Here is a 55,590-nt window from a genome sequence, read left to right as displayed (position 1 = left end):
AAGACGCCGGGGGCGGACCAGGTCCAGCATCTGGGGGAATGCGTGCGTCGCAGCTACACCAGCATGCGCATCACCCTGGACCATTGCATCGAGAGACCGGGCCAGTCGGGCACGCGAGCGGAAGTCGCGGCTTGATTCTCAAGGCAAATCGACCGGGTGCGCCAGGCCATTCTGGCGTATTTTTTGCTTTAGAATCGGCATGATGCAGAGCATGATTTCCAGTCGGCGAATATCTCTGTCGCAGCATCTGCTCCCGCTGGCGATCGCGCTGGCGTTCGTGATCGGCTTGACCCTCGCCCTGACCTGGGGCGCCCTGCAGATCCAGGTCACTCTCGCCGGTTTCCTCAACGGCGAGAGTGTCTGGTCCAAGGCCCAGAAGCAGGCCGTGATCGACCTCGAGATGTACGCCCAGAACGGGCACGCCGACGTACTGGCCGACTACCGGAAGAACATGGCGGTGCTCGCCGCGGACCGCTGGGCCCGTGATTCCATCGCCAGCGGCCATTTCGACCACGCCGCGGTGAAGCAGGCGTTCCGCAGCGCGCGCGTGATGCCGGAAGCGATCGACGGCATGATTTTCATGCTGCACTACTTCCCGTCGGCCCCCTACATGAACAAGGCCATCGAGGCATGGTATTCGACCGATGCCACCATCGACGGGCTGGACAGGATTGCCGGCGGATTGCAGCGCGCCTATGCCGACGGCAGTGTCACGCCCGCCATGGTGGCGGCCGCACGTGAGCGGATAGCGGAATCCAACCGGTACATCGAGCCGCGCAGCGATGTGTTCTCGGAACAGATCGCGGACGGCGCTGCCTGGATCGGCACGGTGCTGTTCCTGACCGTGCTTGCCGCGACCGTGGTTGCCTCGTTGCTGTGGTTGCGCATGGCCCGCCGCATCCTGCGGAGCATACGCAGCAGCGAGGAGCGTTATCGCCTCCTGTTCGACAGCGCGAACGACGCGATCGTGATGATCGACGAAAGCCGCGGCCGCATCCTCGAGGCCAACCACACGGCGAAGGCATGGATCGGCTGTGCCAAGGGCGCGCTGGTGGGGCGTCCATTCGACGGGATCTTCGCCAGCGGCCTCCAGACGCATGTCGGGCGGGGCACCATCGGCGTGTTGCTGGCCGACGACGGCAACCAGCGCCCGGTGGAAATCGAGAGCAACCTCGTCACCTGGAGCGGCCGCCAGGTGCGGCAGGCGATCATCCGCGACATTTCCGAGCGCGTGGCGATGGAGCGCGAGCGCCGGGTGGCCGCCGAGGCGCTGGCCGGCATCGCCGAGGGCGTGATCATCGCCGATGCCGAGCGCCGGGTGGTTTCGGTCAATGCCGCCCATGCCGAGATCACCGGCTTCAGCGCGCACGCGCAACTGGGGCAGCGTTTCGACGAGATGCGCCGCATGCCCGATGGCGAACCGTTGCCGGAATCCATCTGGATCGGGCTCGCGGGCGGCCGCCACTGGAACGGCGAGGTGCAGAGCCGGCGCCAGGACGGCAGCACCTACCCCGAGCAGCTGAGCATCAGCGCGATCCGCGACGCGCAGCATCACGTGCTGCATTACGTGGCGGTGTTCAGCAATGTCCATGCCGCCAAGGCGCAGCGGCAGCGCCTGGAGTACATGGCCACGCATGATCCGCTGACCGGGTTGGCCAACCGGGTCGCGTTCGAGCGGCAGTGCACGGCCGCGATCGCCGCCGCGTCGCGCGCGCGCACCGCGGTGGCGGTGCTGTTCATCGACCTGGACGCGTTCAAGATCGTCAACGACAGCTACAGCCATGCGCTGGGCGACCGTGTCCTGCAGAAGGTCGCCGAGCGGATCGGGCGGCAGCTCTCCGCAAACGACGTGGCCGGCCGCATCGGTGGCGACGAGTTCACCGTGCTGCTGGACCGGCTCGAACTGCGCGAGGACGCCGGCATCGTGGCCGAGCACCTGCTCGCCAGCCTGTCCGAGCCCATCATTGTGGACGAATACGAGATCGTGCTGAGCGCCAGCATCGGCATCGCCGGTTATCCGCTGGATGGCGGCGACGCGACCACGCTGATCGCCAACGCCGATGCCGCGATGTATGCGGCGAAGAGCAGCGAGCGCAACACGCTGCGCTTCTACACGCCGATCATGCAGGCCGATGCGCGCCAGCGCCTGCAACTGGTGTCCGAGCTGCGGCGCGCGCTGATCAACGGCGAGTTCAGCCTGCGCTACCAGCCCAGCATGGACCTGCGCAGCGGGCGCATCGTGGCGGTGGAGGCACTGCTGCGCTGGGAGCACCCGGAGCGCGGCGAACTGCCGCCGGGCGAATTCGTCGCGGTGGCCGAGAGCCTCGGCCTGATCCGTCGCATCGACGAATGGGTACTGCAGACCGCCTGTGCACAGATTCGCACCTGGGACCGCATCGGCATGCCGTCGCTCCGCGTGGCCGTGAACGTGTCCGCACGCTGGCTGGCCCATCCCGCCTTCGTCGAAGGGCTGGGCCGGGCGCTGCGCGAACACCAGGTGACCCCGCAGCGACTGGTGCTGGAGATCACTGAGGGCGCCATGCTCGGGCTGGGCGACGACACCGAGCGCACCATGCGCGCGCTGCATGAACTGGGCATCGAGGTGGCGATCGACGACTTCGGCACCGGCTACTCCTCGATGGCCTACCTCAAGCTGCCGGCAGTGAGCTGGTTGAAGATCGACCGTTCGTTCGTCACCGGCCTGCCGCATGGCACCAACGACGTGGCGATCGTCGAGGCGATGCTGGCGATGGCGCGCAGCCTGGGCCTGGGCACCATTGCCGAGGGCATCGAACACGAAGCCCAGCACCAGTTCCTGCTGAAGGCGGGTTGCGATGAGGGGCAGGGCTACCTGTATTCGTATCCGTTGCAGCCAGCGGCGCTCGAGCGCCTGTTCAATCCGCGCCCGGTGCCAACGCGCCTGAGCCTGGTGCAGCCCAGGCAGCAGCCCTGAGATCCTCTGCGGCTACCTGGAATACAAGGCTGGGAACCAGCGGCTGAGGCCGGCGACCTTGGGCGCATCGTTGATCGCGATGTAGAGATCGTCCGGGTGGCGGCTGGCGTAGTCCTGATGCCAGCTCTCGGCGGGATAGAAGGCCCGCAACGGCACCAGCTGGGTGACGATGGGCGCAGCATAGATCCGGGCCTTGCCGAGCTGGGCGAGATAGGCGCCGGCGATGCGCTGCTGTTCGGGACTGGTGTAGAAGATCACCGAGCGGTATTGCGTGCCGCTGTCCGGCCCTTGCCGGTCGAGTTCGGTGGGATCGGTCGCGACCGAGAAGAACACCTGCAGCAGCTGGCCGTAGCTGACCTGGGCCGGATCGAACAGCACCTTCACCGATTCGGCATGGCCGGTGTCGCCTTCGCTGACCTGGTCGTAATGCGCGGTGGCGGCGTTGCCGCCGCTGTAGCCGGCCCAGGTCTTGCGCACGCCCCTGACGTGTTCGAACACCGCCTGCACGCCCCAGAAGCAGCCGCCGGCGAACACCGTGACCTGTTCGCCGTGTGCGGCGGCACGGGGGGCGTCCAGCAGCGGTGCCGGCAGCTTCGTGGCGGCTTCGGCCGCGGGCGGCAGCGCACAGGCGCCGAGCAGGCTCAGGGCGAGCGCGGCACCCAGGGTGCGGAAGGAATGGCGGCAGGCGGACATGGCTGGTCTCGCGTTGGGGGTTCGATCGCTATTCGCCGGCGGTCCCCGCACGGTTACCTGCGCGCCGCGGCCGATGCTACCGTGGCCCTCCGCACCGGGAGTCCCATGCATGTCCGACGCGATCGAGCTGGACGCCTACCTGCAACGCATCGGCTACCACGATGCGCTGTCGCCCGACCTGTCGACGCTGCGCGCGCTGGCGGTGGCGCATGCGGCAGCGATCCCGTTCGAGAACCTCGATCCGCTGTGCGGTGTGCCGGTGCAACTGCAGCCCGCTGCGCTGGAACGCAAACTGCTGCACGAGGGCCGCGGTGGCTACTGCTTCGAGCAGAACCTGCTGTTCGCCGCCGCGTTGCGCGCGATCGGCTTCAGCGTGCGGGGACTGATCGCGCGCGTGCTGTGGAACCAGCCGGAGGACGCGGTCACCGCGCAGACCCACATGCTGCTCCGGGTGGAAGCGGATGGTGAAAGCTGGCTGACCGATGTGGGCTTCGGCAGCATGAACCTGGCCGGCGCCTTGCGCCTCGAGCCCGGCGTGGCGCAGGCCACCGCGCTGGAGCCGTTCCGGCTGCTCGAGCAGGGCGGCGAATGGCGCATGCAGGCCTGCGTGCGCGGCGACTGGCTCACGCTGTACCGCTTCGACCTGCGGCCGCGCGAATTCATCGACTACGTGGTGGCGAACCACTATGTCTCCACGTATCCGTCGTCGAACTTCGTGCTGCACCTGATCGCGGCGCGCACCACCCGCGATCGCCGGCTGACCCTGCGCGATCGCGAGTTCACCGTGCGCCGGCCCGGCATGGAGCCCGAGCGGCGCACGCTGCGCGACGGCGCGGAAACATGCCGGGTGCTGGAGCAGGAGTTCGGCTTGCGGTTGCCGGATCGCGACGTGCTGATGCGAAGGCTGGACGCGCTGCCGGCGGCCTAGCCGCCCACACCCACCACGCGTATCTCCACGTCACCCACCCGTACCACCTGGTTCGCGTGGACCTTGCAGGTCTTGCGCAGTTCGGTCGCGCCGTCCACCGTCACCGCGCCGCTGGCGACCATGTGCTTGCCCGCGCCGCCGCTGTCGCACAGGCCGACCAGCTTCAGCAGGTTGTCGAGCTTGACGTGGTCGCGATCGAGGTCGAAGCGCAGGATCATGTGTTCTCTCCTGGCGAAGCATTTGAAGAGTGCGGCCACGCATGGCCGCCTGTTTGACTTTCGCGTTCATGGACGAACGCACAGGCAAGGAACGCGAAGAACGGACGATCCGCGTCCTGCGCGAAGGTGGCGGCATCGTCGAGGATGCCCAGCAGCACGTCGAAATCCCCGTCGGCCTCGCGGTGCAGCTCGTCGGCGTGCCCGAACAGCAGCACGTGGCCCCAGGCCGGCCGCCAGGCGGGGTCGCGCAGGCAGTCGGCCAGTGCATCCCAGTTGTGGCCGAAGTCGGCGGGCAACGCCAGCGACACGGCGAGGCGCTGCAGCAGTTCGGCCTTGCCGCGGTAGCCGGCCAGGTCGGTGCTGCACACCGCCAGTTCCTCGCGTGCTGCGTTGGCGGCCAGCCGCGCCAGATCGGTGTCGCCCACGAGATACACGCCGTTCTGGCTGGGACGGGTGAGGTCGGGGTCGAGCGGTTGCACGTTCATGGCAACGTGAATCGGCGGAAGCTGCGGTAATGGTCGTCGGTGTAGTAGTACACCTCGGGCGGTGTGCCGCCGGTGATGATGCGCCGCGTGCCGCGATTGCGCGCGCCGGGCGTCTCCACCGTGTACTCGTGGTAGTAGCCGCGCGGCTGCTTCGGCAGCAGGCCTTCGTAGTTGCCGAACACCACGCCGTCCTGGCTGTGAGGAAACGGTCCGCCATGCGCGATCAGCGCCAGCGTGTCGCGCGCCTCGGGCGGCAGGAAGGCCGTGGCCGTGGCGCCGTTGCCGCTGTCCGCCGCGGCAGTGGGCACGGCCGGCGACGTGGCCGTGGACGGGGTGTGCGCCTGGCGGTTCCACAGCAGCGCGGCCACGACGATCGCGAGCACGAGCAGTGGTTTCCAGTTGCGCATGCGGGTGATCGGCAGCGAGTGAGGGGGGCGAGTCTAGCATCGGGCCGGTGCGCCGCGGCTTCCCGTATCGTGCCCGGGTGTCCTGTTTCGCCGCTTCCGCCGCGGTCGCCGCGTTGGCGTTCGGCCGGTATGCGCGGCGCTGCCGGGAACAGGACAACTACCGGGTCCGGCGCAGCTGTTCGGCCAGCACGATGCCGGTCACCAGCCAGCACGCGCCCAGCGCATAGCCGGCCAGCACGTCGCTGAGGTAGTGCGCCTGCAGCAGCACGCGACTGAAGCCGATGATCGTCACCAGCGTCACCGCGGCGGCGACCGCGTCGCGATGGCGCCGCGGCGGCAGCTGGCGCAGCGACAGATAGGCGAGCAGGCCGAAGAACGCCATCGCGCCGGCGGCGTGCCCGCTGGGGAAGCTGTAGCCGGTGCCCGCGACCAAGCCATGGCCGTCGAACGGTCGCGGCCGCTGCACAAAGTACTTGATGGCCTGGTCGCTGCCCGCGGTGCCGAGCAGCGCGATGCACCACGGCACGAACAGCCGCCAGCGGCGGCGCAGCGCCAGCACCAGGGCGACCACGCTGGCGGCCAGCACGATCAGCCAGGGATCGCCCAGCGGGGTGACGAGGGCGGCGAGCTGCCGGACTCCCGGCGGAAGCTGGTCGTGCAGATCCTGCGCCAGCGCGGCGTCGAAGCGCACCAGGTCGGCTCGCGTCCACACCGCCCAGCACAGCGCGCCGAACAGCGCCGCGAGCAGCGCCAGCAGGATGACGGCGGTGCCCGGACGCAGCGCGAGGTAGCCATCCTTGCCGGTCGCCGCCAACCGGCGGCGACGCGCGCGACGCCAGCAGAAATCGCCGACGAGCAGGGGCGGGATCAGCGCGGCGGCCCACAGCATCAGGGCGTGCTGGCTGATCCAGAGCGGGAGAGCGTCCATGGGTGTTCCGGCAACGTGCGAGGCGCCGCCGAAGATTGCCGGATGACGGTCATGACTTCCAGCGCTGGCCCTGTTGCGGTTTTGCCGCGATAGTTGCGCGGTTCATGCCCGTGGAGCCCGTGATGTCCCAGCGACCCCTTTCCCTGCGCCTGGCCGTGTGCGGCGCGCTGTTCGCCTTCGCCGCGGCGGCTTCCGCCCAGACGGCGCCGCTGCCGCCTGCGGCGCCGCCCGGCGCATCGGCAAACGCCGCGACAGTTCTGCCGGCCCAGCTGCAGGATTTCGATGCCTACATGGCCGACACCCTGAAGACCTTCAAGGTGCCGGGCATCGCGGTGGCCATCGTCAAGGACGGCAAGGTGGTGCTGGCCAGGGGCTACGGCGTGCGCGAGCTGGGCAGGCCGGACAAGGTGGACGCGGACACGCTGTTCGCGATCGCCTCCAACACCAAGGCGTTCACCGCGGCGGCGCTGCAGATGCTGGCCGACCAGGGCAAGCTGGACATGGACGGCCGGGTGATCGACTACCTGCCGTGGTTCCGCATGTCCGATCCCTACGTGACGCACGAGATGCGCATCCGCGACCTGCTGGCGCACCGCAGTGGCCTCAGCCTCGGCGCCGGCGACCTGCTGTACTGGCCGCCGACCAGCTACACCACCGAGGACGTGGTGAAACGCCTCGCCGACGTGCCGATCAGGAACAGCTTCCGCGGCCACTACGCCTACGACAACATCCTGTTCGCCGTGGCCACGCTGGTGATCGAGAAGGTCTCCGGCCAGCGCTACGCGGATTTCATCCGCCAGCACATCTTCCAGCCGGTGGGCATGGACGAGTCGCTGATCGACATGACCTACCTCAGGCCCGGCATGGACGTGGCCACCGGCCACGCGCCCTACAACTTCAAGGACGTGAAGCCGGTGCCGCCGATGGCCTGGCTCAACGACCCCGGCGCGGGCGGGATCTACGCCAGCGTCAACGACCTCGCCAAGTGGATGAACGTGCAGCTGGCCGGCGGCCAGCTGCCGGACGGCAAGCCGCTGTTCTCGGAAAAGAGCCACCGCGAGATGTGGTCGATGCTGACGCCGATCCCGATCGGCAAGCCGCCGATTCCCGAGCTGGCGCAGCTGACCCCGCAGTTCTCCGGCTACGGCGAGGGCTGGTTCCTCAGCGACTACACGGGCCAGAAGCTGGTCTGGCACACCGGCGGCTGGCCGGGCTTCGTCTCGCGGCTCACCCTGGTGCCCGGCCAGCACCTGGGCGTGGTGGTGCTGACCAACCAGCAGTCCGGCGCCGCGTTCAACGCGATCACCTACCGCGTGCTCGATGCCTACCTCAATCCCGCGCACAAGACCGACTGGGTGGCCGTGTACGACAAGGCGGTGAAGAAGGGCGAGGCGCATGCGGACGACAGCTGGGCGAAACACGAGGCCGCGCGCGACAAGCACAGCAAGCCCTCGCTGCCGCCCGCCGGCTATGCCTGCACCTACCGCGATCCGTGGTACGGCGACATCGTGGTCAGCGACGAGGGCGGCAAGCTGCGCCTGCGCTTCAGCAAGACGAAGCAACTGGTCGGCACGATGACGCCGTGGCAGCATGACACCTTCATCGTGCGCTGGGACGACCGCTCGCTCAATGCCGACGCCTTCGTCAACTTCGCGCTGGACGACGACGGCCACGTGCGCGCGATGCGCATGCAGCCGGTCTCGCCGCTTACCGACTTCAGCTTCGATTTCCAGGACCTGCGGCCGATGCCGGTGAAGACCGTCACGGAGATGGACTAATAGCTTGAACCTCTCTCCCGCTTGCGGGAGAGAGGTTGGGGAGAGGGGCTTTGGCTTTTTCGCAAGAGTGCTTGCCCTCTCCCTCGTCCCTCCCGGCAAGCGGGGGAGGGGAGACAAACAGCCAGAACCAAAGGGGATCACCATGCGTTCAAGCCATCCTGTTGTCGCCGCGCTGCTCGGCTGCGGTTTGTTGTTCTCCGCCACGACGTTCGCGCGCGATACCGCGCCGGCCGCACCCGCGCACCGCTTCTTCCACGTGCAACTGGGAAGCGCCGGGACGCAGCCGGTGTCCGGTCGCCTGCTGCTGTTCGCGATCGACGCGAAGGATGCCGAGGCCGCGGCGAAGCAGCATGGCGGCAATGGCAGCGTGGAGGAGGTGGACACCAGTCCGTTCTTCCCCACCCAGACCGCGGTGGCCGCACGCGAGGTGAGCCACCTCGCGCCGGGCCAGACCATCGACATCGACGCCGACCGCACCGCGTTCCCGCAGGGCTGGTCGCAGCTGCCGCCGGGCGACTACTACGTGCAGGCCGTGCTCGACGTGCACCACGACTACAACTACAGCGGCCGCGACGCGGGTGACCTGGCCAGCTCCGTGGTGAAGGTGCACCTGCCCACCGCGGGCATCCCGGCCCTGGACCTGGACACCGTCCTGCCCGCACGCGATCCGTGGCAGCTCGGCCACCGGGCCACGCCGGCGATGCAGGAGGCACTGCCCGCGGCGCGCGCGCATGCGCACGACATCGACTTCACCAGCCCGGCGCTCACCGCGTTCTGGGGCCGCCCCATCCACATGCGCGGCCGCGTGCTGCTGCCGCCGGGCTATGACGCGAAGGCGAAAGCCACCTATCCCACCGTGTATTACACGCAGGGCTTCGGCGGCAGCAACGACCGCGTGATCGGCGCCCTGGTCGGCGTCTACGCGGCGATGGCCAGGGGCGAGATGCCGCCGATGATCTGGGTGTTCCTCGACGAATCCAGCCCCACCGGCACCACCGAGTTCGCCGACTCGGTGAACAACGGGCCGTGGGGCGTGGCGCTCACCACCGAGCTGATCCCGCAGCTGGAAAAGACCTGGCGCATGGACGCGAAGCCCAGCGGCCGCTTCCTGCAGGGCCATTCGTCGGGCGGCTGGGCCACGCTGTGGCTGCAGACGCGCTACCCGAAGGTCTTCGGCGGCACCTGGTCCACCTCGCCCGACCCCAGCGACTTCCACGACTTCACCGGCGTGGACCTGTACGCGCCGCACGCCAACGTCTACCGCAAGCCGGACGGCACGCCGTACCCGCTGGTGCGCGACCACGGCAAGGTGCTGGCCACCTTCCAGCAGTTCGCCCAGCTGGAACGCGTGCTCGGCCCTTACGGCGGCCAGATGGCCTCGTTCGAGTGGGTGTTCTCGCCCAAGGGCAAGGACGGTCGCCCCGAGCCGATGTTCGACCGCGACACCGGCGACGTCGATCCCGCCGTGGTGGCGTACTGGCGCGACCACTACGACATCGCGTACCGCCTGCAGCAGCACTGGCCCGCGCTGAAGCCCGAGCTGGACGGCAAGATCCACCTCTACGTGGGCACCGCCGACACGTTCTATCTCGACGGCGCCGCGCACAGGCTGAAGGCGGTGCTGGACGGCCTGCACGCGAAGTCCGACATCCGCTTCCTCCCGGATCGCACCCACTTCGACCTGTACACGATCGGCAGCGATCGCCAGGGCCTGCTGAAAGACATCAGCTGGCAGATGTATGCCGTGGCACGGCCGCATTCGACGCTGAAGCCGGCCACCGCCGCGGCGCCCTGACCGCGCACGAAGCGCGCAAGATCGGAACCGCGCCGCGGCATCGGCCTGCGAGGACTCGGGGCCGCCTCGCCGGAGAGCGGCCATCCCGAGGAAACGTCGGCGGCTGCATGCGTCCCGGCATCCATCTTCCCGTGGCCGAGGCGGGGGCGGTCGCTGCAGAGGAACGGGCTCCCGCATGGACGACGGGTGCATCATCGCGTTGCGCTCACGTGGTTTTGCGGCATAGTCGCGTGGCAAGCGCAGGGGGTGTCGGCGCTTGGGCTGCCATGGCGCATGGGTCCGGTTCCGCCCGAGGCGAGTGCGGACGGCGTGCATGGTGCGGCGGCACGGGGCTTCGCAGCGAGTGGGCGCCGGTCGTCGCGACAACCAACATCGTGTAGGGAGGGAGTCTGAAGATGAAAGCGTCCATCGTGTTCGCCCTGGCGTTCGGCTGCCTGCTGGCCATTCCGGCCGCGCAGGCGCAGCAGTCCGCCGCGCCCGCGGGTTCCACCGGCCAGTGCAAGGATGGCAGCTACACCAGCAACGCCACCAAGCGCGGCTCATGCAAGGGCCACAAGGGCGTGAAGGAGTGGTATGCCGCCGACAGCGCGCCGGCCAAGGCATCGAAGAAGCCGTCGAAGACGGAGGCTGCTGCGGAGGCGGCCACGCCTGCGGCTGCGGCCGCCCCGGCTGCCGCGGCGGCTCCGGCGGCCACGCCCAAGAAGTCGATGGCCTGGACCAAGCCGGCCGCCACCGCGGCGCCGGGGGGTGGTCCGGGCATGGTCTGGGTCAACGACAGCAGCAAGGTCTACCACTGCCCCGGCGACAAGTGGTACGGCAAGACCAAGCATGGCGAGTACATGAGCGAGGCCGATGCCAAGGCCAAGGGCAACCATGCCGAGCACGGCAAGGCCTGCGGTTCTTGATCCACTTCAGCAGCAAACGACGGAGGCCGGCGCAAGCCGGCCTTCGCGTTCGTGGCATGGGTCACGCCGACTGCCAAGGGTCGTAGCTGCCGAACGACCACAGATGGCCTTCCGGGTCGCGGCAGCTGTAGCCGGCACCGCCGTAATCCTTCTCTTCGTAGTCGTCCACGATCTCGGCGCCGATGGCCCGGGCGTGGTCGCAGTGGGCCTTGCAGTCGGCGACCACCACGCAGGTGCACTGGGTCTCGCGGCCGCCGGTCTCGTCGGGCTGGGCGATGCGCCGGCCGAACGCGTCATCGCGCACGCTGCCCAGCATCAGCATCAGCACCAGCATCAGCATGCCGCGGCCGTGCACGAGCTGGGCGTGCGCCACGCCGCCGGCATCATCGTCGTATGCCGCATGTTTCTCGAAGCCGAAGGCGCGGCACAGCCGGTCGATCATGGCGTGGGCGTCGCGGTGGCACAGGCAGCGGATCAGGGCGCTGCCGTGCAGGGGGACCGGCATGGCGCACTCCGTGAGTAGCGGGCAGGCACAGCCCTCGCCTGCGGGATTTTCTGCGCCGCCGTCACTAAGCCTGGGACGGCGCCGCAGGGCTGTCCTCGCCCAGCGGCCCCAGCGTGCGCACCACCATGCTCTGCGGCGTGGACAGCGGCAGCTGCGCCTCGCGCAGGCGGGCCAGGATGTCGAACAGGACGTCGCTCTTCACCGCCGTCACGTCGCGCGGGCTGTGCACATAGGCGGTGATGCTGAAGGTCATCGAGCTGGCGTTGATGTTGTCCAGCCGCACCACCGGTGCGGGCGTGGCCAGCGTGGCCGGATGGGCCTTCAGCGCATCCTGCATGATCTGGCGCGCGCGCGCCGCATCGGTGTCCAGCGGCATCGGCAGCAGGATGCGCACGCGGCCCTGCGCGCTGGCGTGGGTCACGTTGCGCACGTTCTGGGTGATCAGCTGCGAATTCGGCACGATCACGGTGGAACGGTCCCACAGCTGGATCTCGGTCGCGCGCACGTTGATGCGGCGGATGTCGCCCTCGACCTCGCTGGACAGGCTGACCCAGTCGCCCACCTTCACCGGCCGCTCCACCAGCAGGATCAGGCCGGAGATGAAGTTCTGCACCACCGCCTGCAGGCCGAAGCCGATGCCCACCGACAGCGCGCTGGCGATCCACGCGATGCTCTGCAGGCTCACGTTGAGCGCGGCCAGCGCCAGCGCGAACACCAGCACGCCGCCCAGGTAGCCGAGCAGGGTGACGATGGAGTCGCGCATGCCCGGATCCATCGCGGTCTTGGGCAGCAGCTGTTCGCCCAGCCAGCGCTTGAGCATGCGCAGCGCCACCAGGCCCAGCACGAACACCGCGATCGCATAGACCACCGTGCTCGGCTTGATGATCAACTGGCCCAGCTTGAGCCCGCTGAACAGCTGCAGCGTGCGCTGCGCCAGTTCCGCCGGGCCGGCATCGAACGGTGCCAGCACCAGGGCCAGCGCGGCCAGCGCCAGCAGCACCCGGGTGATGCCGGTGAGCACGGTGGCGGCCTGCTCCAGCGTGCCGGGGGCGAGGTCGAAGCCCGCCTGCAGGTGTGCGCCGCCGCGCCCCTGCGGCGACAGCAGCGTCTCGAACAAGTCGTGCGCCAGTTGCCACAGCAGGTACAGGCTGGCGGCCACCAGGCCCGTCCACAGCATCTGCACGGCCACGAAGTAACCCAGCGCGACGTAGCCCAGGCACACCGCCAGCCAGCACACCACCACGCCCAGCATGGCGGTGAAGCTCAGCAGGCCCACCCACAGCGGCCGCCGCACCTTGCTGCCGTCTGCCGCGTCGGCTTCGCGCCGCGCCCGGTGCAGGCGCAACAGCATCGAGCCGACCAGGCCACTGATCAGCAGCGCCAGCAGCGCATGCAGCAACACCGTGGCCGGCAGGCTGGAACCGATGCTGCGGACGATGCGTTCGGTGAGGCCCGTCAGCAACGCCGCGCCGCCCAGCAGCCACGGATGGTGCCGCAGCCGTCGCGCCGCGATGTCCGAGAGCGGCAGCATCCGCCACGATGCACGCTTCGTCGACAGCAGCGCACTGCCCAGCCCGGCCATCAGGGCGGAGAAGATCACGACGCGCATGGCCGACGTGGCCAGGGCGTCGAGGTCGGCGTCCAGCGTGTCGTTCCAGTCGAGGCCCAGATGCACCAGCTTTGCGCCCAGGCCGATCACCAGCGCGGTGGACAAGGCCATGACCGTCGCCATCGCGCTGCGGCGCAGATGCCCGTCCGGCAGCCAGCGCGTGGCGACGAACTGCCACAGCCGCAGCAATGCCTGGCGGCCACCGGCGAGCAGCAGCACGGCCAAGGCCAGGCACGACAGCAGCGGCAGGCGGTTCGGCGACTGCCAGGCGTCGCTGCAGCCTGCGGACCACTCTCCGGCGAAGCGTTGCAGCCGCGTCATGTCGCCGGGGATCGCACGTACCTGGTCGGCCCAGAACGCATGGCCGAGCGGCGTGTCGGTGCGTTCCGCCAGCCGCGCCTGGAACTGGTCGCTGCGCAGGCCGCTGATCTGCGTCACCACCTGTGTGGCGTCGAGGCTCAGCGACTTCGCCTGCACGATCTGCGCGTTGAGATTGGCCTGCGACTTGTCCAGCTGGCGGCGCTGCGCGGCCACCTCCGGCGCCTCGGGCGGCGCGCCCTTGGCCGGCGGCGGTCCCAGCACGGTGAGCTGCGCCTGCAAGGCGGCCATCTGCGGCGCGAGGCTGTCGGCCAGCCGGCCCGCCTGGTCCTGCACCTGCATCGCGCTGGTGCGCAAGTCGGCCAGCGATGGAGTGTCGGCCTTGCCTGCCTGCGCGTTTTTGAGCGCGGCCTTCACCGTGTCGAGCTGGTCGCCTAGCTGCTGCAGGGTCTGCGCGGGCGTGGCGGCAGGAGTGGCGGTGTCCGCATCGGTGCGTGCCCAGGCGGGCGCGGCGCCGGATGTCAGCGCCAGGGCCAGGGTCAGCAGGATGGCCGGAAACGCCGGCAGGCGACGGAGCAGGGTAGGCATCCCGGCATGATCCGAGGCGCGGTGCGGGCGGTCAATCGGCGGCCATGGCCGGACATGGCTGTCGTTCAGTCGGTGTGCGCGGCGGGAGCTCCGGCCAGTGGCTGCACAGGCATGCGGGCAACGCGAAGAATGCCCCTCCCTTGCGAACCTGCCGCCGGGCACCCACGCTAGGCATCTGCCCGCTTCTTGAGCGCCCCATGATCTTCCGCTGGTTCGAATCCCTGATCGACGCCTTCAAGGAGCCGGTCGACGGCATGCCGCCGCAGCAGGTGTGGCGCTTCTACGCGTTCTACCTGCGCCAGGTGTGGCCGGTATTCGCGGCGGCCATCGTGGTCGGCTTCTGCGTGGCCGTGGTCGAGGTGTCGCTGTTCGGCTTCATCGGGCGCATCGTGGACATGGCCAAGGGCGTGCCCGCGGCGGATTTCTTCCACTTGCACGGGCGCGAGTTGCTGGGCATGGCGCTGGTGGCGCTGGTGGCGCGGCCGGTGTTCAACAGCCTGCACGACCTGCTGGTGAACCAGGCCATCGTGCCCAGCCTCACCAACCGCATCCGCTGGCAGAACCACCGCTACGTGATCCGCCAGAGCCTGGGCTTCTTCCAGAACGACTACGCCGGGCGCATCGCCAACCGCATCATGCAGACCGGCGGCTCGCTGCGCGAGTCGGCGGTGCAGATCGTCGACGCGATCTGGTACGTGGTGATCTACACCGGCAGCGCCATCGCGCTGTTCGCCCACGCCGACGTGTGGCTGGCCGTGCCGCTGTTCGTGTGGGTGTTCGCGTACATCGGCCTGCTGTGGATCTTCATCCCGCGCATCAAGCAGCGCTCGTGGAAGGCGTCGGAGGCGCGCTCGAAGCTGATGGGCCGCATCGTGGACGGCTACAGCAACGTGCTCACGCTGAAGCTGTTCGCGCACACGCGCCGCGAGGAGGCCTACGTGGCCGAGGCGATGGCCGAGCAGACGGACAAGCTGCGCCGGATGACCCGGCTCACCACGGCGATGGACGCCAGCATCACCACGCTCAACGGTTTCCTGATCGCCGGCACCACGGCGCTGGCGCTGTGGCTGTGGAAAGAAGGCCACGTCACGGTGGGCGCGATCGCGCTGTCGACCGGGCTGGTGATCCGCATCAACAACATGTCCGGCTGGATCATGTGGGTGGTCAACGGCATCTTCGAGAACGTGGGCACGGTGCAGGACGGCATCACCACCATCGCCCAGCCGCGCGCGGTGCAGGATCGCGAGGGCGCGATGCCGCTGGAGGTGACCAACGGCTCCGTGCACTTCCGCGACATCCATTTCCACTACGGCAAGAAGGGCGGGGTGATCGCGGGGCTGGACCTTGCCGTGCGCGCGGGCGAGAAGATCGGCGTGGTCGGGCCCAGCGGCGCGGGCAAGTCCACCCTGGTGAACGTGCTGCTGCGGCTGTACGACCTGGAAGGCGGCCGCATCACCATCGACGGCCAGGATATCGCCCAGGTCACGCAGGAGAGCTTGCGTTCGCAGATCGGCGTGGTGACGCAGGACACCTCGCTGCTGCACCGCTCGATCCGCGACAACATCCTCTACGGCCGTCCCGACGCCGGCGAGGCGCATATACAGGAAGCCGTGCGCAAGGCGCGCGCCGACGAGTTCATCCCGACCCTGGTCGACGGCGAGGGGCGCGTGGGCTACGAAGCCCTGGTCGGCGAACGCGGCGTGAAGCTCAGCGGCGGCCAGCGCCAGCGCATCGCGATCGCCCGCGTGCTGCTCAAGGACGCGCCGATCCTGGTGCTGGACGAGGCCACCAGCGCGCTGGATTCCGAGGCCGAGGCGGCGATCCAGGAAAGCCTCGACATCCTGATGCAGGGCAAGACGGTGATCGCCATCGCCCACCGCCTGTCCACCATCGCGCGCATGGATCGCCTGGTGGTACTGGACAAGGGGCGCGTCGTGGAAACCGGCACGCATGCCGAGCTGGTCGCCCGCGATGGCCTCTATGCGCGGCTGTGGAAGCGGCAGACCGGCGGCTTCGTGGCGGTGGAGGATGTGCCGGCCTGAAGCAAGAAGGCCGGATGCTTGCGCATCCGCCCCGGTGTCTGACCGCTTGCGAAAATGCTGCCTGGCAATTCCCTCTCCCGCTTGCGGGAGAGGGTGCCCGAAGGGCGGGAGAGGGAGCGGGCGGAGCGAAAGCTCACCTCTCCCCAACCCCTCTCCCGCATGCGGGAGAGGGGCTTTGAGCAGCCTTACATCCCGATCGCCGTTTCCGCCTTCACGTACGGCAGCCCATGCGCCTCGGCCACCGGCGCGCAGGTGACCTTGCCTTCGCACACGTTGAGGCCGTTGCGCAGGTGCACGTCCTGCGCCAGCGCCTTCTTCCAGCCATTGTTGGCGAGCGACAGCGCGAACGGCAGGGTGACGTTGTTCAGTGCGAAGGTGGAGGTGCGCGCCACCGCGCCCGGCATGTTGGCCACGCAGTAGTGCACCACGCCGTCCACCACGTAGGTCGGCTCGGCATGGGTGGTGGCGTGCGAGGTTTCCACGCAGCCGCCCTGGTCGATGGCGACGTCGACGATCACCGAGCCGGGCTTCATCGTCTTCAGCATGTCGCGGGTGACCAGCTTCGGCGCGGCGGCGCCCGGGATCAGCACGGTGCCGATCAAGAGGTCGGCGCGGCGCACCAGTTCCTCGATCGCGGCGCGGGTGGAGAACACGGTGGAGATCGCGGTGCCGAACTGCGCGGCGAGGCGCTTCAGCGCGTCGGCCGAGCGATCCACCACGGTGACCTTGGCGCCCATGCCCACGGCAATGGTCGCCGCGTGCGTGCCGGACACGCCGCCGCCCAGGATCACCACTTCCGCCGCCGGCACGCCGGGCACGCCGCCCAGCAGCACGCCGCGGCCGCCCTGGGCCTTCTCCAGCGAATGCGCACCCACCTGCGGGGCGAGGCGGCCGGCCACTTCGGACATCGGCGTCAGCAGCGGCAGCGTGCCGTTCGCGGCGGTCACCGTTTCATAGGCGACGCAGATCGCACCCGAGTCGATCAGATCCTTGGTCTGCTCCAGATCGGGTGCGAGGTGCAGGTAGGTGAACAGGATCTGGCCCTTGCGGAGCTTCTTGCGCTCGACGGCCAGCGGCTCCTTCACCTTCACGATCATGTCGGCTTCGGCAAAGATCGGGTCGGGGCCGTCCGCGATGGTCGCGCCCGCCGCGACGTAGTCGGCGTCGCCGATGCCCGCGCCGATGCCCGCGCCGGTTTCCACCACCACCTGGTGGCCGTGGTGCACCAGTTCCTGCACGGACGAGGGGATGAGGCCCACGCGGTATTCGTGGTTCTTGATTTCTTTCGGCACACCGATGCGCATGGCGATGACTCTCTGGGATCTGGGGTGGATGGCGGATCGGCGCGTTGCCTGCCGATGGGGCGGCAGTATGACGACAGTGTTGCGCAATTACTCGCCAATTTCGGTGCTTCCATGGCCTTCGTGTAGAATTTGTCACGTGGAAATACCATGAAGGATGAAATTTCATGCAGCATTCCGATCCGGCCCTCGACGAACGCGACCGCGCCATCCTCAAACTGCTGCAGCAGGACGGCCGACTGACCAACCTGGAGCTGGCCCAGCAGATCAACCTCTCGCCCTCGGCCTGCCTGCGCCGGGTGAAGCTGCTGGAGGAGCGCGGGCTGATCTCGCGCTACGTGATGCTGCTGGACGAAAAGGCCGTGGGCCTGCCCGGCACCGCCTTCGTGCTGGTGACGCTGGACCAGCAGGGGCGCACCGCGCTCGATGCGTTCGAGGCGGCGATCCAGCGTCATCCGGAAGTCACCGAGTGCTGCCTGCTGGCCGGCGCGGCGGACTACATGGTGCGCGTGGCCTATGCCGACGCTGCCGATTTCGAGCGCATCCACACCGACATCCTCACCCAGCTGCCCGGCGTGGTACGCGTGCAATCCACGCTGGCGCTGCGCACGGTGAAAAGGACGACGGAGTTGCCGGTGTAACCCGGTCGCCGTCGGCTTGACGCACAAGGAGCCTGACCGGCAGCGAAGCGGGTCAAGCCGGCGCGATGGTGTCCACGGGCTTGAAGACGCCGTGTCCCGGCTTTCCTCGTTCCTTGGGGCAGGGCGCAGCCACGTGCTCTCCCGGTACGCCGGGATGACGGGAAAAACCAAACCTTCCCTGTGCCCTTAGTCATGTTCCCCAAGCCTGCCGTCTGTCCGACACTCGGGGAACACTCGCAGGGGATCACGAACATGCGCCTCAAGCCGCTGGTTTCCGCCTTCGCCTGTGCGTGGGCGTCCTCGCTGCTGGTGGCGGCCCCGGTCGCCGCGCAACAGCGCCCCGATCCGCAGGCCCAGCTGATCGCCAAGCGCAACGCGATCGAGCAGGAGCTCGAGCAGGTCGCGGTGATCGATCGCAAGGTGATGGTGAAGATGCGCGACGGCAAATTGATGGCCGCCGACATCTATCGCCCGAAGGGCGCCGGCAAGGTGCCGATCATCTTTTCGCGCACGCCGTACAACTTCAATTTCTGGGACGTGAAGCTGGGCGCGCCGCGCGACATGACGCGCGCGCTCGAAGCGGTCAAGCACGGCTACGCGTACGTGGAGATGCAGGAGCGCGGCCACTTCTTCTCCGAGGGCAACTACGACATCCTCGGCATGCCGCTGAGCGACGGCAGCGATGAACTCAAGTGGATGTCCTCGCAGCCATGGTCCACCGGCAAGGTCGGCACCACCGGCTGCTCGTCGACCGCCGAATGGCAGCTGGCCGTGGTGGCGCAGAACGACCCGGCGCTGGCCACGTTCAACGTGCAGGGCTTCGGCGCCGGTATCGGCAAGGTCGGCCCGTACTACGAGCAGGGCAACTGGTATCGCGGCGGCGCGGTGCAGATGCTGTTCATCTCGTGGATCTACGACTACGGCATCCAGAACCAGACGCGACCGCTGTTCCCGCACGGCACCTCGCAGGCGGACCTGATCAACGCCTCGCACTTCTACGACCTCGCGCCGCAGATGCCGCCGGTCGACTGGAACAAGGCGTTCTGGCACCTGCCCGAGAAGGACATCATCAAGGCGGTGGGCGGCCCGCCGGGCATCTTCGAGACGCACATGCCGGTGGCCACCGGTGGCGACATGATCGCGCGCACGCCCAACGATCCGGCCTGGTACAAGGGCGGGCTGTGGAACGAAAAGCTCAAGGTCAGCAAACCGGGCCTGTGGTTCATGAGCTGGTTCGACGTTTCCGTGTCGCCCAATCTCGCCGCCTACAACGAGGTGCGCCGTACCGCGCCGAAGGCCGTCGCCGACCAGCAGTACGCGATCATCGCGCCGGTGCTGCATTGCGCGTATACGCGAGCCAGCGAGCACACCATGATCGGCGACCTCGACGTGGGCGACGCGCGCTTCGACTACAACGACCTCGTCTACGGCTGGTTCGACCACTACCTCAAGGGCGAGGACAGCCCCATGCTGGATAAGCAGCCCAGGGTGATGTACTACGTGATGGGCGCGAACCGCTGGGAGCAGGCCGACACCTGGCCGCCGGCCGGGGCGAAGACCGAGGATCTCTACTTCGCCAGCGAAGGCCAGGCCAACACGCTCTACGGCAACGGCAAGCTGGTCGAGGCGCCGCCCGCCGCGGACCACCCCGACCGCTTCGTCTACGACCCGGAAAACCCCGTGCCCACCTTCGGCGGCGGCGGTTGCTGCCAGGGCTCGGCGGTGAAATTCGGCTCCTACGACCAGCGCCCGCAGGAAACCCGCAACGACATCCTGGTCTACGACTCCAGGCCGTTCGAGCACGGCACCGAAGTCAGCGGGCCGATCACGGTGACGCTGTATGTCTCCTCGAGCGCGAAGGACACCGACTTCACCTTCAAGGTGATCGACGTCTACCCCGACGGCCGCGCGTTCAACATCACCGAGAACATCCAGCGCATGCGCTACCGCAACGGCTACGACAAGCCGCTGGCGTGGATGTCGCCCGGCCAGACCTACAAGGTCACCTTCCAGCCGATCGACACCAGCTACTACTTCAAGCCGGGACACAAGCTGCGCGTGGACGTTTCCAGCAGCAACTTCCCGCGCTTCGACCGCAACCTCAATACCGGCGGCAACAACTACGACGAGACCAAGAGCGTCATCGCCCGCAACGTGATCCACCACGACGCGCAGCATCCGTCCAGGATCACCATCACGGTGGTGCCGGACGGCAAGCCGGTCGCGGACGGGAAAACCGGCAAGAGCGGTTGAGGCGGCCGGCCCAGGCAGGGTTTCGAGGACACTTGTACCTGAGCCGCTGCGGCGCGGCCGGTTGAGCGGCCACCTTCCGGCGCCTTCCGCTTTCCATCTGTTCGATCGAGCTCGCCGCCGACGCCAGAGCATCGGCGTCGCTGGCGGTTGTGCCCGCTCCCGGAGCCGCAAGCGCACCGTCCAGCCGCCTGGTGCGCGCCAGTGGCCGTCATGGCCCGGCGTGTTTCCACTTGACTCTAGACCTTGATCAAAGGTCTAGACTTGCGCCATGAGCACGCAAGCCGCCTCCCTCACCATCGGTGCCGTCGCCAAGCGCGTCGGCGTGGCCATCGACACCATCCGCTACTACGAGCGCGAAGGGCTGCTGCCCGAGCCGTTGCGGCGCGCTTCCGGTTACCGCAGCTACGACGAGGGCACCATCGCGCAGCTGCGCTTCATCCGCCGCGCCAAGGATCTGGGCTTCACGCTGGAGGAAATTCGCGAGTTGCTGGCGCTGTCGGCGGATCGCCAGCGCGGGGTGAAGGCGGTGAAGCAGCGTGCCGAACGGCGGCTGGCGGCGATCGAGCAGCGGATCACCGAACTGCAGCGCGTGCGCGACGGGCTGGCCCAGCTGGTGGCTTCGTGCCCCGGCCACGGCAAGCCGGAGGAATGCCCGATCCTGCGTGCGCTGAGCGACGAGGAGGCGCGCTCGTGAGCGACCAGGGCAGTGGCTGCGCGTCGCCTCCCGCCGGCGTGGGCGTCGCGGTGCGCGATCCGGTGTGTGGAATGACAGTGGACCCGGCCGGCGCGCTGCATCGCAGCGTACATGCGGCTGGCGAGGCGGTTTTCTGCTGCGCCGGGTGCAAGGCGAAGTTCGAAGCCGACCCGGCACGCTACCTGGCTGGCGGGCAGGGCGCGGATGGCGGCTGCTGCGGATCGGAGACCGCACCCATGGCACTGCAGATGCAGGCATCGACGTCGTGCGGTCATCATGCGCATGCCCACGTTGCCACGCCGTCATCCCGGCGAAAGCCGGGATCCAGCGACGCTGAAAGCGGGAAGCCAGGGACACTGGATTCCAGCTTGCGCTGGAATGACGATCAAGCGGGCAAGGAATCGGGTTTGGCGAAAGACCCGGTCTGCGGCATGACGGTGGACCCGCAGGCGACTGTTCATCATGCCGGGCACGCCGACCGCGACCATCACTTCTGCTCGGCGCGTTGCCGCGAGAAGTTCATGGCCGACCCCGCGGCGTATCTCGGCGAACGCCGGTCCGCGTCGCCGGCGCCGGCCGGCGCGATCTATACCTGCCCGATGCACCCCGAGGTGCAGCAGGCCGGCCCTGGCGATTGCCCGAAGTGCGGCATGGCGCTGGAGCCGCTGATGCCGACGCCGGACGAGGACGACGGCGGCGAGCTCAGGGCGATGTCGCGGCGCTTCTGGATACTGCTGGCGCTCACGGCGCCGGTGTTCCTGCTGTCGATGGGGCCACACCTGTCCGGCCGGCACTTGCCGATGGCGTGGGACAACATCGCGGGCCGGGTCGCGGCGCTGCTGTCCACTGTGGCAGTGCTGTGGGGCGGCGCGCCGTTCTTCGCGCGCGCCTGGCGCTCGCTGAACCCCTGGTCGCCGAACATGTACACGCTGATCGCGCTGGGCACTGGCGTGGCGTGGGCGTACAGCGCGGTGGCGTTCCTGCTGCCCGGCGTCTTCCCGGCCGGCTTCCGCGACATGCACGGCCGCGTGGGTGTGTATTTCGAGTCGGCGGCGGTGATCGTGACCCTGGTGACGCTGGGCGACTTCCTCGAGCTGCGCGCGCGCCGGCGCACCGGCGCGGCGCTGAAGGCGCTGCTGGGCCTGGCACCGAAAACCGCGCGGCGCCTCGCCGCCGGCGGCAGCGAGGCCGACGTGCCATTGGATGAGGTGCAGGCGGGCGACACGCTGCGCGTGCGTCCGGGCGAGAAGGTGCCGGTGGACGGCGTGGTGCTGGAAGGTGCGAGCCACGTGGACGAATCCATGCTCACCGGCGAACCGATGCCGGTGGCCAAGGGCAAGGGCGACAGGTTGGCCGGCGGCACGCTGAATCGCGACGGCGCGCTGCTGATGCGCGCGGAGAAGGTGGGTGGTGAAACCCTGCTGGCGCAGATCGTGGCCCTGGTGGCGCAGGCGCAGCGCAGCAGGGCGCCGCTGCAGCGCGTGGCGGACAAGGTGGCCGCGTGGTTCGTGCCGGCGGTGGTCGCGGTGGCCGCGCTGGCCTTCGTGGCCTGGGCCATGCTCGGGCCCACGCCGCAGCTGGCGCATGCGCTGATCGCCGCGGTGTCGGTGCTGATCATCGCCTGTCCCTGCGCGCTGGGCCTGGCCACGCCGATCTCGATCATGGTGGCCAGCGGGCGAGGCGCGCAGCACGGCGTGCTGTTCAAGGATGCCGGCGCGATCGAGGCGCTGCAGGGCATCGACACCCTGGTGGTGGACAAGACCGGCACGCTCACCGAAGGCCGGCCCGCGCTGGTCGAACTGGTGGCGTTGCACGGCCGCCCGCGTGAACGCCTGCTGGCGCTGGCCGCCGCGCTGGAACGGCCCAGCGAGCATCCGCTGGCCCATGCCGTCGTGGGCGCCGCCGATGCCGAAGGCGTGGCCGCGTTCGCGGCGGCAGGATTCCGCGCGCTCGCCGGCCGCGGCGTGTCGGCCGCGGTGGACGGCATGACGGTGGCGCTGGGCAACGCGAAGCTGCTGCAGGAACTGGACATCGCGCTCGACGACGAGGCGCATGCGCGAGCCGAACAACTGCGCGGGCAGGGCGCCACGGTGATGCATCTCGCCGTCGATGGTGCACTTGCCGCCCTGCTGGCGGTGGCCGACCGCATCAGGCCGGAGGCGCCCCAGACCGTGGCGGCGCTCAAGGCAGCCGGCCTGCGCGTGGTGATGCTCACCGGCGACAACGCCACCACTGCGCGCGCGGTGGCGCGCCGGCTCGGCATCGACGAAGTGCATGCCGAGGTCTCGCCGGCTGACAAGGCGGCCGCCGTGAACACGCTGCGCGCCGAAGGGCGGAAAGTGGCGATGGCCGGCGACGGCGTCAACGATGCCCCCGCGCTGGCCGCCGCCGACGTGGGCATCGCGATGGGCAGCGGTAGCGACGTGGCGATGGAAAGCGCGCAGCTGACCCTGCTGAAGGGCGACCTCGGTGCGATCCTGCGCGCACGCACGCTGTCGCGCGCCACGGTGCGCAACATCCGCCAGAACCTGTTCTTCGCCTTCGTCTACAACGGCGTCGGCGTGCCGCTGGCGGCGGGCGTGCTGTATCCCGTGTGCGGCATCGTGCTGTCGCCGATGATCGCGGTACTGGCGATGTGCCTCAGTTCGGTATCGGTGGTGAGCAACGCGCTGCGCTTGCGCCGCGTGGCCTTGTGACGACTGTCATCGGCGATCGCTGACGAGCGCTTCTGCCGCGCATTCACCCATCGGCGGAACATCTCCCGCGCACCCAATCACGGGTCGAAGGAGATGCCCCATGAACACGATTGACACTGTCCGTGATGCCCTGAGCCGTCATGCGCCCTCGCTGCTGCTGGCCCTGTTCTCCAGCGCATCCATCGCGTTCGGCCTCGTCTGGTCGCTGCATGCGCTGGTCCACCCGCTGGCCTGAGGCGACACCATGCACGCCGGCAACGATCCGCGCGGCACGCTGGAGAAACCTGCGCCGCCGCCGCCGGGAATGCAGGTCGCGCTGTTCTCGGCACGCGCCCTGTGCGCCGGGGGCGGGAGGTTCTAAGCTGCGCGCCTTCCCACGCGCGCAAGCAGCCAGCATGTCCCGCACCCTCGCCGAATGGCTGAGCTACCAGGAAAACCTCCATCCGCGCAGCATCGAGCTGGGCCTGGAACGCGTGCGTGGCGTATGGCAGCGGATGGGTGCCGCGCCGCCGGCACGGCGGGTCATCACAGTGGGCGGCACCAACGGCAAGGGTTCCACCGTGGCCCTGCTGGAGGCGATGGCGCAAGGCGCGGACTTGCGCATGGGCGCGTTCACCTCGCCGCACCTGCTCGCCTACAACGAGCGCGTGCGGATAGCCGGCCGGGACGTGGACGATGCGGCACTGGTCGCCAGCTTCGAGCGCATCGAGGCGGCGCGCGGCGACACGCCGCTGACCTATTTCGAATACGGCACGCTGGCCGCGCTGGATCTGTTCGCCCGCGCGGACCTCGACCTGGCGGTGCTGGAAGTGGGCCTGGGCGGCCGGCTGGATGCGGTGAACGTCGTCGATGCCGACGTGGCGGTGATCACCACGGTGGACCTCGACCACATGGACTGGCTGGGCAACGATCGCGACAGCATCGGCCGCGAGAAGGCCGGCATCGCCCGCGCCGGGCGGCCGGCGATCGTGGGCGAGCCCGAGCCGTCGCGGGGGTTGCTCGACGCGCTGGCCGCCGCCGGTGCGCAGGTCGAGCGCGCCGGCACCGATTTCTTCGTGGAGCTGCACGCCGACGGCTGGTGCTGGCGGCATCGCGACGGCACGGCCATGGAGCTGCCGGCACCAGCACTGGCCGCGCCGGTGCAGTACGCGAATGCCGCCGCGGCGATCGCTGCGCTGCATGCGCTGTGGATCGCCGGCGGCCTGTTGGCGCCGCAGGATGCCTACGCCGCGGTCTGCCGCGGCCTGCGCCACGCGCACGTGGCGGCGCGCCTGCAATCGCTGGGCGGCGATCCGCCGCTGGTGGTGGACGTGGGCCACAACCCGCAGGCCGCGCGCGCGCTGGCCGCCTGGCTGGATGCGCAGCCGCCCGCGCGCACCCATGCGGTGTACGGCGCGCTGGCGGACAAGGACGTGGCCGGCGTGGTCGCCGCACTGGGTGCACGCATCGACCACTGGCATCTCGCCGGCCTGGACGGTGCCAGTCCGCGCGGCCTGGCGGTGGACGCGTTGGCCGGCATCCTGCGGCAGACCTTGCCGCAGTCGCGTTGCGACCGGCATGCCGACGTGGCGGGCGCGTTGGCGGCGGCGCGCGGCGCGGCGCGGCCAGGCGAACGCATCCTCGCGTTCGGCTCGTTCTTCGTGGCCGCGGCGGTGATCGCTGAACGCGACCGCTGAGGCGCGGGCGGCGGGTGGAGCGGGGCAGGTATAATCGCCGGACTGCGGGCCGTGCCGGCCGCCTCGGAGCGAACTCTTGAAAACACGTCTGCTGGGTGCCTTCGTCCTGATAGCCCTGCTCGTCATCTTCGTGCCGATGTTCTTCTCCAGCAATCCATCGCCGGCAGCGGCGGGCGACCAGGCGGTGAGCCTGGCGATCCCGCCTGCGCAGGACAGCAACCTGCAGACCCGCACCATGAGCCTGAGCCCGGGCGCACCGGCGACCGCCGGCAGCGCCGCACCCGCGGCGGGTGGTACTGCCGCGCCTGCTCCGGCCGCCAGCAGCGCCACGGCGACGCCGCCGGCACAGGGTGACCGGCTCGCCACGGTGGACATCGCCTCGCGCCGCCCCGTCGACGTGGGCACCGATGCGGCCGCGCCCAAGGCGCAGCCGGCCGGGCCGGCGATGGGCTCCGGCGCTTCGCCCTCGCAGCCGGTGATTCCGCTGCAGGGCGGCACTTCCCGCACGCCGAGAGCCGCTGCCGCGGCGGGGGCCGCGGCTGCAGGGGCGGCCGTGACGGCGGCTGCGACGCACGGTTCGTCGCCGGCCCAGGCCCCGCCCACCGCACCGGCAGCGGCATCCGCGCCGGCGGATCGTGCGCTCTACGTGCTCAACCTCAGCGCCTACGCCAATGCGAACAGCGTGGATCGCCTGGTGCGCCGCGTGCGCGCCTTCGGCTATCCGGTGCTCACCCGCGTCATCACGCAGGCGGGCAAACAGCTCACCCTGGTGACTGCCGGCCCGTTCGATTCACGCACCAGTGCCGAGGCGGCTCGCCTGAAGATCACCCAGTCGATTCCCGGCGTGCCGGCGAAACTGGTGGAGGGGCTGGGCCACGCCGATTCCAGCATCGACTCGACGCCGGTGGCGACGACCGCCGCGTCCCGCGCCGCCCCGGCGGCCGCAGCCGCGCCGCGCGCCGGCGGCTATGCCGTGCAACTGGCGGCGATGGGCAGCCAGGGTGACGCCAATGCGCTGCGCGACAAGCTGCGCGCCGGCGGCTTCGACGGCTTCGTGGACACCGTGAACGCGAACGGCAGGCAGTTGTGGCGCGTGCGCGCCGGTCCGCAGACGCAGCGCGCCGATGCCGAGCGCGTGCGCGACCAGATCAAGGCGAAGTTCGGCATCAGCGGCAACGTGGTCCGCGTCCCCTGATCGCCCTGATGACGCGGGCCTGGCCATGAACTGGATCGACCTCACCATACTCTGCGTGCTGGGCCTGTCGGTGCTGATCGGCCTGTTCCGTGGCCTGGTGTCCGAAGTGCTGGCGCTGGTGATCTGGGCCGCCGCGTTCTGGGTGGCGTGGCTGTTCGGGCCGACGGTGTCCGCGCGGCTGGGGATGATCACCACGCCCATGCTGCGGGAGGCTGCCGGCTATGCGCTGTGCTTCGTGCTGGTGCTGGTGCTGGGAGCGCTCCTGCGCTTCTTCGTGCAGCGGCTGCTGGCGAGCACCGGCCTGTCGGGCACGGATCGCCTGCTCGGCATGGTGTTCGGATTCGTGCGCGGGGCGTTGATCGTGTGCGTGCTGGTATTCCTGTGCCAGTTCACCAGCTTTGCGCGCGAGCCGATGTGGCGGCAGTCGGTGCTGCTGCCGCCGTTCCAGGACGCCACCATCTGGCTGGGCCAGCAGGTGCCGTCCAGCGTGCGCGAGCATTTCCATCCCGCGGCGATGTCGGACTCGCTGCGCGGAAAGCTCGACCCGACGGCGGTGTCGAGCGCATTGCGCGGGCGCCTGGATCCTTCCGCGGTGTCGAACGCGCTGCGCGGGAAGCTGGATCCCGCGGCCTTGCCCGATGCATTGCGCAGGCAACCGCCCGCCACCATATCAACGCCGGGCGCGGCGCCCGCGCCGGCCACCACCGCCTCCCCCTCGAATCACCCGTAGCAGGTCAGCCCCATGTGCGGAATCATCGGCATCGTCGGTACCACCGAAGTGGCATCGGCGCTTTATGACGGCTTGACGGTGCTGCAGCACCGCGGCCAGGACGCGGCCGGCATTGCCACGGTGGACGGCGCGCGGCTGCGCCTGCACAAGGGCAACGGCCTGGTGCGCGACGTCTTCAACCAGAGCGCGATGAGCCGTTTGCGCGGGCGCGTAGGCATCGGGCATTGCCGCTATCCCACCGCGGGCTCGGAAGGCGCCGAGGAAGCGCAGCCGTTCTACGTCAACTCGCCCTACGGCATCGCCATCGCGCACAACGGCAACCTGGTGAATACCGAGGCGTTGCGCAAGGAGATGTTCGAGGACGACCGGCGCCACATCAACACCGATTCGGATTCCGAGGTGCTGCTGAACGTGCTGGCGCACGAGCTGCAGATCCAGGAGCGCATGGCGCTGACGCCCGACCACATCTTCAAGGCCGTGGCCGGCGTGCACGCGCGCGCGCGCGGCGGCTACGCCTGCATCGCGCTGCTGCTGGGCTACGGCCTGCTGGCGTTCCGCGACCCCAACGGCATCCGCCCGCTGGTGCTGGGCGAGCGCGTCACCGCGGAAGGGCGCGAGTACGCGGTGGCTTCCGAGTCGGTGGCGTTCGACGTGCTCGGCTTCAAGCGCCTGCGCGACGTGGCGCCGGGCGAGGCGGTGTTCATCACCGACGACGGCCAGTTGCACACGCGGCATTGCGCGGACGGCGCGGTGCATGCGCCGTGCATCTTCGAATACGTGTACCTGGCGCGGCCCGACTCGATGATCGAGAACGTGTCGGTGTACAAGGCGCGCCTGCGCATGGGCCAGAAGCTGGCCGAGAAGATCATGCGCGAGCGCCCCGACCACGGCATCGATGCGGTGATCCCGATCCCCGACACCGCACGCACCGCCGCCAGCGCGCTGGCCGAGGCGCTGGGCGTGCCGTTCCGCGAGGGCTTCGTCAAGAACCGCTACGTGGGCCGCACCTTCATCATGCCGGGGCAGGGCGACCGCGTGAAATCGGTGCGCCGCAAGCTCAACGCGATCGACCTGGAATTCCGCAAGAAGAACGTGCTGCTGGTGGACGACTCCATCGTGCGCGGCACCACCTCGCGGCAGATCATCCAGATGGCACGCGATGCCGGCGCGAAGCAGGTCTACTTTGCTTCTGCCGCGCCGCCGGTGCGCTACCCCAACGTGTACGGCATCGACATGCCCTCGGCCACCGAACTGGTCGCCGCCGGCAAGACCGAGGCCGAGGTGCAGCAGATGCTCGGCGCCGACTGGCTGATCTACCAGGAGCTGAAAGACCTGGTGTGGGCGGTGCAGGACGGCAACGAAGCGTTGAAGCACTTCGATTCCTCCTGCTTCAACGGCGAATACGTCACCGGCCTCGACCGCCACTACCTCGAACAGATCGAGATGCTGCGATCGGACGACGCCAAGGCCGCGCGCCGCAGCGCATAACGCGTGCCCCTCTCCCTCCGGGGAGAGGCAGGGTGAGGGGCGGGTGCTCGCGAAAAACTCCATGACCGACCTGCACGCCATCGCCAAGGCCTGCCTCGACGCCAGCGATCCGGCGGAAAAGCTGCGCCTCACCCATGCCGCGTGGGCGGCCGTGCAGTCGGGCGAACTTCGTCCCGCTCCATACTCGCTGCCACCCGAACCGGTCGGCGCGCCAGGCCGCCCCGCCAAGCCGCAACTGGTCAGCGCCCGCCAGGTGCCGCAGCGCGGGCTGGGCAGCGCCGAAGGCCGCGCCGCGCTGGTGCACGCGGTGGCGCACATCGAGTTCAACGCGATCAACCTCGCCTGGGATGCGGTCTACCGCTTCCGCGGCATGCCCGACGGCTATTACCGCGACTGGGCCAGCTGCGCCCACGACGAGGCGCGTCATTTCGCGCTGCTCTCCACGCGGCTGGCCGAACTGGGCCACGTCTATGGCGACTTCGACGCGCACAACGGCCTGTGGGAAATGGCCGAGAAGACCGCGCATTCCGACACCGCGCGCATGGCCCTGGTGCCGCGCGTGCTGGAGGCGCGCGGGCTGGACGTGACGCCGGGCATGATCGAGCGCCTGCGCCATGCCGGCGACGAGCGCACCATCGCCGTGCTGGAAGTGATCCTGCGCGAGGAAGTGGCCCACGTGGCTGCCGGTACCCGCTGGTATCGCTGGTGCTGCGAACGCGATGGCGTCGACCCCTTCGCCACCTTCTTCGACCTGCTGCGCGACTACCTGGGGGTCAGCCTGCGCGGCCCGTTCAATCGTCCCGCGCGTCTGGAGGCAGGCTTCATCGAGGCCGAGCTGGAGCGGTTGGCGGCGCTGGCCGTGCCGGGCTGAGCGCGCCGGTCGAGCATCCCGCGGCGGGCCGAGCCGCTCCACTTGCGAAGCATGTCCACGTGTCGCAAGGTTGCGGAACCGCCCGAGGGTGAGCAGGGCGCCGGCATGATCCGGCAGGGCGGGGACCGGGGGCCTGCCGATCATTGCGGGCGGGCTTCCACTCACGGGATGTCCGAAGGAGGGGAAACATGAGGAAGATCGAGCACGCCAGGCGTCGCCTGCACGTGATGCGGAACGCGCGCGCGGTGTCCCGATTGGCAATGATCGCCGGGATGGCAGCCATGGGCGGCATGCTGCCACCGTCCGCCAGCGCGCAAAGCACGACGGCGCACATCTTCGGCCAGGCGCCGGCCGGCGAAACCGTGGTCGCGAAGAGCAGCGACGGCTTGCATCGTCATGTCACCGTCGATGCCAAGGGACGTTACAGCCTGCGCAACCTGCCCATGTCGGTCTATACGGTGTCGTTGCTGAAGGACGGCAAGGTCGTCGATACGCGCGCCAACATTCCGGTGACGATCGGGCTGGGTGCGGAGGTGGATTTCGCCTGCCCGAATGATCGCTGCACTGCGGCCTCAAACGGCTGAGGGAGAATGCCGCGTCGATGATGCCGGCCGGAGACGACATCTCGCGCTGCAGGCCGGAAACGACAACGGCCGCCTCATGGGCGGCCGTTGTCGTTGAAACACCAGCCGGGGAACAGCGCGACCGGTCCCGGCCAAATCCACCGTGCGGAGCATGGCGCGTCGGTGCTCAAGCAAGCACCGCTGCCCCTCGCCGAAACGGCCTGGCCGTCCCGGCCCTCGCGGGACGAAGCCCGCGACGGGTGAATACCGGATGCTCACCTTGCTGAATGGTTGCGGGCGCGTGGTTTGACAGTGGCGTCCCGGCTTACGAGGATGGGGAGGCGTCGTGTAGGCGGCGCTCCCTCCGCGACGGCCCTGGCCGCTTCATCGCCGGCACCGCGCCTCGGTCGATGCAATCCCCCAGACTGACACGCTTGCCGTCGCGCTCCCATCCCCACGAGGAGGAGACGACATGAAACTGGCCACCCCTTTCATCCTTCCGGCCATGCTGATGGCCTTCAGCGGCGTGCAGGCCCAGATGGCTCCTGCGCAGCAAGCCCCGCAGCAAACCCCTCAGCAAGAGATGCAGCAGCAACAGGAGATGCAGCAGCAGGAGATGCGCCAGCAAGAGATGCAGCAGCAAAAACCGCAGCAAGCGCCGCAGTCGACGCCGGCCTCGACCGCACAGACGACAAGTTGCGGTGGTGCGGCGAATAGGGCGATCACCGCCATGAACAAGGGTGATTTCAACGGCGCGATGCAGTCGTTCGACCCCGCGCACAAGCCGGCAAGCGACAAGCTGCAGCAGGCCTGGGGGAACCTGACGAAGCAGTACGGCAACGCCAAGTCGATCGGTGGCGCGAGCCAGGGGCAGATGACGCAGGGTTACGTCGTCGTGCTGCTCCCGCTGCAGTTCGACAAGGGGCAGCTCGGTGCCGAAGCCGCCTGCAGCGCGAACGGGCAGCTGGTGATGCTGCGTTTCGGCCTCATGCCGAATTCGGCGGCCTCGAAGTCCTGATCCCGGTTTCGTTCCAGGGCCGATCCGCGCGAGGCGCCCGGAAAACAGGAAAGCCGCCCGGGAGGGCGGCTTTCCTGTTCCTGGTATCCGTGGATTCAGGAGTCTGGATCTTGGTCGGGGAGACAGGATTTGAACCTGCGACTTCTACGTCCCGAACGTAGCGCTCTACCAGGCTGAGCTACACCCCGCGGGAGCCGCACATCTTAATGATGGCCGGGGGGCTTGGCAACAGTCCCCGCTTCCGGCGCGAGGCCGTGACGCTGACTGCGGCCGGCGGAGGCCATCTGTTAATCTTGGCGGCTGTCGCCGCGCGGCGATTCCATCCCCGTCACAGAGGTTTCCATGGCGCTTACCCCGGCCCGCACCATGCCCGGCGTGCTCGAGCTGCTGCCGCTCGACCAGATTGCATTCCAGCGCATGCTCGACACGATCCGCCGCAACTACGAGCGCTTCGGTTTCCTGCCGGTGGAGACACCGGTGATCGAGTACGCCGACGTGCTGCTGACCAAGACCGGCGGCGAGACCGAGCGGCAGGTGTATTTCGTGCAATCCACCGGCGCGCTTGAGCAGGGCGAGAAGCCGGACCTCGCGCTGCGCTTCGACCTTACCGTGCCGCTGGCGCGCTACGTGGCCGAGCACGAGCGCGAGCTGAGCTTCCCGTTCCGCCGCTACCAGATGCAGAAGGTGTACCGCGGCGAGCGCGCCCAGCGCGGCCGTTTCCGCGAGTTCTACCAGTGCGACATCGACGTGATCGGCAAGGACAGCCTGTCGATCCGATACGACGCCGAACTGCCGGCGGTGATCTACAGCGTGTTCCGCGAACTGGCGATCGGCCCGTTCACCATCCAGCTCAACCACCGCAAGCTGATGCGCGGCTATTTCGAAAGCCTGGGCGTGGCCGATCCCGAGCAGCAGATGCTGGTGCTGCGCGAGGTGGACAAGCTGGACAAGCGTGGTGCCGACTACGTGCGCGACACGCTCACCGGGGAAGCGTTCGGCCTCCCGGCGGACGTGGCGACGAAGATCCTCGCCTTCGTGCAGGTGCGCTCCACCTCGCTGCAGGACGCCTTCGACAAGCTCGATGCGCTGGGCGCCGGCCCCGAGGCGCTGGAGCAGGGCCGCGCGGAACTCAAGGAAGTGCTGGGGCTGATCCGCGACTTCGGCGTGCCGGAGACGCATTACGCGCTGAACCTCTCCATCGCGCGCGGCCTCGATTACTACACCGGCATCGTCTACGAGACCACGCTCAACGAACACCCGCAGATCGGCTCGATCTGCTCGGGTGGCCGCTACGAGAACCTCGCCGGCCAGTACACCAGGTCGCACCTGCCCGGCGTGGGCATCTCGATCGGCCTCAGCCGCCTGTACTGGCAGCTGCGCGAGGCCGGCCTGGTGCATACCGCGCAAAGCACGGTGGACGTGCTGGTGACCCAGATGGACGAGGCGCAACTGCCGGCCTACCTCGCGCTGGCCGGCGAGCTGCGCGCCGCCGGCATCGCCACCGAGGTGGTGCTGGAGGGCGGCAAGCTGGGCAAGCAGTTCAAGTATGCCGACCGCGCCGGCATCCGCTTCGCCGTGGTGCTGGGCGAGGACGAACTGGCCAAGGGCGTGGTCACGGTGAAGGACCTGCGTCGCGGCGACCAGTTCGAGGTGGCACGCACCGAACTGGTCAAGACGCTGCGGGTGGAGCTGGAGCAGGCGGCGGCGATGGGCTGAGGCAGGTGTGGATTGGATGACGCCAAGGATCAGATATACCGCGGCGTCATGCCCGCGCAAGCGGGCATCCATCTTCGCTTGCGGCAAAGGAAATGGATTCCCGCTTGCGCGGGAATGACGTCAGGGGCCGAAGGGGGCGTGCGACACGGAGGCATGGATGACTTCGAAGCAACCCGCTGTCTACATCATGGCCAGTGGCGAGCGGGCCACCTTGTACGTCGGCGTGACAGGAAATCTGCGGTTGCGCGCATGGGAACATCGTGAGGGTTTGGTCGAGGGCTTTACCAAACGCTATGGCGTGAAGCGATTGGTCTGGTTTGAGTACAGGCCCGATTTTCCTTCGGCTATCGAGCGCGAGAAGCAACTGAAAAAGTGGAATCGGGCATGGAAGCTGGAGTTGATCGAGACGACCAACCCGGAATGGCGAGACCTTTGGGAAGATCTGCTGGATTGAAAGATGGATTCCCGCGTTCGCGGGAATGACGACATTGTTGGGCGCGTATGCCTGTTGGAGCATTTGTGAGCGAAGCCATTCTTCTCGACGGCAGCAGCCTGACCCGGGCGCAGCTGGTGGCGGTGGCCCGTGGCGGCGCCGAGGTGGCATTGGATGCGAAGCAACTGGGACGCGTGCAGCGCGCGGCCGATTTCCTCGCCGACAAGGTCAACTGCGGCGAGCCCACCTACGGCGTCACCACCGGTTTCGGCAGCAATGCCGACAAGCTGCTGGGTGCGCACCGCGTGCGCGACGAACTGCCGGGCAGCCGCACGGAGGTGCCGGAAGGCACGCTGCTGGAAGAGCTGCAGCACAACCTGATCACCACCCACGCCGTGTGTGTTGGCAAGCCGTTCGGCGTCGACGTGGTGCGCGCGATGCTGGTCATCCGCATCAATACCCTGATGCGTGGTCATTCGGGCATCCGCGTGTCCACGCTGGAAGCGCTCACCGCGATGCTCAACGCCGGCGTGGTGCCGGTGGTGCCGGAGAAGGGTTCGGTGGGCGCCAGCGGCGACCTCGCGCCGCTCTCGCATCTGGCCATCGTGCTGCTGGGCGGTGGCGAGGCGTTCTACGACGGCGAGCGCCTGCCGGGCGGCGAGGCGCTGAAGCGCGCGGGCCTTGTGCCGGTGCGCCTGTCGTTCAAGGAGGGCCTCGCGCTCAACAACGGCACCGCGCAGATGCTGGCCACCGGCACGCTGGCGCTGCACGATCTGGAACGCCTGCTCGACGCCGCCGACCTTGCCGCCTCGATGACGCTGGACGCCTTCGCCGGCCGCAGCGGCGCGCTGCGGCCCGAGGTGCACGAGCTGCGCCCGCATCCGGGGCAAGTCGCGGCGGCCGCGCATGTGCGCGAACTGCTGCAGGGTTCCACCCTGCTCGACATTCCCTATCACCTCGTGCCGCGTTTCAAGCCGTGGACGGTCGAGGCGTGGAGCGAACCGGACGACCAGGCGCTCAGCTTCGACATCGGCTGGGACTGGGTGCCGGCCAACCAGCGCCACGGACGCGAGGCGTTCTACGCGCGCTTCCTGCCGTTCAAGGGCGGCAAGAAGCACCAGCCGCAGGACGCCTATTGCCTGCGCTGCATGCCGCAGGTGCATGGCGCGGTGCGCGACGCCTGGGCACAGGCCTGCCGCGTGTTCGACATCGAGCTGAACGCGGTCACCGACAACCCGCTGATCTTCCCCGACGCCGAAGGCGCGCGCTTCATCGAGGAGCAGGTGATCTCCGCCGGCCACTTCCACGGCATGCCGCTGGCGCTGGCGATGAGCTACGTGAAGGCGGCGATCCCGGTGCTGGCCTCGATCTCCGAGCGCCGCCTCAACAAGCTGGTCGACCCGGCCACCAACGACGGCCTGCCGGCCTTCCTCAGCGGCAACGAGGACGGCACCGACTCCGGCTTCATGATCGTGCAGTACACCGCCGCGGCGCTGGTCAACGACCTCGCCACGCGCGCGCACCCGGCCAGCGTGTACTCGGTGCCGACCAGCGCGAACGCCGAGGACCATGTCTCGATGGGCGCCAACGAGGCGCGCCACGTGATGGAGATGATGGAAGACCTCGGCCACGTCATCGCGCTGGAGCTGTACACCGCCGCGCAGGCGCTGGACTACCGCCAGGAAATGCTCAACGCCGCGCGCCGCCTCGCGCAGCGCGGCGGTTGGCAGGCGCTGGCGGCGAAGGTGTCCAACGCGCCGCGCGAAGGCCAGCCCCACCACGAGCAGTTCGTCGCCGAGGCGCGCCAGCTTGCGGATGCGCTGGCCGCCAGCAGCGATTTCCACGCCGGCGCCGACGTGCGCCGCGCCCACGCCACGCTGCGCCGGCACATCGATTTCCTGCACCGCGACCGCGCGCTGGACGGCGACGTGCGTACCGTCTGCGAACTCGTGCGCAACGGCGCCTTCCATCCCGCGCATGCGGCCTGACCCCAGGAGCGAACCATGAGCCTGATCCAGACCCCGGTGTCCTACGGCGAGCTGATCGACAAGATCACCATCCTCGAAATCAAGTCGCAGCGCATCGGCGATCCCGCCAAGCTGGCCAACGTGCGTACCGAGCTCGACCTGCTCAACGCCACGTGGGCCGCGCACCCGGCCTCGAAGACCGACATCCGCGACGAGCGCGCGCGCCTGCTTGCGGTGAACGAGGCGCTGTGGGTGATCGAGGACGACATCCGCCTCAAGGAAAAGGCGCAGGCCTTCGATGCCGAATTCATCGAGCTGGCCCGCTCGGTGTACTTCCGCAACGACGAACGCGCCGCGGTGAAGCGCGAGATCAACGTGAAGCTCGGCTCGCAGCTGGTCGAGGAAAAGTCCTACCAGGATTACCGCGCCGTCTGATGCAGGATTGCCTCGCCCTGCGGAAGAGGGGCGGGCCGGCAGGCGGGTGAGGGCCCGGATGGAATGCGGCGCCGAGCTTCCGCCGGCTTGACGGATTGGCTTTTGCGGCGCAACACGATTGCGGCTGGCACGGGGTGCCTGGACTCGGTGAGCCTAGGCCTCTGTTTGCCTGGGCGCCTGCGATGTTGCTGTGCAACTCGATTCATGCCGCGGTTTGGGCTAGATTTCCCTCTTCGATTTGGATCGATCCAAATCATGCGCCACTCCGAGGGGAACACCTGCTCATGCGCCAGCGGAACTGGAACAGCGTCCGACCGAAGGTCTTCTCCCGCACCTGCCTGCTCGTGTCGGGCAGCCTGCTGGTCCTGGCCTCGGCATGTGCGACGGCGACGGATGCATCGCCGGCCGCTGCGGTCAATCCCCTGATCGGCAGCAGCAACGGCGGCAACACCTATCCCGGCGCCGTCCTGCCGTTCGGCATGCTGCAGTGGAGCCCGGAGAACACGCGCGGGCACCACGTACGCACCGCCTCGCCCAGCGGCTACCAGTACGACGCGCGGCGCATCCGCGGCTTCAGCCTCACCCATTTGTCGGGCGCGGGCTGCGCGGGGGCGAGCGGCGACATCCCGGTGATGCCGCTCACCGCGCCGGTCACGACTTCGCCTTCGGCGGACACCGGCGACACGCGCTACGCCGTCGACTTCCGCCACGCCGACGAGCGGGCGACGCCGGGCGACTACCAGCTGGCGCTGGCCAACGGCGTGCAGGTGGAACTGGCGGCGGCGATGCACAGCGGCATCGCGAGCTTCGCCTTTCCCGCGGGCAGGCCGGCGAACCTGCTGCTGCGCAGCTCGGATTCGGAAGTGGGCAGCAGCGCGGCCACGGCGCGGATCGACCCGGCGCAGCGCACGATCAGCGGCTCGGTCACCAGCGGCAACTTCTGCGGCTACCTGGCCAAGGCCGACCAGCGCAGCTACTACACGCTGTATTTCGTGGCGCGCTTCGACCGGCCGTTCACCGCCACCGGCGCCTGGCGCGATGCGGCGGTGCACGCCGGCGCCACCGTGGCGCAGGGCGGCACCGGCTATGACGCCAAGGGCTTCCCGGCCGCGGGCAAGGGCTCGGGCGTATGGGTCTCGTTCGATCCGGCCAAGGGCCCGGTGGGGATGCGCGTGGGCATCTCCTACGTGAGCCTGGCGAACGCGCGCGCCAATCTCGACGCGGAAATCCCGCCGGGCGCCACGCTGGCGCAGCTGCGCGCCAAGGCGCATGACGCCTGGAACCAGGCGCTGGGCCGCATCCAGGTCCACGGCGGCAGCGCCGACCAGCGCACGGTGTTCTACACCGCGCTGTACCACAGCCTGCTGCACCCGAACGTGTTCAGCGACGTCGACGGCGAATACCGCGGCTTCGACGGAAAAGTCCATCGCGTGCAGGGCGGCCAGCAGGCGCAGTACGCCAATTTCTCCGGCTGGGACGTGTACCGCTCGCAGCTGCAGCTGGTGACCTGGCTGTTGCCGAAGGTGGGCAGCGACATCGCGCAGTCGCTCTACCACCAGGCGCAGCAGAACCAGGGCGAGTGGGACCGCTGGACGCACAACGGCGGCGGCACCCACGTGATGAGCGGCGATCCCGCGGTGCCCTCGCTGGCCGCCATCTACGCCTTCGGCGGGCGCGACTTCGACCTGCGCGGCGCCTACGCCTCGCTGGCCCGCGCCGCCACCGTGCCGACCGCACACGACGAATCCGACGCCGGCTGCAACGTGGAATGCGTGGGCGAGCGGCCCTCGCTGGACCAGTGGCTGCAGCTGCACTACATCGCCACGAAGTCGCACGCCTGGGGTGGCGCCGCCGAGACGCTGGAGGACGCCACGGCCGACTTCGCGCTGTCCGAACTCGCCGCCGACGCGGGCGACCGCGCCGGGCAGCGGCGCTTCCTCGCCCGCGCCGGCTACTGGCGCAACCTGTACAACCCGAAGGCCGCGCCGGACGGCGGCTACATCCAGAACCGCAACGCCGACGGCAGCTGGCCGGCCTTCACGCCGTCCACCGACGACGGCTTCGTCGAGGCCAGCGCGGCGGTCTACGTGTGGATGGTGCCGTTCGACCTGCACGGCCTGTTCGATGCGATGGGTGGCTACGACAAGGCGACCGCGCGGCTGGACCGCTTCTTCCACCAGGCCGACGGCCGCTGGGCCTTCACCAACGCCGGGCCGCTGCATGCGGAATTGAACAACGAGCCGTCGGTGGCGACGCCCTGGCTGTACGACTTCGCCGGCCAGCCGTACAAGACCCAGGCGACCGTGCGCGCGGTGGTGAATGCGCTGTGGAAGAACGCGCCCGACGGCATCCCGGGCAACGACGACCTGGGCGAGATGTCATCCTGGTACGTGTGGTCGGCGCTGGGCCTGTACCCGGAGATTCCCGGTCGCGCGGAGCTGGTCGTGGGCAGCCCGCTGTTCGACCATGCCGTGGTTCACCGCGGCGGTGGCGACGTGGTGATCGACGCGCCGGGCGCCAGCGCCGGCACGCCCTATGTGCACGCCCTGCAGGTCGACGGCCAGCCATACGCGCGCCCGTGGCTGCCGGCGGCGTTCGCCACCCGCGGCGGCAAGCTGCGCTTCTCGCTGCAGGCGACGCCGGACCGGGCCTGGGGCAGCGACCTGCACGACGCGCCGCCGTCCTTCCCGCCCGCGGCCGGGCACGCCGGCTCCTGAGCAACGCAACCCCCACCAGGAAACCACGATGTCGACGAAGCAACGCATGCTGATGATGGCCTGGGCCTGCCTGGCCTGCGGGACGGCGAACGCGCAGGCGCCGAATACGCTCACGCCGCAGGAAAAGGCGCAGGGCTGGCAGCTGCTGTTCAACGGCCGCAACCTCGACGGCTGGCATTCCTACCTGCAGAAGGCGCCCGCCAGGGACTGGTCGGTGCACGACGGCGCCATCCAGCTGCAGCGCGGGCGCAGCGGCCGCGGCGAGGATTTCGCCGACCTGGTCAGCGACGGCGAGTACGCCAATTTCGACCTCAAGCTGGAATGGCGGATGACGCCGTGCGCCGACAGCGGGGTGATGTTCTACGTGAACGAGTCGCCGAAGTACGCGCAGCCCTACGAGACCGGCCCGGAGATGCAGATCGCCGACCTCGCCTGCACCAAGCCGGACAGCCGCGTGCTGAACGAGCGCTCGGGCGACCTGTTCGACCTGATTTCCTCGCCGGTGGAGTGGGTCAACCAGGCGCCGCAGTGGAACCGCTTCGAGATCATTGCCGACCACGGCCACCTGCAGTTCTTCCAGAACGGCCACAAGGTGCTCGACACCATGCTGTGGACGGACGATTGGAAGAAGCTGGTCGCCACCACCAAGTTCAAGGCGTGGCCGGACTTCGGCAGCTTCCACAGCGGGCATGTTTCCCTGCAGGGGACGGAGGACAAGGGCGAGACGCCGATCCGGCTGCAGTTCCGCGACATCAAGCTGCGCGAGCTGTAGGCGGCACCCGCGGCGTCAGCCGAGGCCGAGATGGGCGCTGGCGGCCTCGAAGCGCTCGACCACGTCGTCGACCCCGACCAGGTCCATCACGCCGGGGTATTCGATCTTGCTGCCCCAGGCGATCTCGCTGGCCGGCTTGTGCAGGTACTTGCGCGCGGCCGCGTCGTACTTGTCCACGCACCAGCGGCGGTCGGACCAGGGGCCGGAGCGGTCCGGGTTGCTGGCGGCGTGCAGGCCGAGCACCTTGGTGCCGACCGCGTTGGCCATGTGCATCGGGCCGGAGTCGGGCGTCAGCAGCAGTTGCGCGCGGCCGAGCAGGGCCAGCAGTTTCTTCAGCGTGTCCTTGCCGGTGAGGTCGAGCGGCGCCGATTTGCAGGCCGCTCGAACCGAGTCGGCCATCGCGCGCTCGGCGGGCGAGGGGCCGCCCACCAGGGCCACGCGCCAGCCGCGTGCCGCGGCATGATCCATCACGGCCGCGTAGCGCTCCGGCCGCCAGTTGCGCAGCGCATGGCTGGAACTGGGGCTCACCAGCAGGGCGGGCGCACCGCCCGGCAGTTGTTCCGCAGCCCAGGCGTGTGCTTCGTCCGGGACGGGGATGTCCCAGCGCACCTGGGTCTGCTTCAGCCCGAGCGGCTCGCAGAAGCTGCCGATCGCATCCAGCACGTGTTCGCCGGTGCGCGCGGGGATGCGTTCGTTGACGACGAGGCCGTGCAGATCCTTCGCCCGCGCCGCGTCGTAGCCGATGCGCCGCTCCGCCTGGATGCCCAGGCTCAGCAGGTTGGAGCGCAGCGCCACCTGCATCTGCAGCAGCGCGTCGAAGCGGCGGCCGCGCAGCGCTGCCCATACCTCGCGCATGCCGGACCAGCCCGCGGCCTTGTCGAAGGTAACGAAATCCACGCCGGGCAGGTCACCCACCAGCCTGCGCTCCAGCTTGCCCACGACCCAGGTCAGCCGCGTCTGCGGCCATGCCGCCTGCAGCGTGCGCAGCAGCGGCACCACGTGGGTGACATCGCCGATGGCCGAGGTGCGCAGCAGGCAGAGCGAAGCGGGAGGGGACATGTAAAATCGCCAGAAGCGGATGAAGTTCTGATTCTGCCGTCATCCCCGCGAAAGCGGGGATCCAGCGACTTCAGGTCGCGGGTGCGAGGCACTGGGTTCCCGCTTTCGCGGGAATGACGGGCAAGAGCCGGATGTCCAGACCTTTCCCGACAGAGGCGTGCCAGCACCGATGCAAGAGCAACTGCGCGAAGACGCCGATGGCGCGATTCTGTTCGACGCCGAGGCCTCGCCACAAGTCGACACCGACTGGTTCGTGCCGGAACGCTGGCGCGAGCATGGTGCGCTGCGTTCGCAGTCGGGTGGCCGTGGCGGCGTGCAACTGATTGCCACGCCGGCCGGCGAATGCGTGCTGCGGCATTACCACCGCGGCGGCATGGTGGCGAAGCTGATGGGCGACCGTTACCTGTGGCGTGGCGCGGATGCCACGCGCTGCTTCGCCGAATTCCGCCTGCTGGCCGAGATCGTGCGCCTGGGCCTGCCCGGACCGGTGCCGGTGGCCGCGCGCTACCGGCGAGGAGGCCTGTTCTACCGCGCCGACCTGATCACCCGGCGCATCGCGGATGCGCAGACGCTGGCCGAATGCCTCGCCGCCGGACGGCTGGACGCGGAGCTGGCGCGCGAAGTCGGTGCGCTGGTGGCGCGCTTCCATCGTGCCGGCGTCTGGCATGCCGACCTCAACGCCCACAATGTGCTGGTGACATCCCCGGCGCTGCACCTGATCGATTTCGACCGCGGCCGCCTGCGCACGCCGGTCGAAGCCTGGCGGCTGGCCAACCTCGAGCGGCTGCATCGTTCGCTGCTCAAGCTCGGCGCCGCTGCGCAGGGCGAAGCGGCCTTCCGCACGACCGTCTGGACACCTCTCCTCGACGCCTACGAGGCTACCTTCGGCGCATGAACTGGCATCTGCATTTCCTCGGTACGGGCGCGGCGCACGCGGCCCGCGAGCTGGGTTCCTCGGCCGTGGTGCTGGAACGCGACGGCGTGCCGGTGCTGCTGGTCGATTGCGGTCCGGATACGCTGGACCGCTATCTCGATGCCTATGGCGCGCTGCCGCCTGCGCTCTACGTCACCCACACCCACATGGATCACGTGGCGGGACTGGAAGGCCTGTTCATCAAGCTGTGGTTCGACGAGCACCTGCGCGGCACCACGCGGTTGTTCGCACACGCCGCGCTGATCCCGTGGCTGCAGGCGCGCGTGGCCGACTACCCCGGCGTGCTGGCCGAAGGCGGGGTGAATTTCTGGGAGGCGTTCCGGCTGGTGCCGTGCGCGCGCGGTTTCTGGCTCGACGGCCTGTGGTTCGACGTGTTCGCCACTCGCCACCACCGGCCCAACACCTCGTTCGGCCTCGCCTTGCCCGGCAGCTTCGTCTACACCGGCGACACCCGTCCGATTCCCGAGGCGCTGGCGCAGCACGCCGGCGGAGGCGTGCTGGTGGCGCACGATTGCGGCCTGGTCGGCAACCCTTCGCACACCGGCATCGACGACATCGAGCGCGAATACGAGGCGACGCTGCGCAAGCGGCTGTTGCTCTACCACTACGGCAGCGCGAGCGACGGCGCGGTACTGGCCGCACGTGGTTATCGCATCGCCACGACCGGGCAGCGCGTCGCATTGGAAATGCCCCTGCCACCGCATGCGGATGCGGGTTGAACCCCGTCGTCCCTTGTCAGCTGCCGCAGCGGTCGCTATCCTTTCTCCTCTTGACCGTAGCGGTTTGGCCGGCAGGAAGGTTTTGCGTGCGGAGCGGTGCCCGGGTGGTCGATACGGGATGCCCCTCGAATTGCGTATGCGGCTTATCCCGTATCGCGGGTTCGACAAAATTCGTCGTAACGAATTTTGGACAGCCGCAGGCTGGCCCCGAACGAAAGTGAGGGGTGAGGCTCAGGACGAGCCGAACCATCCCGCCCGGCGGTGACGCTGCGGGGAAGTTTTTGCGGAGAGGTGTCCGAGTGGTTGAAGGAGCACGCCTGGAAAGTGTGTATACGGCTTATCCCCGTATCGCGGGTTCGAATCCCGCCCTCTCCGCCAGATGATTGAAAGACGCGACGGCCCGGAAGCTGGCGCAGCAGTATGGAATCACGGAAGAGAGAGGGTGGGTGAGAACCCGCGTGGTTCGACAAATTCGTCGGGAACGAATTTGGACAGCCGCAGGCTGGCCCTTCGCGTAGCGAAGGGTGAGGCCCAGGACGGGCCGAACCATCCCGCCCTCTCCGCCAGTTGATCAAAGCGAGCCACGGCGATGAGCCGTGCAACGTCCATGGTGGCCCCGTCGGTCCCCCCGCGACGATAGTCCGCAAACCCCGCCAGGTCCGGAAGGAAGCAACGGTAGTGGATGATTCGGGTGCCGGGGTGTGGCTGGCGGGGCCGCCGCCATTTCGGGGCAGCCCGCGCCGATCGCGGCTGAAGCCGCGCCTACCGAAACCGGTGTCGACTTGGCACAATCGACCCTCGCCCCAAGGTAGTCAGGCATGTCCTATCAAGTCCTCGCCCGCAAATGGCGCCCGCGCAAGTTCGCCGAACTGGTGGGGCAGGAGCACGTGGTGCGCGCGCTCACCAACGCGCTGGACACCGGGCGCATGCACCACGCCTACCTGTTCACCGGCACGCGCGGCGTGGGCAAGACCACCATCGCGCGCATCTTCGCCAAGTCGCTGAACTGCGAGCGCGGCGAATCGGCCGATCCCTGCGGCGAATGCGCGGTATGCACGGCGGTGGACGAAGGCCGCTTCGTCGACCTGCTGGAGATCGACGCGGCCAGCAACACCGGCGTGGACGACGTGCGCGAGGTGATCGAGAACGCGCAGTACGCGCCTTCGCGCGGCCGCTTCAAGGTGTACCTGGTGGACGAGGTGCACATGCTCTCCAAGCCGGCGTTCAACGCGCTGCTGAAGACGCTGGAAGAGCCGCCGCCGCACGTGAAGTTCCTGCTCGCCACCACCGACCCGCAGAAGCTGCCGGTGACGGTGCTGTCGCGCTGCCTGAAGTTCAACCTGAAGCGCCTGCTGCCCGAGCAGATCGCGGGCCAGATGCGGCACATCCTCGGCGCCGAGAACATCGCCTACGAGGATGCCGCGATCGAGGAGCTGGCGCGCGGCGCCGACGGCTCGCTGCGCGACGGCCTGTCGCTGCTCGACCAGGCCATCGCCTACGGCGGCGGCGAGCTCAAGGCCGACGAGGTGCGCACCATGCTGGGCAGCGTGGCCCGTGGCCAGGTGCTGGGCGTGCTGGCCGCGCTGGCCGACGGCGACGGCACGCGCCTGCTTGCCGAGTGTGCGCAGATCGCCTCGTACTCGCCGGACTTCGGTGGTGTGCTGGACGACCTCGCCGGCGTGCTGCATCGCCTGCAGCTGATCCAGTTGATCCCCGGCTACCGGGCGGGCGACGAATCCGATGGCGAGGCGTTGCACGCGCTGGCCGCGCGCATCGCGCCGGAAGACGTGCAGCTCTACTACCAGATCGCGATCGGTGGCCGCCGCGACCTCGCGCTGGCGCCCGACGCGCGCACCGGCTTCGAGATGGCGCTGCTGCGCATGCTGGCGTTCCGTCCCGTCGACGGCGCGGGGCAGGCGACGGAACGCGCCGCTCCGGCATCCGCGCCTGCACCGCGGCCTGCGCCGTCACCTGCACGCAGCGCCGCGGCCGCCGCGCCACCGGCCGCGCCCGCCTATCGCAACGCGTCGGCCGCCCCCGCACCCGCGGTGCGCGAGACGGTCGCCCCGACCACATCCACATCCGTGTCGCCGCGTGATGCCAGCGGCCTGCCGCCATGGGAGAGCCTGATCGAGCAGGCTGGCCTGCGCGGCCCGTTCAGCGTGCTGGCGCAGAACGCGGTGTTGCGCGAGCGCGACGGCAACACCCTGGTGCTGGCGCTGCAGCCGGCGCACATGGGCATGGCGGTGGAGCCGATGGTCAGCCAGATGGAGGAGCGCATCAGCCAGGCGCTGGGCGAGCGCATCCGTTTGCGTTTCGTCGACATCGACAAGACGGCCGTTACCGCCACCCCTGCCGCGCGTGCCACGCAGGCGCGCAACGCGGCTCAGGCGGCCGCCGAGCAGTCGATCGAGGACGATCCCTTCGTGCAATCCATGAAACGCGATTTCGGCGCCCGCGTGGTGCCGCAGTCGGTGAAACCCCTAGACAACCCGCAGTAACGGAGCAAGGCCATGAGAGGTCAGATCGGCCAGCTGATGCAGCAGGCCCAGCGCATGCAGGAAGACATGAAGCGTGCGCAGGAGGAGATCGCGAAGCTGGAAGTCACCGGCAGCGCCGGCGGCGGCCTGGTGAGCGTGACCATGAGCGGCGCGCATGAGGTGCGCAAGGTGGTCATCGACCGCCAGACCTTCGCCGACGATCCGGAGATGGCCGAGGATCTGGTCGCCGCCGCGATCAACGACGCGGTGAACAAGGTGGCCCAGGCCAGCCGCGACAGGATGGGCGGCGTCACCGCCGGCATGAGCCTGCCGCCGGGCTTCAAGATGCCGTTCTGAGAGGACGATGTCTTCCTCTCCACTCCTGTCCGGCCTCATCGAAGCGCTGCGCTGCCTGCCCGGCGTGGGCGGCAAGAGCGCGCAGCGGATGGCGTTCCATCTGCTGGAGCGCGACCGCGAGCGTGGCCTGAAACTGGCCGACGCGCTGCGTGAGGCGATGCAACACATCGGGCACTGCCAGCGCTGCCGCAATTTCAGCGAGGAAGCCTTGTGCGCGATCTGCGCCGGCAACAGCCGCGACCGCCAGCTGCTGTGCGTGGTGGAGTCGCCGGTGGAGCTGGCCGCGATCGAGCAGGCCACCGGCTACCGTGGCCAGTACTTCGTGCTGCACGGCCGGCTGTCGCCGCTGGACGGGCTGGGGCCGGATGAGCTGGGCCTGCCGCAGCTTGCGCAGCGACTGGGCGAGGGCGAGGTGGAGGAACTCATCATCGCCACCAACCCCACCGTGGAAGGCGAGGCCACCGCGCACTACCTGGCGCAGCTGGCGCGCGCCGGCGGCATCAGGCCGACCCGGCTGGCGCATGGCGTGCCGCTGGGCGGCGAACTGGAATTCGTTGACCGCGGCACGCTGGCGCATGCGTTCGGCGGCCGCCAGCTGCTGGACTGAAGCCGTGCAGCCGACGCTCGCCCTGGAGATCCCCGGCAACGATGAATACCGTGCGCTGCGCACGGCGGCGGGCCTGAGCCTGATGACCGCGGAGGGCGCGGCGATCGGTCTTGCGGCGAGCTGGAGTTCGGTGTGTGTGCGCCACGCGGGTGAACTGATCGGCATGGGGCGCGTGGTGGGTGACGGCGGCCTGTTCCTGTTCGTGGTCGACATCGCGGTGACACCCGCATGGCAGGGCAAGGGCTTCGGCCGGCGCATCATGCAGGCGTTGATGGACGACATCCGCGCCCGTGCGCCGTCGCGCGCCATGATCGGGCTCATCGCCGACGGCACGGCGCACGAGCTCTATGCGAAGTTCGGTTTCCGGCACGTGGCGCCGGGTGCGCACGGTATGCTGTTGCGCCTGTCATGAGGACATGGGAAGGAGTCAGGCATGGGCGACACCATCTTCGACAAGATCATCCGGCGCGAGATCCCGGCCGACATCGTCTACGAGGACGACGAGCTGCTGGCCTTCCGCGACGTGAACCCGCAGGCGCCGGTGCACGTGCTGTTCATCCCGAAGCAAGCGGTCGCCACCTTGAACGACGCCACGGCGGCCGATGCGTCGCTGCTGGGCAAGCTGCTGCTGGCTTGCGCGGACTACGCGAAACGTGAGGGCTTCGCCGAGCAGGGCTACCGCACGGTAGTCAACTGCAACGAGGACGGCGGCCAGACCGTGTTCCACCTGCATGTGCACCTGCTGGCCGGGCGGCGCCTGCACTGGCCGCCGGGCTGATTTGCCGCCATGCCGCGAAACGAAAGACGCCGGCCATTGGCCGGCGTCTTCGTACGGGCGCTGCCCTGCCTACTTCTTCGGCGGCGGTGGCGCGGGGCGTACCACGATCACGCGCGGCCCGCGCCAGTACGGATAACCGTAGCCGTAGCCCCACGGACCCCACGGACCCCAGAACGGGTCATAGAAGCCGGGCGGGTAGGGTGTTTCCACGTACACCGGGCGCTTCGGCCACAGATAGACCACGTCGGCTTCCACGCGCGGGTAGGGGTAGTCGTAGTCGCCCACCTTCTGCGTCACCGTGCCATGGATGGTGCCGGTCACGGTCAGCTCGCGGCCGCGGGTGAACACCTCCGGATCGTAGAAGCCGCTGTGGCAGGCCACGAAGCGGCCCTGGTCGCCGCCCGCACGGCTCAGTTCAGGCCGCGCCTGGCTGTCCAGCGGGCGCGCCAGGATGTAGAAGCAGGTCTGCTGCGGGCCCGGCTCGGTCTTGATGATCTCGCCGCCCCAGCGCACCTGGGTGCCACCGGCGCCACCCTGCTGGGCGGCGGCACTGGAGACGTTGGTGTAGTTGCCTTGCAGCGGTTGCGGAATGGTCGCGCAACCGCCCAGCAGGGCGATGGCCGCGATCAGCGTGAGGGGACGGTAGAGGGACATGGCGGTTTCTCCATCATGGACGATTGTGTGCGCAACCCTATCAACGCTTATTTGACCATGCGGACGACAGGAAAATCCCGCACCGCACGTCGCAGCGCGCGCAGGGATTCCGTCGTCGGCTCGGGGCGGGCATAGCGCAGCTCGAGATAGTGGTGCATCAGTTCGATCAGCCTGTCGTGTTGCGCGGGCAACGCGCGGGCGGCGCGTTGCAGGTAATCCCGCGGTCCCTCGCCGGCTTGCCGTATCACACCCAGTCGCGCCAGCTTGCGTTCCAGCCGGTGCAGCGCGGCAACCGCGGCGTCTTCCGGTTCGCGCCGCCGCCACACCCACGCCAGCCCGGCGCCCATGCACAGCACGCAGGCCATGGCCAGCAGCAGCGCCAGCGTGGAAGTGTCTGTCTCGCGGATGCCGAACGGCTGCAGCAGTCCGCGCTGGCGCAGCGCGTCGAAGCCATTAACGCTCAGGTTCCACCAGCGGTTGACGATGTCCCAGTGGTTGCGCAGCGACTGCAGCCAGCCGTCCTGGTACCACGGCAACTGGCCGGGTGCCGCGGCGGCGGCGCCGAGGCTGATGCGCTGCGGGCGCACGGCGGCGGTGGGATCGATCCGCACCCAGCCGCGGCCGGCCAGCCAGACCTCGCTCCAGGCATGCGCGTCGGAATTGCGCACCAGCAGGTAGCGGCCCATCGCGTTCCAGTAGCCGCCCTGGTAGCCGGTGACCACGCGGGCGGGGATGCCGGCGGCGCGCATCAGCACGGTGAAGGCGGACGAGTAGTGCTCGCAGAAACCTTCGCGGGTGTCGAACAGGAAATCGTCCATCGCGTCGCGGCCCAGCGGCGCGGGCGCCAGCGTGTAGCGGAAGCCGCCGTCGTGGAACAGCGCAAGCGCAGCCTGCACGATGGCGGCATCGTCACTGCCGTAACGCGCCCGCCATGAGCGCCCCAGCGCCAGGGTGCGCGGGTTGTAGCCGGCGGGCAGCTGCAGCCAGCGGGCGTGGTAACGGCCGAGCTGCGGTTCCAGCCGGTAGCGGGTGGCGGATTCCAGCGTGTAGTCGCGCAGGCTGTCCACCGGCCGGTCGGCGATCACCTCATGGTCGCGGCGCAGGCTGGCGCCGGCCGGCGCGGCCAGCGGCACGTCCAGCGTGGGCAGCACGCGTTGCCGGGTCGGTTCCAGGCTGATGCGATAGCGGATGGTGCGCGAGGCTTCGACCGGCACCGGCGGCTGGTTGGCCACGTCGCGGTAGGTCCAGCTGATGCCGTCGTAATGGCTCATCACGAAGGCGCGGAAATAACGCTGGTCGGGCGGCGGTGGCGAACCGTCGAAGCTCACCCGCAGCGCGGGGCTGTCGTCGACCAGCAGCCGGGTGAAGCCGGACGGCGTCATGCGATCGCTGAGGCCGGTGCGTTGCTCGCTGGCGTTCGGCGCTCCCCACAGCGGCGAGTTCAGCCGCGGCAGCAGCAGGAAGGCGAACAGAGCCAATGGCAGCGCGGCGGCAAGCAGGCCCAGCCCGGGCAGCAGTTCGCGCCACAGCGCAGGCGGCGCTTGCCGTCCCGGTTCCAGCGTGCGCAACACGGCCAGCGGCGGCAGCAGGCCCAGCGCCACCGTGGTGGTGGCGACGAGGCTCTGGTCGAACAGCAGCGCGGCCATCAGGGTGAAGCAGGCGAAGCTCATGCCCACGCGGGCGTCGCGCACGGTCTCGGTTTCCAGCAGCTTCAGCACCAGCAGGCCCACCGCCAGCGCGGCGCCGGGCTCCTGGCCGAACAGGTTGCCGTACCAGCTCACGATGGCCAGCAGGAGTGCCGCAAGCAGCGGCAACTTCAGCCAGGCCGGCGTGCGTGCCTGCCGCCGGCGGCGCAGCCACCAGCGCAGGCACAGGATCGGCGCCAGCGCGGCGCTCAGCCACCATGGCAGGTGCGGCGCGTGCAGTGCCAGCACGGCGGCCAGACCGAGCGCGGCCAGGTCGAAGCTGCGCGCCGCCAGCGGTGTGGTGGCCGGGCTCGTCACGGCAGCACCGCCAGCGCACTCATGCAGTGCGCGTAGTGGGCCGGGCCGCTGTCGACGTCGATGCGCTCGTTCGGCAGCTGCAGGCTGTAGCGCCGCCCCTGCGCCTCCGCCTCGCCCAGCCAGCGCGCCAGCCGGGCGATGCGCGCCTCGTGGTCCAGCGCGCGCAGTGCCTGCCAGTCCAGGCGCCAGGTCTCGCGCGGCTCGGGGCGGTCGAAGTCCTTCACCAGCAGGTCGTGGTGGCGTGCGCTGGCCTTCCACGCGATGTGCCTGGGCGCATCGCCGCGGCGATAGTCGCGCAAGCCGGCCAGTTCCTCGCCCGCTTGCGGACGCAGGCGCTCGCGCGCATCGGCCGGCAACATCGGCGGCGGACCGGCGATTTCCGGCCGTGGCCACACCAGCACGGATTGCCGGGGATGCAGCCAGCTCCACGCGCGGAACAGGCCCAGCGGCCAGGTGTTCCACAGCTTCAGCCGCGGCAAGGCCTGCCAGCCGCGCCGGGTGGTGGCCAGCCGCAGCCGCAGTTCCGTGGTGCCCTTCACCGCGAAGGCCAGCGACTCGCCCCCGCAGTCGAGGCGCACGGATTCGCGCGGGCGTCGTGCCGCGAAATCCAGCACCAGTTCCAGCGGGTCGCCAGCGATGGCATGGCCGGCGCGGATGCCGCGCAAGGACAGGCCATCCAGCGTGCGGAACGCGAGCAGCATGCTCGCCGCGCTGGCGGCGCCGAGCATGCAGGTCAACAGCAGCGCCGCGTTGTTGGCGTAGTTCAGCGCGCCCACCAGCATGACCAGCAACAGCATGCCGAAGCCGAGCCCGAACGCGGTGGGCACGATGTAGATGCGGCGCCGGCCCAGTTCGATCGGCAGCGGTTCGGGTTGGCGCAGGCGGGTGAGCGCGGGCAGACGGCGTTCGGCGAACTGGTTGAGCCGGCGCAGCAGGGCGGCGCGCATCAGTCCACCGCCACCTCGGCGAGCAGCTCGCGCGCCAGCGCCTCGCCACCGATGCCGCGCGCGGCCACCAGCCGGTGTGCGGCCAGCGGCACGAACAGCGCCTGCAGGTCTTCCGGCAGCACGTAGCCGCGGCCGTCCAGCAGCGCCCAGGCGCGTGCCGCGGCGAGCAGCGACAGCCCGGCACGTGGCGACAATCCCGTGCGGATCTCGGCATGGCGCCGGCTGGCGCCGAGCAGCGCCTGCAGGTAGTCGAGCAGGGCGGGGCTGGCGGTGATCGCCTGTGCCTGCCGGCGCAGCGCGAGCAGGGCGGCACCGTCCAGCTGCGGCTTCAACCCGGCCAGCAGGTCCTGGCGGTCGACGCCGGTGAGCAGTTCGCGTTCGGCGGCGGGATCGGGATAGTCCAGCGACAGCCGCAGCATGAAGCGGTCGAGCTGCGAATCGGGCAGCGGGAACGTGCCGGCGAGATCCAGCGGGTTCTGCGTGGCCACCACAAAGAATGGCTGCGGCAGCGCATGGGTCTGGCCATCCACGGTGACCTGGCCCTCGGCCATCGCCTCCAGCAGGGCGCTCTGCGTCTTCGGCGTGGCGCGGTTGATCTCGTCGGCCAGCAGCAGACCGCCGAAGATCGGGCCGGGATGGAAACGGAACTGGCCGGTCTCGCGCTCGTACACGCTCACGCCGAGGATGTCGGAAGGCAGCAGGTCGCTGGTGAACTGCACGCGCTGGAACTCCAGCGCAAAGCTGGCGGCCAGCGCGTGCGCCAGCGTGGTCTTGCCCACGCCGGGCACGTCTTCCAGCAGCAGGTGGCCGCCGGCGACCAGGCAGGCCAGCCCCAGTTTCACCTGTCGTGCCTTGCCCAGCACCACGCGATTGAGCTGGGCCTCGGCGGCGGCGAGGCGTTGGCGCAGTTCGTCGGCGGGCGGTGTGGCGGGCAGGGGCTGGCTCATCGATCGGGCTCGCGGAGTGCGTGGGTGGGAAGCGGTTCGGCAGGGTTGTGGTCAGCGTACCCGGTTTGCCTCAGGGCACGGCCACGCCCGCTGCGCGCAGCAGCCGCGCCAGCGCGATCAGCGGCAGGCCGATCAGGGCGCTGGGGTCCTCGCTGTCGATACGCTCGAACAGGCTGATGCCCAGGCCTTCGCACTTGAAGCTGCCGGCGCAGTCCAGCGGCTGTTCGCGTGCCACGTAGCGGTCGATCTCCGCGATGCCCAGCACGCGGAAGTGCACGCGGGTGCGATCGACGTGGACCTGGTGGCGGCCGCTACGCGTGTCGAGCAGGCACAGCGCCGTGTGGAAATGCACCACGTGGCCGGTACTGGCCGCGAGCTGGGCGCGGGCATTCGCCGCGCTGCCGGGCTTGCCCAGCGTCTCGCCATCCCGTTCGGCGACCTGGTCGGAGCCGATCACCAGCGCATCGCGCAGGCCGTCGGCAACCGCCGCGGCCTTGGCGACGGCGAGCCTTGCCGCGCGTGCGTCCGGCGCTTCGCCGGGCAGGGCGGTTTCGTCGGTGCCGGGGGCGCGCTGCTCGAAATCCGGCAGCAGCCGGCCAAGCAGCTCGGCGCGGTAGCGCGAAGTGGAGGCCAGCACGATGCGGGGAAGAGGGGCGTTCACGTGTTACTCGGCGTCGCGGTGGATGTGTTCGCGCATCGCGCTGTCCAGGTCGCGCTGGGCGGCATCCAGCGCCTGCAGCAGCGGCTGCAGGCGGTCGCGGCTGGCGCGCATTGCGGCGGCGGTTTCGTCGAGTTCCTGCTGGCTGGCGCGGGCGGCGCGATCGCGGATCCAGATGCGCTGGCGCAGCAGCGCCTGCAGTCCGGCGTCGACCGCCTGGCGGGCGTCCTGCTCGCTGGCGCCTGGCAGGTCCGGGTTGATCGCCATCACCGCGTGCGCCTGCGCCAGGCCGGCACGGCAGCTTTTCAGGTCGGTTTCCAGCCGGTCGGCCAGGTCGAGCAGTTGCTGCAGGTCGGCGGCGCGCCGGTTCTGCCAGCGGCGCGAGGTCAGTGCCCAGGCGGCCGCGACGACCAGCACCAGCAGCGCGAGCGCGCCGAGCGTCAGGGAAAGATTCACGCGACGTAGCCTGCACTGGGTGGGGCTGCAGTCTGCCGCAAGCTGGGCGCATCAGGCAAAATGCGCGTGCCGGGCGGCCTCCCCGGATGACGCAAGCGCTTGATCCGCCGGTTGACTTCAGCCGTTCGCGAACTTACCATTCGCCGATTATGTCCGTGACACTGCCAGAGTCCGTGGACGCATGGCGCATGGTCTCGGCGCGGCGTTCGTTCGAGGGATCGATGCCCGTGGCCGCGCTGGAACGCCTGTGCGGCGCGCTGGCGGGCAGCGGGGGCGAAGTGGACTTTCGGCTGGATTTCGGCCGTGACGAACTGGGCACGGACTATGTGGATGTCCATGCGCAGGCGCCGCTGACGTTAACCTGCCAGCGCACGCTCGAACCGTTCGTGTTGCCGGTGACGGTGGACAGCCGGCTCGGCCTGATCCGGCGGGAGCGCGACGAGGCGGGTCTGCCGCCCGGTTGCGAGCCGCTGCTGGTGGCCGAGGACGGTCGCCTGCATCCGGCTGACGTGATCGAGGACGAACTGCTGCTGGCCTTGCCGCTGGTGCCGGTGAACCCGGACAGCAGCTTGCCCGACGCGGCCGTCGATCATGGCGCGGCCGGGCAGGATGATGCTGCAGGACAAGAGAACAACCCGTTCGCGGTGTTGCGCGAACTGAAGAAGTAAGCCGGTCGGGGCCCAGCGGCTCCGGTCATCAGATACCGAAAACCAGGTTCAGTTGGAGAACTATCATGGCCGTTGCCAAGAGCCGCCGTACCCCGTCCACCCGCGGCATGCGTCGCGCGCACGACAAGCTGAAGACCGTGCAGCTGTCCACCGACCCGACCAGCGGCGAGGTGCACCTGCGTCACCACGTCACCGCCGACGGCTACTACCGCGGCAAGAAGGTCATCGAGACCAAGGGCGCGGTGTCGGTCGAGGATTGATCGACGCGGCGGATTCCCCGGGAATCCGCATGACCGAACCATCCGAAACGGCGCGGTGACGCGCCGTTTCGCGTTGATGGGTTCGCCGGCACTCCCGGACGGTTGCGCATGTGCCGTCCAGGGCGTTCAATGCACGATTCACGCTTGACGGAAAACGGAATGGCCCAGATCTACTCCCGCATCATCGCCACCGGCAGCGCCTTGCCCGAGCGCGCCGTCAGCAACGCCGATCTGGAGAAGATCGTCGACACCAGCGACGAATGGATCCGCACCCGCACCGGCATCCGCCAGCGCCACATCGCCGCCGATGGCGAGACCACCGGCGACCTGGCTTTCCTCGCCGCGCAGCGTGCGCTGGAAGCGGCCGGAGTGAAGGCCGCGGAGCTGGACCTGATCGTGCTGGGCACCACCACGCCCGACATCATCTTCCCGTCCACCGCCTGCCTGGTGCAGCAACGGCTGGGCGCGAACGGCTGCGCGGCGTTCGACGTCAATGCCGCCTGTTCCGGCTTCATGTACGCGCTGGGCATCGCCGACAAGTTCATCAAGAGCGGCCAGTCGAAGAAGGCGCTGGTGATCGGTGCCGAGACGCTGACCCGCATGATCGACTGGAACGAGCGCGAGACCTGCGTGCTGTTCGGCGACGGCGCCGGCGCGGTGGTGCTGGAGGGTTCCAGCGAGCCCGGCATCCACGCCACCTGCATGCATGCCGATGGCGGCTACAAGGAGCTGCTGTGGAACCCGGTCGGCGTGTCCGCCGGTTTCAGGGACGAACCGAACCACGGCGTGCGCATCAAGATGGCCGGCCGCGAAGTGTTCAAGGTCGCGGTGAAGACGCTGGATTCGCTGGTCGGCGAGACGCTGGAGGCCGCCGGCATGCACGAGGCCGACATCGACTGGCTGATCCCGCACCAGGCCAACCTGCGCATCATCGAGGCCACCGCGAAGCGGCTGCAGATGCCGATGGACCGCGTGATCGTCACCGTCGACCAGCACGCCAACACCTCGTCCGGTTCGGTGCCGCTGGCGCTGGACTATGCGGTGCGCTCGGGCAAGGTGCAGCGCGGCCAGAACCTGCTGCTGGAAGCGTTCGGCGGCGGCTTCACCTGGGCGTCGGCGCTGCTGCGCTACTGATGCCCGCGTTTTCCGTTTGCACCCGATGCCGCCCGCGAGGCGGCATCGGTTTTTCGGCGGTCGATACCGCTGCGCACGCCGGCCGATGCTGGCACCATGCTGGTTTGATCCGAGGAACGCACTGTCCATGAATGCCGCAACGCTTGCTTTCGTCTTCCCCGGCCAGGGTTCGCAATCGGTCGGCATGCTGGCCGAACTGGCCGCCGCGCATGGGGAAGTGAAGGCGGCTTTCGACGAGGCCTCGCAGGGCGCGGGCACGGACCTGTGGGCGCTCAGCCAGCAGGGGCCGGAAGAGCGGCTCAACCGTACCGAGCACACGCAGCCGGCCTTGCTCGCGGCCAGCGTGGCGGTGTGGCGGGTATGGAGCAAGCTCGGCGGCGCACAACCCACGCAACTGGCCGGCCACAGCCTCGGCGAATACAGCGCGCTGGTTTGCGCCGGCGCCCTGCCGCTGCACGACGCGGCGGCGCTGGTGGCCGAGCGCGGCCGGCTGATGCAGGCGGCGGTGCCCGCGGGTACGGGTGCGATGGCGGCGATCCTGGGCGGCGACGACGCGCAGATCGCGCAAGTGTGCGACGAGGTCGCGCAGGGGCAGGTGGTGGCGCCGGCCAACTACAACTCGCCGGGCCAGCTGGTGATCGCGGGCAACGCCGAGGCAGTGGATCGTGCGCTGGCCAGGCTCGCCGAATTGGGCGTGAAGAAGGCAGTGAAGCTCGCCGTGTCGGTGCCTTCGCATTGCATGCTGATGCGCGAAGCGGCCGACAGGCTTGGCGAACGCATGGCTGCGGTTTCGTGGCAACTGCCCGCGATCCCGGTGGTGCAGAACGCCGAGGCGAGAAGCTACGCCTCGCTGGACGAGATCCGCGGCGCGCTGCAGCGTCAGCTCTACCTGCCGGTGCGCTGGACCGGATGCGTGCAGGCGCTGGCCGCCGGCGGCGCCACGCGCATCGCCGAATGCGGTCCGGGCAAGGTGCTGGCTGGCCTGGTCAAGCGCATCGACAAGGGGCTGGAAGCGCGCGCGATCGGCGCGCCGGCCGAGCTGGACGCCGCGTTGGCCGACTGGCGCGGCTGAGCAGGCAAGCCTCGCGAAAGGGCGCGCTTGACGCGCCCTTTCGTCGGCGTATTATTCAACCATAAGGTTGAATGAGTGATGCCGTGTCGAACCTCGATCTTGCCTTTGCCGCACTCGCCGACCCGACCCGCCGCCGCATCGTGGCGCGGCTGACCCGCGGCGAGCTGCGCGTGACCGATCTCGCGCAGCCGTTCGCGATGTCGCTGAACGCGGTGTCCAAGCACGTCAAGGTGCTGGAGGGTGCGGGCCTGGTCCGCCGCCGGCGCGAGGGTCGCGAGCATTACCTGCGCCTGCGCGCCACGCCGCTGCGCGAGGTGGCGCGCTGGACGGCGCAATACGAGCGTTTCTGGAACCAGCGCCTCGACGCGCTGGGGGCTTTCCTCGACCAGCAGAAGGAGTCCGACGATGAAGGGCCGCAATGAAACGGCGATGGGCGCGTTTCGCCTCGAGATACCGCGTACCTACGACGCCTCGCCCGAGCGCGTGTTCCGCGCCTGGACCGACCCGGCCAGCATGAAGGCGTGGCTGGCCGAAGGCGG

At 69.3% G+C, this 55,590-nt stretch carries 53 protein-coding genes, 2 tRNA genes and 1 other RNA gene (2 of these 56 only partly in view); 40 read left to right on the top strand and 16 right to left on the bottom strand.

Features of this window, described 5'->3' with window-relative positions; all coding sequences use genetic code 11:
• Positions 1-135, top strand: the final stretch of a protein-coding gene (locus ABQJ56_RS11640; RefSeq protein WP_367845176.1) for an iron-containing redox enzyme family protein. Its footprint begins 642 nt before the window's first position; the window shows 135 of its 777 coding nt (coding positions 643-777); its start codon lies off the left edge, out of view; it ends in the stop codon at positions 133-135.
• 76 nt (positions 136-211) lie between these two features.
• Positions 212-2,953, top strand: coding sequence for a putative bifunctional diguanylate cyclase/phosphodiesterase (locus tag ABQJ56_RS11635; protein ID WP_367845175.1), 2,742 nt, complete (start codon positions 212-214; stop codon positions 2,951-2,953).
• Between the two features lie 12 nt (positions 2,954-2,965).
• On the opposite strand, the gene msrA is transcribed toward ABQJ56_RS11635, so the two are convergent.
• Positions 2,966-3,646 (bottom strand): peptide-methionine (S)-S-oxide reductase MsrA, encoded by a 681-nt coding sequence (gene msrA, locus ABQJ56_RS11630; protein ID WP_367845174.1) that lies wholly within the window; start codon positions 3,644-3,646, stop codon positions 2,966-2,968.
• Between the two features lie 109 nt (positions 3,647-3,755).
• Between msrA and ABQJ56_RS11625 the strand changes: the two genes are divergently transcribed.
• The gene (locus tag ABQJ56_RS11625) at positions 3,756-4,574 is read left to right on the top strand and encodes an arylamine N-acetyltransferase family protein (RefSeq protein WP_367845173.1); all 819 of its coding nucleotides are present in this window, start codon (positions 3,756-3,758) and stop codon (positions 4,572-4,574) included.
• Here ABQJ56_RS11625 and ABQJ56_RS11620 read toward each other — a convergent pair.
• The 4 genes from ABQJ56_RS11620 to ABQJ56_RS11605 form a co-directional block, all read right to left on the bottom strand.
• Positions 4,571-4,792, bottom strand: a complete 222-nt coding sequence (locus tag ABQJ56_RS11620) for an RNA-binding S4 domain-containing protein (RefSeq protein ID WP_367845172.1) — start codon at positions 4,790-4,792, stop codon at positions 4,571-4,573. The two genes, ABQJ56_RS11625 and ABQJ56_RS11620, sit on opposite strands and share 4 nt — an antisense overlap.
• Positions 4,789-5,277: a barstar family protein gene (locus tag ABQJ56_RS11615; RefSeq protein ID WP_367845171.1), complete on the bottom strand. Its 489-nt coding sequence runs from the start codon at positions 5,275-5,277 to the stop codon at positions 4,789-4,791. Before ABQJ56_RS11615 ends, ABQJ56_RS11620 begins: the two co-directional genes overlap by 4 nt.
• Positions 5,274-5,684, bottom strand: a complete 411-nt coding sequence (locus ABQJ56_RS11610; protein ID WP_367845170.1) for a guanyl-specific ribonuclease — start codon at positions 5,682-5,684, stop codon at positions 5,274-5,276. Before ABQJ56_RS11610 ends, ABQJ56_RS11615 begins: the two co-directional genes overlap by 4 nt.
• Positions 5,685-5,841: 157 nt before the next feature.
• The gene (locus ABQJ56_RS11605; RefSeq protein WP_367845169.1) at positions 5,842-6,612 is read right to left on the bottom strand and encodes a phosphatase PAP2 family protein; all 771 of its coding nucleotides are present in this window, start codon (positions 6,610-6,612) and stop codon (positions 5,842-5,844) included.
• Positions 6,613-6,734: 122 nt separating this feature from the next.
• Between ABQJ56_RS11605 and ABQJ56_RS11600 the strand changes: the two genes are divergently transcribed.
• The 3 genes from ABQJ56_RS11600 (at position 6,735) to ABQJ56_RS11590 (ending at position 11,090) form a co-directional block, all read left to right on the top strand.
• Positions 6,735-8,390, top strand: coding sequence for a serine hydrolase (locus ABQJ56_RS11600; RefSeq protein WP_367845168.1), 1,656 nt, complete (start codon positions 6,735-6,737; stop codon positions 8,388-8,390).
• A 142-nt stretch (positions 8,391-8,532) separates the two neighbouring features.
• Positions 8,533-10,185: an alpha/beta hydrolase gene (locus ABQJ56_RS11595; RefSeq protein ID WP_367845167.1), complete on the top strand. Its 1,653-nt coding sequence runs from the start codon at positions 8,533-8,535 to the stop codon at positions 10,183-10,185.
• Between the two features lie 395 nt (positions 10,186-10,580).
• The gene (locus ABQJ56_RS11590) at positions 10,581-11,090 is read left to right on the top strand and encodes a DUF3761 domain-containing protein (RefSeq protein WP_367845166.1); all 510 of its coding nucleotides are present in this window, start codon (positions 10,581-10,583) and stop codon (positions 11,088-11,090) included.
• A gap of 61 nt (positions 11,091-11,151) precedes the next feature.
• Here ABQJ56_RS11590 and ABQJ56_RS11585 read toward each other — a convergent pair whose 3' ends face one another.
• Positions 11,152-11,595, bottom strand: coding sequence for a VOC family protein (locus ABQJ56_RS11585; RefSeq protein WP_367845165.1), 444 nt, complete (start codon positions 11,593-11,595; stop codon positions 11,152-11,154).
• A 64-nt stretch (positions 11,596-11,659) separates the two neighbouring features.
• Positions 11,660-14,110, bottom strand: coding sequence for a DUF3772 domain-containing protein (locus tag ABQJ56_RS11580; RefSeq protein ID WP_367845164.1), 2,451 nt, complete (start codon positions 14,108-14,110; stop codon positions 11,660-11,662).
• Positions 14,111-14,310: 200 nt separating this feature from the next.
• On the opposite strand from ABQJ56_RS11580, the gene ABQJ56_RS11575 reads away from it, so the two are divergent.
• Positions 14,311-16,152 carry an ABC transporter ATP-binding protein gene (locus tag ABQJ56_RS11575; RefSeq protein WP_367845200.1) on the top strand — a complete coding sequence of 614 codons (1,842 nt, stop codon included), beginning with the start codon at positions 14,311-14,313 and terminating at the stop codon, positions 16,150-16,152.
• 185 nt (positions 16,153-16,337) lie between these two features.
• Here the strand turns inward: ABQJ56_RS11575 and ald are convergent, their stop codons facing one another.
• Positions 16,338-17,456 carry an alanine dehydrogenase gene (gene ald / locus ABQJ56_RS11570; RefSeq protein ID WP_367845163.1) on the bottom strand — a complete coding sequence of 373 codons (1,119 nt, stop codon included), beginning with the start codon at positions 17,454-17,456 and terminating at the stop codon, positions 16,338-16,340.
• Positions 17,457-17,620: 164 nt separating this feature from the next.
• Here ald and ABQJ56_RS11565 point away from each other — a divergent pair, with 164 nt between their 5' ends.
• From ABQJ56_RS11565 to ABQJ56_RS11510, 12 genes are all read left to right on the top strand, one after another.
• On the top strand, positions 17,621-18,094 hold the full coding sequence (locus ABQJ56_RS11565) for an Lrp/AsnC family transcriptional regulator (RefSeq protein ID WP_367845162.1): 474 nt from the start codon (positions 17,621-17,623) through the stop codon (positions 18,092-18,094).
• Positions 18,095-18,346: 252 nt separating this feature from the next.
• Positions 18,347-20,347, top strand: a complete 2,001-nt coding sequence (locus tag ABQJ56_RS11560; RefSeq protein WP_367845161.1) for a CocE/NonD family hydrolase — start codon at positions 18,347-18,349, stop codon at positions 20,345-20,347.
• Positions 20,348-20,615: 268 nt separating this feature from the next.
• Positions 20,616-21,041 (top strand): MerR family transcriptional regulator, encoded by a 426-nt coding sequence (locus ABQJ56_RS11555; protein WP_367845160.1) that lies wholly within the window; start codon positions 20,616-20,618, stop codon positions 21,039-21,041.
• Between the two features lie 431 nt (positions 21,042-21,472).
• Complete coding sequence (locus tag ABQJ56_RS11550) at positions 21,473-23,737, top strand: heavy metal translocating P-type ATPase (RefSeq protein ID WP_437343423.1); 2,265 nt, start codon at positions 21,473-21,475, stop codon at positions 23,735-23,737.
• Between the two features lie 100 nt (positions 23,738-23,837).
• Complete coding sequence (locus ABQJ56_RS11545; RefSeq protein WP_367845159.1) at positions 23,838-23,972, top strand: hypothetical protein; 135 nt, start codon at positions 23,838-23,840, stop codon at positions 23,970-23,972.
• A gap of 160 nt (positions 23,973-24,132) precedes the next feature.
• Positions 24,133-25,413, top strand: coding sequence for a bifunctional tetrahydrofolate synthase/dihydrofolate synthase (gene folC, locus ABQJ56_RS11540; protein ID WP_367845158.1), 1,281 nt, complete (start codon positions 24,133-24,135; stop codon positions 25,411-25,413).
• A 76-nt stretch (positions 25,414-25,489) separates the two neighbouring features.
• Positions 25,490-26,608, top strand: coding sequence for an SPOR domain-containing protein (locus ABQJ56_RS11535; RefSeq protein WP_367845157.1), 1,119 nt, complete (start codon positions 25,490-25,492; stop codon positions 26,606-26,608).
• Between the two features lie 25 nt (positions 26,609-26,633).
• Entirely contained in the window at positions 26,634-27,338 is a 705-nt protein-coding gene (locus ABQJ56_RS11530) for a CvpA family protein (protein WP_367845156.1), read from the top strand.
• Between the two features lie 12 nt (positions 27,339-27,350).
• The gene (gene purF / locus ABQJ56_RS11525) at positions 27,351-28,826 is read left to right on the top strand and encodes an amidophosphoribosyltransferase (RefSeq protein WP_367845155.1); all 1,476 of its coding nucleotides are present in this window, start codon (positions 27,351-27,353) and stop codon (positions 28,824-28,826) included.
• Positions 28,827-28,887: 61 nt separating this feature from the next.
• Positions 28,888-29,697 carry a ferritin-like domain-containing protein gene (locus ABQJ56_RS11520; protein ID WP_367845154.1) on the top strand — a complete coding sequence of 270 codons (810 nt, stop codon included), beginning with the start codon at positions 28,888-28,890 and terminating at the stop codon, positions 29,695-29,697.
• 188 nt (positions 29,698-29,885) lie between these two features.
• Positions 29,886-30,281 (top strand): carboxypeptidase-like regulatory domain-containing protein, encoded by a 396-nt coding sequence (locus tag ABQJ56_RS11515; RefSeq protein WP_367845153.1) that lies wholly within the window; start codon positions 29,886-29,888, stop codon positions 30,279-30,281.
• A gap of 451 nt (positions 30,282-30,732) precedes the next feature.
• A complete protein-coding gene (locus tag ABQJ56_RS11510) occupies positions 30,733-31,278 on the top strand; it encodes a hypothetical protein (protein ID WP_367845152.1) in 546 nt (181 codons plus the stop codon).
• 111 nt (positions 31,279-31,389) lie between these two features.
• Here the strand turns inward: ABQJ56_RS11510 and ABQJ56_RS11505 are convergent.
• Positions 31,390-31,466, bottom strand: a tRNA-Pro gene (locus ABQJ56_RS11505).
• A gap of 154 nt (positions 31,467-31,620) precedes the next feature.
• On the opposite strand from ABQJ56_RS11505, the gene hisS reads away from it, so the two are divergent.
• From hisS to ABQJ56_RS11475, 6 genes are all read left to right on the top strand, one after another.
• A complete protein-coding gene (hisS, locus tag ABQJ56_RS11500; protein ID WP_367845151.1) occupies positions 31,621-32,994 on the top strand; it encodes a histidine--tRNA ligase in 1,374 nt (457 codons plus the stop codon).
• A gap of 157 nt (positions 32,995-33,151) precedes the next feature.
• Positions 33,152-33,448 (top strand): GIY-YIG nuclease family protein, encoded by a 297-nt coding sequence (locus ABQJ56_RS11495; protein ID WP_367845150.1) that lies wholly within the window; start codon positions 33,152-33,154, stop codon positions 33,446-33,448.
• A gap of 65 nt (positions 33,449-33,513) precedes the next feature.
• Entirely contained in the window at positions 33,514-35,415 is a 1,902-nt protein-coding gene (locus ABQJ56_RS11490) for an HAL/PAL/TAL family ammonia-lyase (RefSeq protein WP_367845149.1), read from the top strand.
• A 15-nt stretch (positions 35,416-35,430) separates the two neighbouring features.
• Entirely contained in the window at positions 35,431-35,829 is a 399-nt protein-coding gene (locus ABQJ56_RS11485; protein WP_367845148.1) for a DUF6165 family protein, read from the top strand.
• 284 nt (positions 35,830-36,113) lie between these two features.
• The gene (locus ABQJ56_RS11480) at positions 36,114-38,546 is read left to right on the top strand and encodes a GH92 family glycosyl hydrolase (protein ID WP_367845147.1); all 2,433 of its coding nucleotides are present in this window, start codon (positions 36,114-36,116) and stop codon (positions 38,544-38,546) included.
• A 28-nt stretch (positions 38,547-38,574) separates the two neighbouring features.
• Complete coding sequence (locus ABQJ56_RS11475; RefSeq protein WP_367845146.1) at positions 38,575-39,318, top strand: 3-keto-disaccharide hydrolase; 744 nt, start codon at positions 38,575-38,577, stop codon at positions 39,316-39,318.
• Positions 39,319-39,333: 15 nt separating this feature from the next.
• Here ABQJ56_RS11475 and ABQJ56_RS11470 read toward each other — a convergent pair whose 3' ends face one another.
• Positions 39,334-40,377 (bottom strand): glycosyltransferase family 9 protein, encoded by a 1,044-nt coding sequence (locus ABQJ56_RS11470; RefSeq protein ID WP_367845145.1) that lies wholly within the window; start codon positions 40,375-40,377, stop codon positions 39,334-39,336.
• Between the two features lie 169 nt (positions 40,378-40,546).
• Here ABQJ56_RS11470 and ABQJ56_RS11465 point away from each other — a divergent pair, with 169 nt between their 5' ends.
• The 9 genes from ABQJ56_RS11465 (at position 40,547) to ABQJ56_RS11425 (ending at position 46,252) form a co-directional block, all read left to right on the top strand.
• The gene (locus ABQJ56_RS11465) at positions 40,547-41,272 is read left to right on the top strand and encodes a 3-deoxy-D-manno-octulosonic acid kinase (RefSeq protein WP_367845144.1); all 726 of its coding nucleotides are present in this window, start codon (positions 40,547-40,549) and stop codon (positions 41,270-41,272) included.
• Positions 41,269-42,030, top strand: a complete 762-nt coding sequence (locus ABQJ56_RS11460) for an MBL fold metallo-hydrolase (protein WP_367845143.1) — start codon at positions 41,269-41,271, stop codon at positions 42,028-42,030. Before ABQJ56_RS11465 ends, ABQJ56_RS11460 begins: the two co-directional genes overlap by 4 nt.
• A 285-nt stretch (positions 42,031-42,315) precedes the next feature.
• A tRNA-Ser gene (locus ABQJ56_RS11455) sits at positions 42,316-42,408 on the top strand.
• A 239-nt stretch (positions 42,409-42,647) separates the two neighbouring features.
• An RNA gene (ffs, locus tag ABQJ56_RS11450) (signal recognition particle sRNA small type) lies at positions 42,648-42,744 on the top strand.
• Positions 42,745-42,848: 104 nt separating this feature from the next.
• On the top strand, positions 42,849-44,531 hold the full coding sequence (dnaX, locus tag ABQJ56_RS11445) for a DNA polymerase III subunit gamma/tau (RefSeq protein ID WP_367845142.1): 1,683 nt from the start codon (positions 42,849-42,851) through the stop codon (positions 44,529-44,531).
• Between the two features lie 12 nt (positions 44,532-44,543).
• The gene (locus ABQJ56_RS11440; RefSeq protein ID WP_367845141.1) at positions 44,544-44,867 is read left to right on the top strand and encodes a YbaB/EbfC family nucleoid-associated protein; all 324 of its coding nucleotides are present in this window, start codon (positions 44,544-44,546) and stop codon (positions 44,865-44,867) included.
• Positions 44,868-44,874: 7 nt separating this feature from the next.
• Positions 44,875-45,474 (top strand): recombination mediator RecR, encoded by a 600-nt coding sequence (gene recR, locus ABQJ56_RS11435; protein ID WP_367845140.1) that lies wholly within the window; start codon positions 44,875-44,877, stop codon positions 45,472-45,474.
• Entirely contained in the window at positions 45,443-45,886 is a 444-nt protein-coding gene (locus ABQJ56_RS11430; RefSeq protein ID WP_367845139.1) for a GNAT family N-acetyltransferase, read from the top strand. The genes recR and ABQJ56_RS11430 overlap by 32 nt, the downstream gene beginning before the upstream one ends.
• A 21-nt stretch (positions 45,887-45,907) precedes the next feature.
• Complete coding sequence (locus tag ABQJ56_RS11425) at positions 45,908-46,252, top strand: histidine triad nucleotide-binding protein (protein WP_367845138.1); 345 nt, start codon at positions 45,908-45,910, stop codon at positions 46,250-46,252.
• A 69-nt stretch (positions 46,253-46,321) separates the two neighbouring features.
• Here the strand turns inward: ABQJ56_RS11425 and ABQJ56_RS11420 are convergent, their stop codons facing one another.
• The 6 genes from ABQJ56_RS11420 to ABQJ56_RS11395 all read right to left on the bottom strand — a co-directional run bounded on the left by ABQJ56_RS11420 (position 46,322) and on the right by ABQJ56_RS11395 (position 51,917).
• Positions 46,322-46,906: a Slp family lipoprotein gene (locus ABQJ56_RS11420; protein WP_367845137.1), complete on the bottom strand. Its 585-nt coding sequence runs from the start codon at positions 46,904-46,906 to the stop codon at positions 46,322-46,324.
• Positions 46,907-46,953: 47 nt separating this feature from the next.
• Positions 46,954-48,909, bottom strand: a complete 1,956-nt coding sequence (locus ABQJ56_RS11415; protein WP_367845136.1) for a transglutaminase TgpA family protein — start codon at positions 48,907-48,909, stop codon at positions 46,954-46,956.
• A complete protein-coding gene (locus tag ABQJ56_RS11410) occupies positions 48,906-49,856 on the bottom strand; it encodes a DUF58 domain-containing protein (protein ID WP_367845135.1) in 951 nt (316 codons plus the stop codon). The genes ABQJ56_RS11415 and ABQJ56_RS11410 overlap by 4 nt, the downstream gene beginning before the upstream one ends.
• Positions 49,856-50,803 (bottom strand): AAA family ATPase, encoded by a 948-nt coding sequence (locus tag ABQJ56_RS11405; RefSeq protein ID WP_367845134.1) that lies wholly within the window; start codon positions 50,801-50,803, stop codon positions 49,856-49,858. The genes ABQJ56_RS11410 and ABQJ56_RS11405 overlap by 1 nt, the downstream gene beginning before the upstream one ends.
• Positions 50,804-50,873: 70 nt before the next feature.
• On the bottom strand, positions 50,874-51,464 hold the full coding sequence (locus ABQJ56_RS11400) for a Maf family protein (protein WP_367845133.1): 591 nt from the start codon (positions 51,462-51,464) through the stop codon (positions 50,874-50,876).
• 3 nt (positions 51,465-51,467) lie between these two features.
• Positions 51,468-51,917, bottom strand: a complete 450-nt coding sequence (locus ABQJ56_RS11395; RefSeq protein WP_367845132.1) for a hypothetical protein — start codon at positions 51,915-51,917, stop codon at positions 51,468-51,470.
• 188 nt (positions 51,918-52,105) lie between these two features.
• Here ABQJ56_RS11395 and ABQJ56_RS11390 point away from each other — a divergent pair, with 188 nt between their 5' ends.
• The 6 genes from ABQJ56_RS11390 to ABQJ56_RS11365 all read left to right on the top strand — a co-directional run.
• A complete protein-coding gene (locus tag ABQJ56_RS11390; RefSeq protein ID WP_367845198.1) occupies positions 52,106-52,585 on the top strand; it encodes a YceD family protein in 480 nt (159 codons plus the stop codon).
• A 65-nt stretch (positions 52,586-52,650) separates the two neighbouring features.
• Positions 52,651-52,845 carry a 50S ribosomal protein L32 gene (gene rpmF, locus ABQJ56_RS11385; protein ID WP_077483694.1) on the top strand — a complete coding sequence of 65 codons (195 nt, stop codon included), beginning with the start codon at positions 52,651-52,653 and terminating at the stop codon, positions 52,843-52,845.
• A 159-nt stretch (positions 52,846-53,004) separates the two neighbouring features.
• A complete protein-coding gene (locus ABQJ56_RS11380) occupies positions 53,005-53,979 on the top strand; it encodes a beta-ketoacyl-ACP synthase III (protein WP_367845131.1) in 975 nt (324 codons plus the stop codon).
• A gap of 127 nt (positions 53,980-54,106) precedes the next feature.
• Positions 54,107-55,051 (top strand): ACP S-malonyltransferase, encoded by a 945-nt coding sequence (gene fabD, locus ABQJ56_RS11375; protein WP_367845130.1) that lies wholly within the window; start codon positions 54,107-54,109, stop codon positions 55,049-55,051.
• Between the two features lie 71 nt (positions 55,052-55,122).
• Complete coding sequence (locus ABQJ56_RS11370) at positions 55,123-55,473, top strand: ArsR/SmtB family transcription factor (RefSeq protein WP_367845129.1); 351 nt, start codon at positions 55,123-55,125, stop codon at positions 55,471-55,473.
• A protein-coding gene (locus ABQJ56_RS11365) for an SRPBCC family protein (RefSeq protein WP_367845128.1) crosses the window boundary here: on the top strand, positions 55,457-55,590 show its 5' end (the start). It continues 310 nt past the right edge of the window; only the first 134 of its 444 coding nucleotides appear in the window; its start codon is at positions 55,457-55,459; its stop codon lies beyond the right edge, outside the window. The genes ABQJ56_RS11370 and ABQJ56_RS11365 overlap by 17 nt, the downstream gene beginning before the upstream one ends.

The organism is Rhodanobacter geophilus (assembly GCF_040812275.1).
Classification (GTDB): domain Bacteria; phylum Pseudomonadota; class Gammaproteobacteria; order Xanthomonadales; family Rhodanobacteraceae; genus Rhodanobacter_A; species Rhodanobacter_A geophilus.
This window is presented reverse-complemented; position numbering and strand designations above follow the sequence as displayed.

Coding starts and splice junctions, on each gene's coding strand:
- ABQJ56_RS11480 (WP_367845147.1), top strand. CDS start 36,114: ATGCGCCAGCGGAACTGGAACAGCGTCCGACCGAAGGTCTTCTCCCGC.
- ABQJ56_RS11605 (WP_367845169.1), bottom strand. CDS start 6,612: ATGGACGCTCTCCCGCTCTGGATCAGCCAGCACGCCCTGATGCTGTGG.
- ABQJ56_RS11565 (WP_367845162.1), top strand. CDS start 17,621: ATGCAGCATTCCGATCCGGCCCTCGACGAACGCGACCGCGCCATCCTC.
- ABQJ56_RS11615 (WP_367845171.1), bottom strand. CDS start 5,277: ATGAACGTGCAACCGCTCGACCCCGACCTCACCCGTCCCAGCCAGAAC.
- ABQJ56_RS11485 (WP_367845148.1), top strand. CDS start 35,431: ATGAGCCTGATCCAGACCCCGGTGTCCTACGGCGAGCTGATCGACAAG.
- ABQJ56_RS11465 (WP_367845144.1), top strand. CDS start 40,547: ATGCAAGAGCAACTGCGCGAAGACGCCGATGGCGCGATTCTGTTCGAC.
- ABQJ56_RS11420 (WP_367845137.1), bottom strand. CDS start 46,906: ATGTCCCTCTACCGTCCCCTCACGCTGATCGCGGCCATCGCCCTGCTG.
- ABQJ56_RS11380 (WP_367845131.1), top strand. CDS start 53,005: ATGGCCCAGATCTACTCCCGCATCATCGCCACCGGCAGCGCCTTGCCC.
- ABQJ56_RS11560 (WP_367845161.1), top strand. CDS start 18,347: ATGCGCCTCAAGCCGCTGGTTTCCGCCTTCGCCTGTGCGTGGGCGTCC.
- ABQJ56_RS11590 (WP_367845166.1), top strand. CDS start 10,581: ATGAAAGCGTCCATCGTGTTCGCCCTGGCGTTCGGCTGCCTGCTGGCC.
- ABQJ56_RS11635 (WP_367845175.1), top strand. CDS start 212: ATGATTTCCAGTCGGCGAATATCTCTGTCGCAGCATCTGCTCCCGCTG.
- ald (WP_367845163.1), bottom strand. CDS start 17,456: ATGCGCATCGGTGTGCCGAAAGAAATCAAGAACCACGAATACCGCGTG.
- folC (WP_367845158.1), top strand. CDS start 24,133: ATGTCCCGCACCCTCGCCGAATGGCTGAGCTACCAGGAAAACCTCCAT.
- ABQJ56_RS11470 (WP_367845145.1), bottom strand. CDS start 40,377: ATGTCCCCTCCCGCTTCGCTCTGCCTGCTGCGCACCTCGGCCATCGGC.
- dnaX (WP_367845142.1), top strand. CDS start 42,849: ATGTCCTATCAAGTCCTCGCCCGCAAATGGCGCCCGCGCAAGTTCGCC.
- ABQJ56_RS11550 (WP_437343423.1), top strand. CDS start 21,473: ATGACGGTGGACCCGCAGGCGACTGTTCATCATGCCGGGCACGCCGAC.
- ABQJ56_RS11510 (WP_367845152.1), top strand. CDS start 30,733: ATGAAACTGGCCACCCCTTTCATCCTTCCGGCCATGCTGATGGCCTTC.
- ABQJ56_RS11625 (WP_367845173.1), top strand. CDS start 3,756: ATGTCCGACGCGATCGAGCTGGACGCCTACCTGCAACGCATCGGCTAC.
- ABQJ56_RS11405 (WP_367845134.1), bottom strand. CDS start 50,803: ATGAGCCAGCCCCTGCCCGCCACACCGCCCGCCGACGAACTGCGCCAA.
- hisS (WP_367845151.1), top strand. CDS start 31,621: ATGGCGCTTACCCCGGCCCGCACCATGCCCGGCGTGCTCGAGCTGCTG.
- ABQJ56_RS11530 (WP_367845156.1), top strand. CDS start 26,634: ATGAACTGGATCGACCTCACCATACTCTGCGTGCTGGGCCTGTCGGTG.
- ABQJ56_RS11440 (WP_367845141.1), top strand. CDS start 44,544: ATGAGAGGTCAGATCGGCCAGCTGATGCAGCAGGCCCAGCGCATGCAG.
- ABQJ56_RS11600 (WP_367845168.1), top strand. CDS start 6,735: ATGTCCCAGCGACCCCTTTCCCTGCGCCTGGCCGTGTGCGGCGCGCTG.
- msrA (WP_367845174.1), bottom strand. CDS start 3,646: ATGTCCGCCTGCCGCCATTCCTTCCGCACCCTGGGTGCCGCGCTCGCC.
- ABQJ56_RS11580 (WP_367845164.1), bottom strand. CDS start 14,110: ATGCCTACCCTGCTCCGTCGCCTGCCGGCGTTTCCGGCCATCCTGCTG.
- ABQJ56_RS11520 (WP_367845154.1), top strand. CDS start 28,888: ATGACCGACCTGCACGCCATCGCCAAGGCCTGCCTCGACGCCAGCGAT.
- ABQJ56_RS11475 (WP_367845146.1), top strand. CDS start 38,575: ATGTCGACGAAGCAACGCATGCTGATGATGGCCTGGGCCTGCCTGGCC.
- recR (WP_367845140.1), top strand. CDS start 44,875: ATGTCTTCCTCTCCACTCCTGTCCGGCCTCATCGAAGCGCTGCGCTGC.
- purF (WP_367845155.1), top strand. CDS start 27,351: ATGTGCGGAATCATCGGCATCGTCGGTACCACCGAAGTGGCATCGGCG.
- ABQJ56_RS11515 (WP_367845153.1), top strand. CDS start 29,886: ATGAGGAAGATCGAGCACGCCAGGCGTCGCCTGCACGTGATGCGGAAC.
- ABQJ56_RS11495 (WP_367845150.1), top strand. CDS start 33,152: ATGACTTCGAAGCAACCCGCTGTCTACATCATGGCCAGTGGCGAGCGG.
- ABQJ56_RS11390 (WP_367845198.1), top strand. CDS start 52,106: ATGGTCTCGGCGCGGCGTTCGTTCGAGGGATCGATGCCCGTGGCCGCG.
- fabD (WP_367845130.1), top strand. CDS start 54,107: ATGAATGCCGCAACGCTTGCTTTCGTCTTCCCCGGCCAGGGTTCGCAA.
- ABQJ56_RS11430 (WP_367845139.1), top strand. CDS start 45,443: ATGCGTTCGGCGGCCGCCAGCTGCTGGACTGAAGCCGTGCAGCCGACG.
- ABQJ56_RS11620 (WP_367845172.1), bottom strand. CDS start 4,792: ATGATCCTGCGCTTCGACCTCGATCGCGACCACGTCAAGCTCGACAAC.
- ABQJ56_RS11410 (WP_367845135.1), bottom strand. CDS start 49,856: ATGCGCGCCGCCCTGCTGCGCCGGCTCAACCAGTTCGCCGAACGCCGT.
- ABQJ56_RS11555 (WP_367845160.1), top strand. CDS start 20,616: ATGAGCACGCAAGCCGCCTCCCTCACCATCGGTGCCGTCGCCAAGCGC.
- ABQJ56_RS11595 (WP_367845167.1), top strand. CDS start 8,533: ATGCGTTCAAGCCATCCTGTTGTCGCCGCGCTGCTCGGCTGCGGTTTG.
- rpmF (WP_077483694.1), top strand. CDS start 52,651: ATGGCCGTTGCCAAGAGCCGCCGTACCCCGTCCACCCGCGGCATGCGT.
- ABQJ56_RS11425 (WP_367845138.1), top strand. CDS start 45,908: ATGGGCGACACCATCTTCGACAAGATCATCCGGCGCGAGATCCCGGCC.
- ABQJ56_RS11460 (WP_367845143.1), top strand. CDS start 41,269: ATGAACTGGCATCTGCATTTCCTCGGTACGGGCGCGGCGCACGCGGCC.
- ABQJ56_RS11370 (WP_367845129.1), top strand. CDS start 55,123: ATGAGTGATGCCGTGTCGAACCTCGATCTTGCCTTTGCCGCACTCGCC.
- ABQJ56_RS11545 (WP_367845159.1), top strand. CDS start 23,838: ATGAACACGATTGACACTGTCCGTGATGCCCTGAGCCGTCATGCGCCC.
- ABQJ56_RS11610 (WP_367845170.1), bottom strand. CDS start 5,684: ATGCGCAACTGGAAACCACTGCTCGTGCTCGCGATCGTCGTGGCCGCG.
- ABQJ56_RS11585 (WP_367845165.1), bottom strand. CDS start 11,595: ATGCCGGTCCCCCTGCACGGCAGCGCCCTGATCCGCTGCCTGTGCCAC.